The 57,671-nt window shown below is 43.0% G+C and carries 54 protein-coding genes, 1 rRNA gene and 1 riboswitch (1 of these 56 running past the window's edge); of the genes, 42 read left to right on the top strand and 13 right to left on the bottom strand.

The features are described from left to right. Together BLR88_RS09825 and BLR88_RS09820 are read right to left on the bottom strand one after the other, a co-directional pair. Positions 1-570, bottom strand: partial view of a FecCD family ABC transporter permease gene (locus tag BLR88_RS09825; RefSeq protein WP_091260554.1) — the 5' portion only. 438 nt of this gene lie to the left of the window's left edge; 570 of the gene's 1,008 nt are visible here — the first part of the coding sequence; it begins with the start codon at positions 568-570; its stop codon lies beyond the left edge, outside the window. Continuing rightward, positions 567-1,601, bottom strand: a complete 1,035-nt coding sequence (locus BLR88_RS09820) for a FecCD family ABC transporter permease (protein ID WP_057897255.1) — start codon at positions 1,599-1,601, stop codon at positions 567-569. Before BLR88_RS09820 ends, BLR88_RS09825 begins: the two co-directional genes overlap by 4 nt. A 210-nt stretch (positions 1,602-1,811) precedes the next feature. Here BLR88_RS09820 and BLR88_RS09815 point away from each other — a divergent pair, with 210 nt between their 5' ends. The 6 genes from BLR88_RS09815 to BLR88_RS09795 all read left to right on the top strand — a co-directional run bounded on the left by BLR88_RS09815 (position 1,812) and on the right by BLR88_RS09795 (position 6,129). Beyond that, positions 1,812-2,762, top strand: a complete 951-nt coding sequence (locus tag BLR88_RS09815; protein WP_057897256.1) for an ABC transporter substrate-binding protein — start codon at positions 1,812-1,814, stop codon at positions 2,760-2,762. Between the two features lie 459 nt (positions 2,763-3,221). Then, a complete protein-coding gene (locus tag BLR88_RS09810; protein ID WP_162264980.1) occupies positions 3,222-3,398 on the top strand; it encodes a transposase in 177 nt (58 codons plus the stop codon). Further along, positions 3,374-3,604: a UvrD-helicase domain-containing protein gene (locus BLR88_RS20545; RefSeq protein ID WP_327874750.1), complete on the top strand. Its 231-nt coding sequence runs from the start codon at positions 3,374-3,376 to the stop codon at positions 3,602-3,604. The genes BLR88_RS09810 and BLR88_RS20545 overlap by 25 nt, the downstream gene beginning before the upstream one ends. Positions 3,605-3,811: 207 nt before the next feature. Next, entirely contained in the window at positions 3,812-4,150 is a 339-nt protein-coding gene (locus BLR88_RS20480) for an ATP-binding domain-containing protein (protein ID WP_082705824.1), read from the top strand. Positions 4,151-4,346: 196 nt separating this feature from the next. Continuing rightward, complete coding sequence (fumC, locus tag BLR88_RS09800; RefSeq protein WP_091260553.1) at positions 4,347-5,735, top strand: class II fumarate hydratase; 1,389 nt, start codon at positions 4,347-4,349, stop codon at positions 5,733-5,735. Between the two features lie 37 nt (positions 5,736-5,772). Further along, positions 5,773-6,129 carry a hypothetical protein gene (locus BLR88_RS09795; RefSeq protein ID WP_057897259.1) on the top strand — a complete coding sequence of 119 codons (357 nt, stop codon included), beginning with the start codon at positions 5,773-5,775 and terminating at the stop codon, positions 6,127-6,129. A 34-nt stretch (positions 6,130-6,163) separates the two neighbouring features. Here the strand turns inward: BLR88_RS09795 and BLR88_RS09790 are convergent, their stop codons facing one another. Further along, entirely contained in the window at positions 6,164-6,874 is a 711-nt protein-coding gene (locus tag BLR88_RS09790; RefSeq protein WP_254778281.1) for a thioredoxin domain-containing protein, read from the bottom strand. A gap of 95 nt (positions 6,875-6,969) precedes the next feature. After that, a complete protein-coding gene (locus tag BLR88_RS09785) occupies positions 6,970-7,914 on the bottom strand; it encodes a DMT family transporter (RefSeq protein WP_091260551.1) in 945 nt (314 codons plus the stop codon). 134 nt (positions 7,915-8,048) lie between these two features. Between BLR88_RS09785 and BLR88_RS09780 the strand changes: the two genes are divergently transcribed. Then, entirely contained in the window at positions 8,049-8,924 is an 876-nt protein-coding gene (locus BLR88_RS09780; RefSeq protein ID WP_057897262.1) for a LysR family transcriptional regulator, read from the top strand. A gap of 102 nt (positions 8,925-9,026) precedes the next feature. Here BLR88_RS09780 and BLR88_RS09775 read toward each other — a convergent pair whose 3' ends face one another. The 3 genes from BLR88_RS09775 to BLR88_RS09765 all read right to left on the bottom strand — a co-directional run bounded on the left by BLR88_RS09775 (position 9,027) and on the right by BLR88_RS09765 (position 14,106). After that, positions 9,027-10,331, bottom strand: a complete 1,305-nt coding sequence (locus BLR88_RS09775) for a haloacid dehalogenase-like hydrolase (RefSeq protein WP_057897263.1) — start codon at positions 10,329-10,331, stop codon at positions 9,027-9,029. Between the two features lie 100 nt (positions 10,332-10,431). After that, positions 10,432-12,486 (bottom strand): methyl-accepting chemotaxis protein, encoded by a 2,055-nt coding sequence (locus BLR88_RS09770; RefSeq protein WP_091260550.1) that lies wholly within the window; start codon positions 12,484-12,486, stop codon positions 10,432-10,434. A gap of 441 nt (positions 12,487-12,927) precedes the next feature. Further along, positions 12,928-14,106 carry an MFS transporter gene (locus tag BLR88_RS09765; protein ID WP_057897265.1) on the bottom strand — a complete coding sequence of 393 codons (1,179 nt, stop codon included), beginning with the start codon at positions 14,104-14,106 and terminating at the stop codon, positions 12,928-12,930. Between the two features lie 137 nt (positions 14,107-14,243). Between BLR88_RS09765 and BLR88_RS09760 the strand changes: the two genes are divergently transcribed. Further along, entirely contained in the window at positions 14,244-15,155 is a 912-nt protein-coding gene (locus BLR88_RS09760; RefSeq protein WP_057900191.1) for a LysR family transcriptional regulator, read from the top strand. A 287-nt stretch (positions 15,156-15,442) separates the two neighbouring features. On the opposite strand, the gene BLR88_RS09755 is transcribed toward BLR88_RS09760, so the two are convergent. Next, positions 15,443-16,720: a Glu/Leu/Phe/Val family dehydrogenase gene (locus BLR88_RS09755; RefSeq protein WP_057897266.1), complete on the bottom strand. Its 1,278-nt coding sequence runs from the start codon at positions 16,718-16,720 to the stop codon at positions 15,443-15,445. 217 nt (positions 16,721-16,937) lie between these two features. Between BLR88_RS09755 and BLR88_RS09750 the strand changes: the two genes are divergently transcribed. The 3 genes from BLR88_RS09750 (at position 16,938) to BLR88_RS09740 (ending at position 21,809) form a co-directional block, all read left to right on the top strand. Continuing rightward, positions 16,938-17,843: a LysR family transcriptional regulator gene (locus tag BLR88_RS09750; protein ID WP_057897267.1), complete on the top strand. Its 906-nt coding sequence runs from the start codon at positions 16,938-16,940 to the stop codon at positions 17,841-17,843. Between the two features lie 44 nt (positions 17,844-17,887). After that, entirely contained in the window at positions 17,888-19,906 is a 2,019-nt protein-coding gene (locus tag BLR88_RS09745; RefSeq protein ID WP_091260549.1) for an N-6 DNA methylase, read from the top strand. 229 nt (positions 19,907-20,135) lie between these two features. Then, positions 20,136-21,809, top strand: a complete 1,674-nt coding sequence (locus BLR88_RS09740) for a glutamine--tRNA ligase/YqeY domain fusion protein (protein ID WP_057900192.1) — start codon at positions 20,136-20,138, stop codon at positions 21,807-21,809. Positions 21,810-21,880: 71 nt separating this feature from the next. On the opposite strand, the gene BLR88_RS09735 is transcribed toward BLR88_RS09740, so the two are convergent. After that, positions 21,881-22,417, bottom strand: coding sequence for a DUF420 domain-containing protein (locus BLR88_RS09735; RefSeq protein WP_057897268.1), 537 nt, complete (start codon positions 22,415-22,417; stop codon positions 21,881-21,883). A gap of 473 nt (positions 22,418-22,890) precedes the next feature. Between BLR88_RS09735 and BLR88_RS09730 the strand changes: the two genes are divergently transcribed. The 4 genes from BLR88_RS09730 to cyoD are packed head-to-tail and all read left to right on the top strand — an operon-like array spanning position 22,891 to position 26,823. Beyond that, positions 22,891-23,871 (top strand): COX aromatic rich motif-containing protein, encoded by a 981-nt coding sequence (locus BLR88_RS09730; protein WP_091260548.1) that lies wholly within the window; start codon positions 22,891-22,893, stop codon positions 23,869-23,871. Between the two features lie 24 nt (positions 23,872-23,895). Then, positions 23,896-25,911, top strand: coding sequence for a cytochrome aa3 quinol oxidase subunit I (gene qoxB / locus BLR88_RS09725; protein ID WP_057897269.1), 2,016 nt, complete (start codon positions 23,896-23,898; stop codon positions 25,909-25,911). Continuing rightward, positions 25,911-26,510 carry a cytochrome o ubiquinol oxidase subunit III gene (cyoC, locus tag BLR88_RS09720; RefSeq protein ID WP_057897270.1) on the top strand — a complete coding sequence of 200 codons (600 nt, stop codon included), beginning with the start codon at positions 25,911-25,913 and terminating at the stop codon, positions 26,508-26,510. The genes qoxB and cyoC overlap by 1 nt, the downstream gene beginning before the upstream one ends. Position 26,511: 1 nt before the next feature. Further along, positions 26,512-26,823, top strand: a complete 312-nt coding sequence (gene cyoD, locus BLR88_RS09715) for a cytochrome o ubiquinol oxidase subunit IV (RefSeq protein ID WP_057897271.1) — start codon at positions 26,512-26,514, stop codon at positions 26,821-26,823. Positions 26,824-26,961: 138 nt separating this feature from the next. On the opposite strand, the gene pdxK is transcribed toward cyoD, so the two are convergent. Beyond that, complete coding sequence (pdxK, locus tag BLR88_RS09710; RefSeq protein ID WP_175493589.1) at positions 26,962-27,816, bottom strand: pyridoxine/pyridoxal/pyridoxamine kinase; 855 nt, start codon at positions 27,814-27,816, stop codon at positions 26,962-26,964. A gap of 364 nt (positions 27,817-28,180) precedes the next feature. Between pdxK and BLR88_RS09705 the strand changes: the two genes are divergently transcribed. The 14 genes from BLR88_RS09705 to BLR88_RS09640 all read left to right on the top strand — a co-directional run bounded on the left by BLR88_RS09705 (position 28,181) and on the right by BLR88_RS09640 (position 42,139). Then, positions 28,181-28,768, top strand: coding sequence for a TetR/AcrR family transcriptional regulator (locus BLR88_RS09705; RefSeq protein WP_057897272.1), 588 nt, complete (start codon positions 28,181-28,183; stop codon positions 28,766-28,768). Between the two features lie 28 nt (positions 28,769-28,796). Then, positions 28,797-29,744 (top strand): SDR family NAD(P)-dependent oxidoreductase, encoded by a 948-nt coding sequence (locus BLR88_RS09700; protein ID WP_057897273.1) that lies wholly within the window; start codon positions 28,797-28,799, stop codon positions 29,742-29,744. 3 nt (positions 29,745-29,747) lie between these two features. After that, positions 29,748-30,593 (top strand): DUF72 domain-containing protein, encoded by an 846-nt coding sequence (locus BLR88_RS09695; protein ID WP_057897274.1) that lies wholly within the window; start codon positions 29,748-29,750, stop codon positions 30,591-30,593. 27 nt (positions 30,594-30,620) lie between these two features. Continuing rightward, entirely contained in the window at positions 30,621-31,022 is a 402-nt protein-coding gene (locus BLR88_RS09690; protein WP_057897275.1) for a secondary thiamine-phosphate synthase enzyme YjbQ, read from the top strand. Positions 31,023-31,164: 142 nt separating this feature from the next. After that, positions 31,165-32,145: a peptide-methionine (R)-S-oxide reductase MsrB gene (gene msrB / locus BLR88_RS09685; RefSeq protein ID WP_057897276.1), complete on the top strand. Its 981-nt coding sequence runs from the start codon at positions 31,165-31,167 to the stop codon at positions 32,143-32,145. A gap of 321 nt (positions 32,146-32,466) precedes the next feature. Next, positions 32,467-33,867 (top strand): alanine/glycine:cation symporter family protein, encoded by a 1,401-nt coding sequence (locus BLR88_RS09680; RefSeq protein WP_057897277.1) that lies wholly within the window; start codon positions 32,467-32,469, stop codon positions 33,865-33,867. Between the two features lie 18 nt (positions 33,868-33,885). Beyond that, entirely contained in the window at positions 33,886-35,565 is a 1,680-nt protein-coding gene (locus tag BLR88_RS09675; RefSeq protein ID WP_057897278.1) for a M20/M25/M40 family metallo-hydrolase, read from the top strand. A gap of 250 nt (positions 35,566-35,815) precedes the next feature. Next, positions 35,816-36,421, top strand: a complete 606-nt coding sequence (locus tag BLR88_RS09670; protein ID WP_057897279.1) for a glycerol-3-phosphate responsive antiterminator — start codon at positions 35,816-35,818, stop codon at positions 36,419-36,421. After that, positions 36,393-37,055 (top strand): HAD-IA family hydrolase, encoded by a 663-nt coding sequence (locus BLR88_RS09665; RefSeq protein ID WP_057897280.1) that lies wholly within the window; start codon positions 36,393-36,395, stop codon positions 37,053-37,055. The genes BLR88_RS09670 and BLR88_RS09665 overlap by 29 nt, the downstream gene beginning before the upstream one ends. Positions 37,056-37,071: 16 nt before the next feature. Continuing rightward, positions 37,072-38,145, top strand: coding sequence for an ABC transporter ATP-binding protein (locus BLR88_RS09660; RefSeq protein ID WP_057897281.1), 1,074 nt, complete (start codon positions 37,072-37,074; stop codon positions 38,143-38,145). Beyond that, positions 38,146-39,084 carry a carbohydrate ABC transporter permease gene (locus BLR88_RS09655; RefSeq protein WP_057897282.1) on the top strand — a complete coding sequence of 313 codons (939 nt, stop codon included), beginning with the start codon at positions 38,146-38,148 and terminating at the stop codon, positions 39,082-39,084. 45 nt (positions 39,085-39,129) lie between these two features. After that, entirely contained in the window at positions 39,130-39,936 is an 807-nt protein-coding gene (locus tag BLR88_RS09650) for a carbohydrate ABC transporter permease (protein WP_057900195.1), read from the top strand. A 27-nt stretch (positions 39,937-39,963) separates the two neighbouring features. Further along, positions 39,964-41,283, top strand: coding sequence for an ABC transporter substrate-binding protein (locus tag BLR88_RS09645; RefSeq protein WP_057897283.1), 1,320 nt, complete (start codon positions 39,964-39,966; stop codon positions 41,281-41,283). A gap of 121 nt (positions 41,284-41,404) precedes the next feature. After that, on the top strand, positions 41,405-42,139 hold the full coding sequence (locus tag BLR88_RS09640; RefSeq protein ID WP_057897284.1) for a glycerophosphodiester phosphodiesterase: 735 nt from the start codon (positions 41,405-41,407) through the stop codon (positions 42,137-42,139). 29 nt (positions 42,140-42,168) lie between these two features. On the opposite strand, the gene BLR88_RS09635 is transcribed toward BLR88_RS09640, so the two are convergent. After that, the gene (locus BLR88_RS09635) at positions 42,169-42,459 is read right to left on the bottom strand and encodes a hypothetical protein (protein ID WP_139184955.1); all 291 of its coding nucleotides are present in this window, start codon (positions 42,457-42,459) and stop codon (positions 42,169-42,171) included. Positions 42,460-42,570: 111 nt separating this feature from the next. On the opposite strand from BLR88_RS09635, the gene BLR88_RS09630 reads away from it, so the two are divergent. The 11 genes from BLR88_RS09630 to BLR88_RS09580 all read left to right on the top strand — a co-directional run bounded on the left by BLR88_RS09630 (position 42,571) and on the right by BLR88_RS09580 (position 53,351). Continuing rightward, positions 42,571-43,011 (top strand): MarR family winged helix-turn-helix transcriptional regulator, encoded by a 441-nt coding sequence (locus BLR88_RS09630; RefSeq protein ID WP_057897285.1) that lies wholly within the window; start codon positions 42,571-42,573, stop codon positions 43,009-43,011. Between the two features lie 68 nt (positions 43,012-43,079). Next, positions 43,080-43,733: an HlyD family efflux transporter periplasmic adaptor subunit gene (locus BLR88_RS09625; RefSeq protein ID WP_057897286.1), complete on the top strand. Its 654-nt coding sequence runs from the start codon at positions 43,080-43,082 to the stop codon at positions 43,731-43,733. Between the two features lie 18 nt (positions 43,734-43,751). Further along, on the top strand, positions 43,752-45,275 hold the full coding sequence (locus BLR88_RS09620) for a DHA2 family efflux MFS transporter permease subunit (protein WP_057897287.1): 1,524 nt from the start codon (positions 43,752-43,754) through the stop codon (positions 45,273-45,275). A gap of 27 nt (positions 45,276-45,302) precedes the next feature. Further along, positions 45,303-46,766 (top strand): efflux RND transporter periplasmic adaptor subunit, encoded by a 1,464-nt coding sequence (locus tag BLR88_RS09615; RefSeq protein ID WP_236781937.1) that lies wholly within the window; start codon positions 45,303-45,305, stop codon positions 46,764-46,766. A gap of 127 nt (positions 46,767-46,893) precedes the next feature. After that, positions 46,894-47,850 carry a M20/M25/M40 family metallo-hydrolase gene (locus tag BLR88_RS09610; RefSeq protein ID WP_254778279.1) on the top strand — a complete coding sequence of 319 codons (957 nt, stop codon included), beginning with the start codon at positions 46,894-46,896 and terminating at the stop codon, positions 47,848-47,850. Between the two features lie 130 nt (positions 47,851-47,980). Continuing rightward, entirely contained in the window at positions 47,981-48,439 is a 459-nt protein-coding gene (hutP, locus tag BLR88_RS09605; protein WP_057900196.1) for a hut operon transcriptional regulator HutP, read from the top strand. Positions 48,440-48,571: 132 nt separating this feature from the next. After that, the gene (hutH, locus tag BLR88_RS09600; RefSeq protein WP_091260546.1) at positions 48,572-50,086 is read left to right on the top strand and encodes a histidine ammonia-lyase; all 1,515 of its coding nucleotides are present in this window, start codon (positions 48,572-48,574) and stop codon (positions 50,084-50,086) included. A gap of 247 nt (positions 50,087-50,333) precedes the next feature. Continuing rightward, positions 50,334-51,062 (top strand): amino acid ABC transporter ATP-binding protein, encoded by a 729-nt coding sequence (locus tag BLR88_RS09595; protein WP_057897292.1) that lies wholly within the window; start codon positions 50,334-50,336, stop codon positions 51,060-51,062. A gap of 28 nt (positions 51,063-51,090) precedes the next feature. Next, positions 51,091-51,945, top strand: coding sequence for an ABC transporter substrate-binding protein (locus tag BLR88_RS09590; RefSeq protein WP_091260545.1), 855 nt, complete (start codon positions 51,091-51,093; stop codon positions 51,943-51,945). 71 nt (positions 51,946-52,016) lie between these two features. Next, complete coding sequence (locus BLR88_RS09585; RefSeq protein ID WP_057897294.1) at positions 52,017-52,673, top strand: amino acid ABC transporter permease; 657 nt, start codon at positions 52,017-52,019, stop codon at positions 52,671-52,673. Between the two features lie 30 nt (positions 52,674-52,703). Next, positions 52,704-53,351 (top strand): amino acid ABC transporter permease, encoded by a 648-nt coding sequence (locus BLR88_RS09580; RefSeq protein ID WP_057897295.1) that lies wholly within the window; start codon positions 52,704-52,706, stop codon positions 53,349-53,351. Between the two features lie 214 nt (positions 53,352-53,565). Here the strand turns inward: BLR88_RS09580 and speE are convergent, their stop codons facing one another. Both speE and BLR88_RS09570 read right to left on the bottom strand, forming a co-directional pair. Then, a complete protein-coding gene (gene speE, locus BLR88_RS09575) occupies positions 53,566-54,423 on the bottom strand; it encodes a polyamine aminopropyltransferase (RefSeq protein WP_091260544.1) in 858 nt (285 codons plus the stop codon). 189 nt (positions 54,424-54,612) lie between these two features. Beyond that, positions 54,613-55,983: an alanine/glycine:cation symporter family protein gene (locus BLR88_RS09570; RefSeq protein WP_091260543.1), complete on the bottom strand. Its 1,371-nt coding sequence runs from the start codon at positions 55,981-55,983 to the stop codon at positions 54,613-54,615. 144 nt (positions 55,984-56,127) lie between these two features. After that, positions 56,128-56,252: riboswitch (glycine riboswitch) on the bottom strand. 295 nt (positions 56,253-56,547) lie between these two features. Here BLR88_RS09570 and BLR88_RS09565 point away from each other — a divergent pair. Together BLR88_RS09565 and BLR88_RS09560 are read left to right on the top strand one after the other, a co-directional pair. Continuing rightward, positions 56,548-56,814, top strand: a complete 267-nt coding sequence (locus BLR88_RS09565) for a hypothetical protein (protein WP_091260542.1) — start codon at positions 56,548-56,550, stop codon at positions 56,812-56,814. Positions 56,815-57,526: 712 nt separating this feature from the next. Then, positions 57,527-57,671, top strand: a 16S ribosomal RNA gene (locus BLR88_RS09560); the annotation flags it as partial.

Here is a 57,671-nt window from a genome sequence, read left to right as displayed (position 1 = left end):
AGATAACCAAACCATTGCTTGCATAAAATCGTTTGGTGTCATTCTTAATTGAAGTGCAATCAATATAGCACTAAAACCTGCATTGATTCCGATTCCAACTAAGATTAGGCGAATAGAATGAAATCCGCGTTTCCAAGCAAGACTAATAATCAAACCTGCTGTCAATAAAGCTCCCAAAAAAGAAAAGAGAGGTAAAGCAAAAGTACTGAACGTACCAAGGCTTCCTGTTACTGTTTTGAAAAAAGTAATATAAATGACGACAGCTACCCCCGCACCCGCATTAATGCCCAAAATACCAGGGTCAGCCAATTCATTGCGTGTTATGCTTTGTAAAATTGTACCGGAAACAGCCATACCTGCACCAACGAGGAGAGCTAATACAATTGCGGGTAGACGAATCTCAAACAAGATCAACTGTTGTTGTTTCGTCCCATTACCAATAAATGTTTTGAGCACTTCATCTGGTGAAATGGGTACGACACCAAGATTCAAACTTATTAAACAAGCTAAGAAAAGGAGTACTAGTAATACCAACATCGTCCATTTAAACTTAATAGAGATGCTGTTCATACTAATCTACTCCCTTCATTTCGAACTAAATATAAGAAAAAGGGCACTCCAATTGCTGCTGTGACTACTCCAATAGGTGTTTCAAAAGGAGGATTAATCATTCTTGCTCCGACATCCGCTAAAACAAGCAGTAAGCTACCCAATACTGCTGAAACTGGGAGCAAAAAGCGATAATCTGGTCCAACTAACATTCGGCTAATATGAGGTACAACTAGTCCAACGAAACCAATTGATCCAGCTACAGAAACTGAACTTCCAGTTAATAGCAAAACTGCGGTAACACTAAGGGCTTTGACTAGACTTACATTAATTCCTAGTCCTTGCGTTACTTCCTCACTAAGATTGAGTAACGTTAAAGTATGAGCAATTACAAAGACGATTGGAATCCCCATTAATCCAACAAAACTAAGTATTTTAAGATCATTCCAGTTTGTGTTAGCTAACCCACCAGCATACCAAAAGCTCATCTCTTTTGACACATCAAAATGCAGCGCCACAGTTGAGGTCAATGAGCTCAAAAACATTCCTACCGCTATACCAGCAAGTGCTAATTTAACAGGTGTCGTTCTACCTTTTGAAGTAGCAGCTAACGTAAATACGAAAAGCACTGATAATCCAGCACCAATCATAGAAGCAACAGTTGCTCCAATAGTCGATACGCTCGGAAACAGGGCTATTGTAATAACAAGGGAAAATGCTGCTCCATAAGATACCCCTAAAAGAGAGGGTTCAGCGAGTGAATTTCTTGTTATTGCCTGCATAATGGCTCCGGATAATGCTAAATAAGAACCGATAAATGCAGCTACTAATGTTCGTGGTAGACGAATTTCTAGAAGAATTTGATGTGCTTTGTTATCAGAATTATAATGGAATATTGCTTGCCAAACTGTCGTCAGTTTTATAGTTGTCGTTCCATAAACGAGAGAAATACAAATGGCCAACAAGACAGCACTAATTCCAACAAACAAAATTAAGCCTGTTCTTAATTTACGTCCTTCTGCTATCCAAGTTCGCTGTACTAAATTTGTCACTAGCTGAAAACAACCCTTCTTTGTTATTTCAAAATAGTGATAATCATTATCAACATTAATTAAGTATAAAATTATTCTCTATACCTTTCAACAAAATATTTTATCAAATTAATTGAGAAATATTATCAAAAAAACTAAATTTTTAATTGTTGACGTTTTATTTGATAATGATTATCATCTTTATCGTAATATAAACAAGGGAGGACATAAATGAGATTTCGAAATACGTATTTAGGAATAATCACTGTTTTTATTTGTACTATATTGTTATTAGTAGGTTGTGGTACTAACAACCACGCTAAGGAAGCGAAAGAAAAATCAAAAGATGTGACAGTAACTGATGCAATGGGGCAACAAGTAACGATCCCTGCAAATGCGAAACGCATTCTTGCTCCATACATGGAAGATTCACTCGTAGCACTTGGAGTGACTCCAGTAGCTCAGTGGTCAATTGGAACAACGGTACTTGATTACTTACAATCTTATTTAAAAAATGTGCAAAAAATTGGTTGGGATTTACCATTAGAACAAACGATTAAAGCAAAACCTGACTTAATCATTTTTAGTTCACCAGCGGCTATTCAAAAAGGGAATTATGAAGTTTACAAAAAAGTGGCACCAACATATGTTTTTAAAGATGAAGAGGGCTCCGACTGGCGTAAACAATTGCTAGTAATGGGTAAATTGTTAGGTAAAGATAAACAAGCAAAAAATGCATTGGCTGATTATGACGAAAAAGCTAAACAAGCATCTAAGAAAATTAAAGCAGCAATTGGTGATGAAACAGCAGCCATTTTATGGGTAGCTGGTGATCAATTCTACTTGTTTGAAAACACGCGCTTTGCAGCAAATGTTCTCTATGATGATTTGGGTGTTGCTCAACCTGAAATGATTCAAAAATTACCTGTAGCTGAAGCGACATGGAAGCCGGTTTCACTTGAAGCATTATCTAAACTTGATGCTGATCACCTTTTCCTTGTTAGCAAACCTGGTGAATCTGGATTAGAAACACTAAAAAATAGTTCTGTTTGGAAGGGTATTCCAGCTGTTAAAAAAGGTAATGTATATAATATGGAAGATCCAAGCCATTGGACAATTAGCGGTTTGATAGCTAATAAACTAACCATTGATCAAATTGTTGATTCGTTAACGAAAAAATAAAGTGAAATATCTATTATAGTGTATAGGACTGACGTGAATGTCAGTCCTATTTTTGTATGAGTCTAGTATGTATGTAATCTATCGGATGCAAGTCATGAGCCTCGAAGGAAGTAGTAGGGGAGTGTTCAAGACAAGGGTGTGTCCCTGGGGAAGCGAACTAAAAATAAAAAATTCTCGGATATAACCGTTACGGTGAACCATATCACAAGTGATCGTAAAGCAGAAATTCGAAATTACTATTTATGGGGATGTTTGTAAGGCATGTTAAAACGATACTGTTATTTTATAATGAAGCATAAGGGTGTCGCAAAACGTATATTCTCTGAATAAAGCGTAAAAAAATCCACCTCGTAAGCAAGAATGGTGAGTACCGACAAACCCCATTCTAGCGAGGTGGATACTTACCATGATACCCAACATTACATAAAAGCATGCTACTTTACCTGAAACATCCTTGCTTTGTTTCATCTTTGCTTATACAAGGGTTACAAGTTACATCTGGCAACAACACCGACAGGGATTATTCTTGCACAAGAACTGACAACAGCAAATGTGTACGATAGTGATGCTGTATCCGATTTATTGAGTCAACTTACAGCTAGATTACGAAGATGCAGTGCCTTATTTGTACGGTAAAAGAGCAAATTGAAGGCTTTCAGACGAACACTTCTGTCCAGTATGTGTTCATTGATGAGGCACAGGACTACTCACCATTTCAGTTCGCGTTTATCAGGCGATTGTTTCTACGCAGCAAAATGACGGTGCTTGGTAACCTTAAACCGTGCAATATATACCCATGCGGCTGCCAGTGCAGGATTTGCGGCGTTGTCTTGCGTATATGAAACCAAACAGATCGAAACGTTCATATTGAGGAGCAGTTATCGTTCGATGCGGCAAATTGTTGAGTTTACGCGTGGATTAATTGACGGTGGAGAAGAAATCGAACCGTTCAACTGTGAAGGAAGTAAGCCGACGTTGACGCAAGCGGCCAATGAAAGGGAACTTGTCGCGCAGATTGCTGAACGCCTACAGATGCTTCAGGTTGCTGGATACAAGGACGATCGCTGTTATTTGCAAAACGGCGCAGGAAATCCGGGAGGCGTACGAGATGTTGCAAAACGACTTACCGCTTCGTCTTATCGAAAAAGAGACCAACATATTTTGAGGCAGGTATACTTGTCATTCCTTCTTATCTCGCTAAAGGAATTGAATTCGATGCAGTCATCGTCTACAACGGCTCGCAAGCACAGTATGGGAGAGATTCTGAGCGCAAGCTTTTTTATACCGTTTGTACCAGGGCGATGCATGAATTGCACGTTTATTTCATTGGCGAGATGAGTCCATTTATCTATGACGTTTCCCCCGATATTTATGTATCGGTCAGTTGATGTGATTAACATTAAAGGGACACAAATACATTAGAGATCGTCTGACAGAAAGACATTGACAAAGATGACCATTATTTACGATAATATAATTAATAATGAAAATCATTATCATATCAGTGAAGATACACTATGAATTGAGCAAAGAGGAGGGAAACTGGATATCATATACATGTGGATATAAAAAGGAGGAAGTGAAATGGAGTACAGAATCGAAAAGGATACCTTAGGAGAAATGAGAGTGGCTGCAGATAAATTGTGGGGTGCACAAACCCAGCGCAGCTTCCAGAATTTTAAAATTGGTACGGAAAAAATGCCGCAAGAAATTATTCGGATGTTTGCTGTTCTTAAGAAAAGCGCGGCATTGGTAAATCAAAAACTAGGTAAATTAGAAAACGAAAAGGCAGACGCAATCGTAGCGGCAGCGGATGAAATTTTACAAGGAAAACTGGATGAACATTTCCCGCTCGTCGTATGGCAAACCGGAAGCGGCACCCAGTCAAATATGAACGTGAATGAAGTGATTGCCAAACGTGCCAATCAATTGTTGGAACAAAACGGAAGCCAACTTCGGGTTCATCCCAATGATGATGTCAATAAATCGCAAAGCTCAAATGATACCTTTCCCACAGCTATGCATATGGCCGCTCTCATCGCCATTGAAGACAATGTGTTGCCTGCATTGGTCAAATTAAAAAATACTCTCCACCAAAAGAGTGAGGAGTATAAGGACATCATTAAGATCGGAAGAACACATTTGCAGGATGCAACCCCTCTAACATTGGGACAAGAAATTAGCGGCTGGTACCGTATGCTTGAAAAAAGTGAAAAAATGATTAGAGAAAGCGCAGAATCTCTAAGGGAGCTTGCCATTGGCGGAACGGCCGTGGGAACCGGCATTAATGCCCACCCGAGATTCGGAGAGATGGTAGCGGAAGAGATCAGCAAGTTAACAGGCAAGAAATTCGAGTCTGCGGCCAATAAGTTTCATGCTTTGACCAGCCATGATGAAATTGTTTATGTTCACGGTGCATTAAAAGCGCTTGCCGCCGATCTGATGAAAATTGCTAATGATGTGAGATGGCTGGCCAGCGGGCCACGCTGCGGAATCGGCGAAATTACGATTCCGGCTAATGAACCGGGCAGCTCTATCATGCCTGGAAAAGTCAATCCAACACAAAGCGAAGCATTAACGATGGTCATTTGCCAGGTGATGGGCAATGATGCAGCAATTGGATTTGCTGCCAGTCAAGGAAATTTTGAGTTGAATGTCTTTAAGCCAGTGATCATTTACAATTTCCTGCAATCGTCCCGACTGCTGACTGACGCTATGCTCTCTTTCAATGACAATTGCGCCGTCGGTATTGAGCCCAATCTGAGTGTGATTAAAAACAATCTGGAAAAATCATTGATGCTCGTTACGGCATTGAATCCCCATATCGGTTATGAAAATGCCGCATCAGTCGCTAAATTAGCCCATAAAGAGGGATTAACGCTGAAAGAAGCTGCTATTAAAAGCAATCTGTTGACCGAGGAACAATTTGATCAAATCGTTCGGCCTGAACATATGATTCACCCTAAAGAATAGAAACGAACATTTGAAAAGAACGAAAGGGGGGTTCATTGTGTGGCAGGCTCTCTCTATTTCTCATAATATATTTGGCTTTCAGCTGGAACAAAACTGGGACGAAGCTTGGACAGCTGTCGCTTTGGTAAAAGAAATGCATGACAAATTGGAGATTCGCGTCGATATCCATATTTTTTATGTGAAGAGCAGAGAGGAGTACGAACAGCTTCTGGAAGCTATACGATACTTCGCTAATATGAAAAAGAGAGAAGCAGGGAAGAAGAATTGTGTGATTTACTTTCAATGCAAGGGAATCTTAACGGAAGCCATTGAACTTCCCTTACCCGTTACTCGCTACAAAAATGGACGCATGTTTGTCGATGTGGAATTCTCGGAAGAGTTGGGTAATATTTGAAATGAACACCCCTGAAAGGACAGGGGTTTTTTTATTAAGTCTCCAGGTAAGGTCCATCCCGCCATGGATGACCGCCATTATATGGGCCGTAAGCTGGGAGATGATAGGCTTGTTCAGGGGTCAATTCTTTAAATCTTGAAGCATTCACTAAATCATTACGGATAAAAAATGCATTCACTCCTCTTGAGTCGGTTCCAATTAATGAATATCCCAATTCCTTTCCAAGCTCTGATAATGATGTTAAACTGGCTCCGTAATAAGATGTACCATCCCACATGAAATTCGGATTGTATTTGATCACCATTTTTTGGGGTGGGGGAAAAGACGCATTATATTCAATAACGACAATTCGCGGATTATATTCCGATAAGGCTCTCCATACCCAGTAATCATTGCCATCTATATCGATCGATAATAAATCAAATTCAATGGGAACATGCATCCTTTTAAATATAGATACAATATTTTCCTTAGTAATAAATTGGTGTAAGATTTTTACAGTCGCACGATTGGCAAAGTTTGAATATAAATTTTTGTAATGATTCAAATTCCCTTCAATCATAAGCCCGGACCAATTTTTAAATAAAGCGAGGTAGGCGCTGTTGCATTCCAATCCATCCTGTACTCCAAATTCTACAAAGAATTGGTTCGTTGTGCCGATACGCGAAAATAGTTCCTCAATGATTCCGTCTTCTCCATTCTGAGACATGATTTTTTTTTCGTATGAATGTAGCTGCTCCCGCAAGTTAACTCCCTCCTGCTTTTGCGTCATGTAATAACATATTCGAGATCAAAGGGAGTGATGCTCGATCAACGTCCATTTTGCTATTCGATTTATTATTATGTAGTTTGCGGCAGCCGTTTCTGTAGTGTCTTACGCTGATATAAATTATTGCAAATAAGGGCTGTAATAATCAAAAGGGTGCCTGCTACATCAAACATAGTCGTCGTATATCCTTGTATAATAGAAATAGCAAATGTTGTTACCGGAACAAAATTAATAAATAAGATTCCATTTACTGGTTTCATGTATTTAACCCCGATATTCCAGCTTATGAGTGCCGCTAGCCCGGCTATCAAAATCATAAAAGTCATTTCCCATCGAATCAGAACGAGTGTTTTGAATTTAGGAATCTCCAAATAACCAAGCCATGTCATAACCGCGACGATTATACCCGCCGTGATTGTGCCAAGCACGCAGCTTAGCGTTGAATACCGCAGTGGCGACCAATTACTAAACGAGTTGCCGCCGATTGTATAAACGACCCAGCCGAATACGCCCAAAAAAATGATCAAAACTGGAAGCAGGCTGTTTTTTGCTTCAGAAAAAAAGCCTATGTCTCCTTTAGTAACGACCATGAAGACTCCTGAAAAGGCAACGATCATGCATCCCATCGTAAAACCTGCCGGACGAGCACGCTTATGAATCCATAAAATTAGAATGGAAATAAGGGGCATCATGGCTTCCATAATGGAAGCAAGAATAACACCCGATTTTCCCAGTAAATTTTGTCCTAAAAATATGAAGAAATTATACACGGTAAATGCCATCGTACCGTAAAACCACAGTAACATCGCCCTTCCTTCAAGACGCAGCGCTTTTGTCCCCTCTTTTATTACTAACCAAATGAGAAGGAGCACCGACACGGATGCATACCGCAAAAATGAAAAATAAAACGGATCAATATGCTTCAATGCTTGCTCTGCCACCGGAAACATAGCTCCCCACGCTATACTTGCAATGAGGCAGAGAATAGCACCCTTGATGACTTGAACGCTTCGCATTTTTTCTTTCCTCCATCTCTGTTTCATACATAACCAATCATAGGCCTGTTTCACATATCATGTAAAATGCTTAAAATAGATATAAGCTATCATTATAAATGATAGCTAACTGGCAAATAGTATGGAGGATGCACATGGAGATTCGAGATTTGCGAATTTTTCAAGCTGTTGCGCAGCATGGAAGCATTAGCAAGGCAGCTAAAGAACTGAATTATGTTCAGTCTAATGTAACAGCAAGAATTCAACAGTTGGAAATCAAGCTGCAAACGCCGCTTTTTTATCGTCATAGCCGTGGTATGACACTAAATTCGGAAGGAAAACGGTTATTATCTTACGTAGAAAAAATCTTAGCAATGATGGATGAAATGGTAGAATCATTTCAAGACAAAGATAACCCGCGCGGCACATTGGAAATCGGTTCCGTCGAAACCGTCGTAAAACTTCCTGTCATTTTATCTGCCTATCATCACAAATACTCACAGGTGGATTTATCCCTTATCACGGGAGTTACGAGCCATCTTATTCGCGAAGTAATAAACGGTAAGCTTGACGGCGCATTTGTCACAGGGCCTGTTGAACATCCTCACATTATCCAGGAGCAAGTATTTGAAGAAGAATTGGTTCTCGTGGCAAATGCTCGTTCCTCTTCTTTGGATGATATAAAAACAAAACCGCTTCTTGTATTTGGCCCAGGATGTGGTTACCGGGCCCGATTGAGACGATGGCTGGAATCGGAAGGAATCGTACCGGGGAAAGAGATGGAGTTTGGTACACTTGAAACGATTTTAGGTAGTGTTGTCTCCGGTTTGGGAATTACGCTAATTCCCAAGATGACAGTAAAACATTTGGAAGCGGAAGGGGAAGTAAGATGCTACGCTATCCCAAAAGAATACAGTATCGTTTCTACCGTTTTTGTGTACAGGTCGGGATCGCACATGACAAATGCATTGGCGAAATTTATAGAGACAATTCGCATTGTACGGAATGAACAGAACATAAGAGATAGATAAACAATCTTAAATTCTATGTTTTCCTGAATGCAGCTTAACCCATATTGAATATACAAGAACCGTTCGTCATTTTTCCGAACGGTTCTTGTACAACAGTACTTACTATTTTTTCAAAAGTTCCGGTTCCGACTTGCCAAGTCTAATCGTGGATTCAGACGGGATCCACATGCCAGTATTTTCATCGCGTCCTTGCAGGATGAATTTTGGTTGTTTATTATTCGCAGTTTCTGTAGCACGGGCTGCTGCTTTACCAATATTTCCGTCTTTTACACGGTTGATGATCAAAACTAATTTAGTATCAGGAAATTCGGTCATCATTTCGTAATCCCCGTCACTATCTCCGGCGATAAAGAGAGGCCCATAGCCGCGTTTCTTGGCGATTTCTGACTGGATAACTTCCGTTTTGCCGTGATTTACTGTAATAAACCAATTTTGTTTGTACTTAGGTATAATTTTACCGTCAGAATTTGTCTCTAACCGCATGCCAATCACATTTTCCTTCGGTAGGTTGTAACCATATTTCGGATTCGTGGCAAATACCTCCACTACTTCTTCCATAGAAGCTGAAACAACGTAAACATCGATTCCGTTGGAGCGGAAAGTGTTCATAAGGTTTGCAATTTCCGGAGTAAGACGGATTCCTGTGATGTGTGTAGCCGTTACTACCCCGGCATTACCGGCAAGTGATGTTGGACTTGTCCATGTAACCTTTCTAATGGCATCTCCAAGAGAGTAATCGTTAGAAGCTTCCGCAAGCTTTTGTACTTCCTGGGTTGTCATATTTGTAAAGAATTGCAGAACCCAGGGATAACCTACTTTACTGCCATGAGTACCGATTATCGCTTCGTAAAGGAAGAGCATTTTGCTACGGAAATCTTGAAACTCATCAGTTTTGACAATGTCTTCAAGAGAGTTTTCGCCTTTAAAACCTTTGTAATGATCATATAAGTATTTGTAATCTGATTCGATATCCGAAGCAATCGCTTCAAGTGTTATCGTTTTGCCGTCTGCATTTTTATACTGAGCGGAGAATGCGCCGGCCGGGACATTGGCACGAAGTACTTTGGCAAATTCTTCAGGAGTCATTTTAAAGGCCAGATTGTTTATTTGGTAAACAAATAACGCTTCTTCCGTATCGTGCATAATGCTAGTATTGTCCCAGTCAAAGATGACATAAGGCTTTTTTTCGGGATTGTATGAAGGATTTTTTATTCCATATTGGTCAATAAGAGCTTGAATAGCTTCGTAGTTTTTCGGTGCCCATTTTCCTTGATCAAGCGCTTGAATATTTTGCACGATACGTGATGTAGTTTCCTGTACTGGCTGCGCTGCCAAGACAGGGCCTTGTGACGTTAGTAAAAGAGAGAAGGTCAGTCCCAATCCGAGTAAAAAGTTTTTCTTTTTCATGAATAAATTCCCCCTGTATATTTATAAAATGAATAATTATAAAACATGATCAATCATTTAGATGGAGACATATTATAAAAAATTACAGAGTGTGAATTTTTCACACTTGAAAATTGTCGATCAGTTGGTTTAGTTCTTTGGATAGTTGATGCAATTCCTCGGAAGAGGTTTGCAAAGCTTTCATTGCTGCTAGTTGACGTTCAGATGCAGTGGAAACATTTTGCATATGTGCAGTTGACATTTTTGCAATTTGAGCTGTTTCATCAACAGATGCGGTTACTTCTTCACTAGACGCAGACATTTGTTCAGAAACAGCGGAGTTATCATGAATTTGCTCGGTAATATTTTTAATTTCGCCAAGTATACGTTGAAATGCTTTTCCCGATTCCTGAACCATTTTGATACCATTCGTCACACTTTCACTAACAAAATCCATTGAATCCATCGCTCGGTTTGTCTCACGTTGAATTTCCTGGATAAGAGTAATGATTTTATCGGCCGATTCAGATGATTGTTCCGCAAGTTTTCTTACCTCGTCGGCTACAACCGCAAAACCTCGGCCATGTTCACCGGCACGTGCCGCTTCAATGCTGGCATTCAATGCGAGAAGATTGGTCTGTGAAGAAATATCTGTAATCATATGTACTATACTTACAATTTCGGTTGCACGCTCTTGCAATACTTTGACTACTTTCAGTGAATGGGTCACGGCATCTTCAATTTCATTCATTTGCTGAACAGCTTGTTGAATCGTACCGTTTCCTTTTTCAGCTTCTTTCGATGTTTCCAATGACGATTCTGCAATATTTGAAGTGGATTCGGCAATTCGTTGTATACCGATAGCCATTTCTTCCATTGCTCTGGCACTTTCTTCCGTGCGTTGTAATTGGTTATCGGCACCCGTCGCTACTTCTTGAACAGACGATACAATTTGATTAATTGTCTTCATATTTTGTTCAACATGAGAAGACAATTGTTCCGATGAATCGACTAGTTTCTTTGCCGCATTTATTAGTTGTGCCACCAAATGTTGGATCGATGATTGCATAGATTCAAGAGAGTGGGCTAAAATTCCGACTTCATCTTTCCTATTCAGCAATGCTGATGGAACTTCTTGCGTTAAGTTACCGATGCCAATTTGCTTCATATGGTCAATAATCATAGTAATTGGCTTGGAAAATCTAGAGGAAATAATCATTGCTACGCCCAATGCGATAACTCCAAAGCCTAAGCTTACAAATAGAATGACATAGCCAATATGGTTTGCGCTCTTACTTAATTCTTGCTGCTCAATAAAGGAAATATATTTCCAGCCGGTTTTCTTGGAAGTATAAACGTTGGCAACATAATCCAACCCATCTATATTTACTTCAAAATGTTTTTGTGACACATTGTGAATGGATGCTAACTCATCATTTTTTAAATCTTTAATGTTTTTTGAAATCATGTCAGGACGTTTGGAATGAGCAAGAATCGTTCCATCCTGGGAAAGCATCATGACATAGCCAGAATCTCCAATTTTCATATTTTTTAATACTTCGGTCAAATTCTCTAAGTTAACATCTACTCCTACAACACCCGCAGGTTTTCCATTAGCATCCTTCAGCATGGTAACTTCACTTACCGCAATCGTATTCGTTGCAGACAAAATATATGGATCAGTAATAACTACTTCCCCTGGTTTAGCCATAGCGGCTTTGTACCAAGGACGGTTGCGGGGATCGTAATGAGGCTTCATTTCTTTTACAGGGTATTGGGTGTAACCGCCGTTTACTGTTGCTAAAAAAGCGGCAGATGTATTGGGATGCGATTCCACGTAATGCATAAATTCTTTATAAATTTCAGCCTCAATGCCTCCGTTTTCCAATGGCGTAAGCTTTGTTGTATTGGGCTGATTAATATATGACTTAATCGTTTGATCTGCTTTTTTCACAGTCGCATTATTTGCCATCATGGCAAGATTTTCTCGAATAGCTTCAAAGTAAAGAGAAACTCCATTATCGACCTGGATAACTTCTTTCGTATTTGCTTGAATAAAATCATCAAGAATTTGTTGCTTCATGTTGATATAAACAATGCTGCTAATTACGGTGATTGGTATCGTAATGATCAATAAAAAAGTAATGGCTAACTTGCCCTTTATACTACGTAACATGATTGTTCCTCCTAAGTGATATCCTGTTTATCTTCTGGAGTCTTTCTTTTTCTTCTTATCATTCTTCCTCCTTTCTAACCACGAAAGAATGCCGATATATTAATTACGATTTTATATAGTATCTTTTATTTTAATCGGAATAATTTTAGGTTCCGTTAAGAATTTTATATAAAGTAGTAGGGGATTCATCAGATTATTGATATCATTCCTCCTTAACCAACGATTAAAAATTCAAATAATTCTGTGGATATCTGAGCAAAGGGATTCTATCCGACAAGGATCTGAAAGATTAAGAAAAGAAACTCCGAGCGGTTCTGAGAAGAACACTCGGGGGTTTCTTTTTTATATTCAAGCCTCTGTTGAATTTTATTGTTTATTTTTGACACCAATTGAGTATAAAGGCGATACATATTATGTTTTTATCAAATTTCGAGATAGTCTTTATTGCATTTGATTTTCTATGTTTTCTCTCACTCTTCCATGCTTTCTTTTGCTTGACACAATCCCCCATTGTCCCAGTAAAGTCACTAATACTAGACAACCGGCAGCAAATGGAAGTTGGGAAGGTGCTAATCCAGCTAGCATTACTCCCCCTCCAAGAGCGGACCCTATCGCACTACCTAAATAATTAGCGGAACTATTTAAAGCAACGACAGCTGCGCCGTGATTAGGTTGTAAGCAAAGTAATTCATGTTGTTGCGGGGCTTGCGAGGCCCAACCCATCGCCCCCCATAGAATGAAAGGCAGGAATGATAGTATCGGAAATTGAAGCACGAATGGTAAGCTGAACATGGCTAAAGCCATTATGACTAAAATGCCGGACATGAGTAAACCTGGTCTACTCGCTCGGTCAATCAAAGTACCGATGGAAAAACTCCCGACTACGCCACCAATGCCCCATGCCCAAAGATAGGGTGTGATCATAGGAATGTCTGCCAGGTTATCTAAAATGGTTGCGATATATGTATAGAGACCCAAGCTGGCAATACTGGTCATAAAAGTGATGCCAACAATTGCTGCAACCCGTCCATTGGTCATCATGGCCACACGTTGACGTAGTGAGGGTGGCGCTGAAGCTGGAAAATTTGGAAACCATATTACAATTCCTATCATGGCGATAAGACCTAGTGCAGTGATGAACCAGAGAGTTGCGTGCCAATTTAGATGTTCAGCAATAATCAATCCAAGTGGAACCCCTACGACCGTTCCTGTGCTCATGCCGCCTAGTGTTATGCCAAGAGCACGGCCGCGTTTCTGTTCGGAAACAAGGGATGCAGCAGCTGTAGCGGCCAGCGGGGAATAAAGCCCAGCTCCGATACCTGCAATTGCACGAGCCATAAGCAGCATGGAGAAACTCGAGGCTAGTGCACTAGCCCCATTGCCTAATGAGAATACTGCAAGTGCCACTACTAAAATCCTGCGCATTGGTTTTCCAGCCAACAATGTCGCAAAAATTGGGGCTGCTAGTGCATAAAAAAGGGTGAAGACACTCACTGCTTGTCCTGTTTGTGAGGCGCTTATTTTGAACGTTACCTCTATATTCGGCAACAAACCAGCTATCACATAGGCATCAAACCCAAGAGCGAACATACCTATCGTGAGGAGAAAAACTTTTCGCATGATAACCTCCATTTTCATAGAATCATTCGTTATGGAAGAGATATTCTATTTCCACCTTACAAAACTCATTGTAATATGTCTAATATATATTTATAGAGATATTAATATATAATAAGTATTAAAAAGGGGGTCATATGTTGGAACTGCGTCATTTGAAATATTTCATAACAGTAGCTGAAGAATTACATTTTGGTAAAGCTGCAGCTCGTTTAAATATGGCACAGCCACCATTAAGTCTTCAAATCCGTCAATTAGAAGAAGAAATAGGGGTGCCTCTTTTCCATCGAACGAAAAGAAAGGTAGAATTAACAAAAGAAGGCCAATTGTTTTTAGAAAAAGTTTATCAGATTTTTAAGGATTTAGAGGGAGCAATCGAAACGATAAGAATGGTGAACCGCGGAGAGGCTGGAGAAATAACGATTGGTTTCATAGCTTCAGCAGTCTATGATATTCTTCCAACCATTATAGAGCTCTATCGAAAGGAATACCCTAATATTCATATAGATTTGCAACAGTTAACAACAGCAGAACAAGTAAAAGCTTTACACGAAGGCTATATTGATATAGGAATACTTTGTCATCCTATAAAAATAAAAAATGACACCATTCATGTTGAAGTGATTCGACAAGAACCAATGGTGATTGCTTTACCAAAGGATCATCCTTTAGCTTCTAAAACATCCCCAATAAATCTTGTTGATTTATCTAACGATCCATTCATTTTAACGGGAAGAAAGGCAAATCAAAGTCATTATGATACAGTGATGAACTGTTGTTATCAGGCAGGATTCCATCCAAAGGTAGTACAAGAAGCACAGGAATTACCTACTGTCATATCTCTTGTTTCATCAGGAATGGGAGTAGCTCTCGTACCATCTTTTATACAATATGTATTAAAAACTAAAGTTGTCTATCGTGACATTCGGAATCATCCATTTACCACTACGACGGCCCTTGCTTGGAAAAGTGACAATCTATCGCCAACTGTACATGCGTTTATTGATCTAATGAAAAAATCTGTCATCCCACTCTTTAATCAGTATGATTAGAAATGCTCTCTTTTTACACAGAAAAATGCCAAAGGCACAAGAATCAAGAATCGAGGTTCACATTTGTCGTGGGAATTGGAAACTATTCAGAGTCTAAGGGGAAAGGAGTTAAAAGCAAATATAACTTGAATGCTTTTTTTAAAACTATCATAGTGAAAGCTGATAGATTTTTCAGACAAAGTGGGAGGCGGCGGCAAAGTTTTCTTTTTTGAGGTGGTATAGAATGCTTTGCCGCCACACTTTGTCTAAAAAAGGGAGTATATAATAAATATTTTTTAAACGCTATTTTATATCCAACCGCGTGCTTTCATCGCTTCGGCGATACGTTTCAGGGAAATCATATAGGCGGCTGTACGGAAATCGGTTCGGTATTCGTGTGCGAGCGAACGCACTTCTCGATAAGACTGAACCATCACGTCGCGCAGCTTCTGATTGACTTCTTCCTCGCTCCAATAGAAATTCATCAGATTTTGAACCCATTCGAAGTAAGATACTGTTACGCCGCCAGCATTAGCCAGAATGTCAGGAATGACGAGGATGCCTTTTTGGAACAGTACTTTGTCCGCTTGCGGTGTAGTAGGGCCATTGGCTGCTTCCGCCACGATACGTGCCTTCACTTTGTCTACGTTTTTCAAGGTAATTACGTTTTCAAGCGCAGCTGGAATCAGAATGTCTACGTCGAGCTCCAGAATTTCTTCCGGTCGTTGCAGGTGGTAACACTGGTCATAATTCATAATCGTCGACGAATCTTTTAATTGTTTTACTATGTCAAGGTCAAGTCCCTGTGGATTGTACAGCGCACCTTTGGAATCGCTCACCGCCACGATTTTGCAGCCTTGTGCGGCCAGAAGATTAGCGGCGATTCGTCCCGCGTTGCCGAATCCCTGAATAGCTACCGTAGCGCCTCGCATCTGCCTGCCCGCGTCTTTTAACGCTTCCTCAATGGTGTACACGCAGCCGCGAGCTGTCGCTTCATTGCGTCCTTTGGAGCCACCAACGATCAGCGGTTTGCCGGTAATTACACCTGGATTGAACGATCTTTTCATGCGGCTGAAAGTGTCCATCATCCAGCTCATAATTTGCGGGTTGGTGTATACGTCCGGTGCAGGAATATCTTTGTCCGGGCCGACGATATCCGCAATTGCCTCCATGAATCCCCGGCTGATCCGTTCGATTTCTCCTTGGCTCAAGGTTCGCGGATCGCAGATCACGCCACCCTTTCCGCCGCCGTATGGCAGGCTTACTACGCCGCACTTGAAGGTCATCCACATCGATAGCGCTTTAACTTCATCCATCGTCACTTCAGGATGGAAGCGGATGCCGCCTTTTGTTGGCCCGATTGCGTCATTATGTTGCGAGCGGTATCCCTCAAACACGCGGATGCTGCCATCGTCCATTTTCACCGGGAAAGTAACGCAAAGAACACGCTTGGGCTTTTTTAGAATTTCTACAATGTCGCGCTCAAGTCCGAGAATGGCCGCTGCGTTTTCAATCTGTGTTTGTACGATTTGATATGGATTAAGAACTTCCCTTTCTGTTTGTTGCACTTGTTGTACGGTAGCCATCGTTCTCCCCCCCACCTTTAAAGTAATATACTGAATATTTTGTAATTTTATCGTTCGGTTTATCCAATTAGGCTTTACTTTAGTACCCATTGTTTTTGGAGGATAGCCGAGTTATTTAATTACAGGTGTATTTTATAATTGAAAATTAATCGAAACAATATAAAATTTAGATAATATTAATGCCGATATGAGATGATTAAACAGTGGAGTGATGAGAATGGAATTGAGGCAAATACAGTATTTTATCGAAGTGGCCAAACGAGAACATGTAACTGAGGCGGCACTTGCTTTGCATGTGGCACAATCGGCTGTAAGCCGTCAGATTTTTAACTTAGAATCAGAGTTGGGAGTTGATTTGTTTATTCGGGAGGGGCGGAACGTTAGATTAACCCCGATCGGAAGAAGTTTTTTGGCATACATGCAGCAGGCGATGCAGGTGATCGAAAAAGCGAAGCGGGAAATCGAAGAATTTCTCGACCCGGAACTGGGTACGATTCGTATTGGATTTCCGAGCAGTTTGGCTGCCTATACACTACCTACCGTTATCTCCGCATTTCGCGAAAGTCACCCTCAGGTTAAATTTCAGTTGCGTCAAGGCTCCTACCGCTCTTTGATTGATGCGGTGGCCAAAGGGGAAATCGACCTGGCGCTGCTTGGCCCGGTACCCAAACATGAGAAACAGATTCAGGGCCATATCTTGTTCCTGGAGAATATTGTTGCACTTCTGCCAGCCCATCATCCCCTCGCGGGTCAATCTTCTCTGCAATTGAGTCAACTGCGGGATGATTCGTTTGTGTTGTTTCCTGAAGGATTTATCCTGCGCGAGCTTGTCGTCAATGCTTGCCGGCAGTTTGGTTTTCAGCCTAAAGTTTCATTTGAGGGGGAAGACATTGACGCAATTAAGGGGCTGGTGGCAGCTGGTCTTGGCGTCACGCTGATTCCTGAAATTACATTAGTTGATAGCATACCGCGCGCAACAGTGAAGCTTCCTATCAGTGAGCCGACTGTTACCCGTACCGTGGGCGTGATTATTCCGAGTGACCGTGAGCTGTTGCCTACAGAAAAGCGGTTCTATGAGTTTCTCAAGCAGTTTTTCACGGTATTGAGCGGATTTGAGAAATAATAGTAGTATAACATAGCTCGGACGATAAGAAGGGGGAGTGCTGAATGTCCGTTTTGTCAGTGATTAAATCTGTACAGGATATTATGAGAAAAGACGCCGGGATAGACGGCGACGCCCAGCGTATTTCTCAACTGGTATGGATGGTATTTTTGAAAGTTTTTGACGCAAAAGAAGAAGAATGGGAACGATTGTATGATAATTATGAACCGATCATTCCGGAAGGCTTAAGATGGAGAGACTGGACGGCAGACGACAAAGGCATGACCGACGAAGAATTGCTGGGGTTCGTTAACAACAAGCTATTTAAAGGGTTAAAAGAGCTGCATTTCGATGGAAATAGCCATTCCAAAGCATGTATTGTCAGATCAGTATTTGAGGATTCCTATAACTATATGAAATCGGGAGCTTTACTGCGGCAAGTCATTCGTAAATTAAACGAGATTGATTTTACTACCCAAAAAGATAGGCATATATTTAACGATATTTACGAAACGATTTTAAAGGATTTACAGAGCGCCGGTAACGCGGGGGAATATTACACGCCCCGCCCGGTAACGCAATTTGTAGTGAACATGGTTAATCCCCGGCTGGGAGAAAAAGTGTTAGACTTTGCCTGTGGTACCGGTGGTTATTTACTAAGTGCGCTGGAGCATCTTAGACAACAGATAAAAAGCGTTGATGACAACAGGATTTTGCAGGAAACCATTATCGGGATTGAAAAGAAACCGCTGCCATATATGCTTGCGGTAACAAACATGATTTTGCACGACATCGATATTCCCAAAATATGCCGTGATAACTTTTTGACTAGAAATGTTGAAGAGTACAAACCAGTGGATAAAGTGGATGTCATTATGATCAATCCCCCTTTTGGCGGAAAAGAGGAAGATGGAATTGCTAGCAACTTTCCCCTTCAATTTAGAACGAAAGAAACCGCGGACTTATTCATGGTACTGCTTATGTATTTGCTGAAGGAAAACGGTAGGGCGTGTGTAATTTTGCCAGATAATTTTTTGTTTGAAAAGGATACAGTAAAAATCAATATAAAGAAGAAATTGTTAAGAGAATGGAATGTTCATACCATTGTTCGGCTGCCGAAAGGAGTCTTTGAACCTTATACTGATATTGAGACGAACTTGCTTTTTATTGAAGGCGGAAAATCTACTGAACATATTTGGTATTTTGAACATCCGCTTCCAGACGAGTATAAGAAATATTCCAAAACACGGCCGATTCGATATGAGGAGTTTGAAATAGAACGCAAATGGTGGAACAATAGGAGCGCCAACGAACATGCCTGGTTGGTATCTATTCATGAAATTACTGAGAGAAACTATAACTTGGATATCAAGAACCCTAATAAAAATAAAAACGATGATTGTTTTTCAGCAGATAAGCTTAGAGATGTCATGATAAATACAAGCACAAAGGCAATAAACCTGATGGAAGAACGGAAGAAAAATACAATTGCATTTTTGGATTACGTGCGTTCTATTAATAGAAAAAGAAGAAAGTATAAAATAGGTCAATTGTTAACAAGAATAAAAGATACTTTAATTTTAGATGATGAAACCCAGTATAAAAGGGTTACGATAAAGTTGAATCATGGTGGAATTTATCTAAGGGATATTGTCTATGGAAAGGAAATTGGTACAAAAAGACAGTTTAAAATATCAAGAGGACAATTTTTATTGTCGAGAATAGATGCAAGGAACGGGGCGTTTGGAATTGTTCCGGAGGAGTTGGAAGGTGCGATTATAACGGGGAACTTTTGGACATATGAAGCAAAACATGAGTTGCTCAATATTGATTGGTTCAACTTATTTACTTCGACATCAGAGTTTATGGCGATCGTTAAAGAGTCCAGCTCCGGTACGACAAATAGAAAATATTTAGATGAAAGGAAATTTCTCCAATTTGAAATTAGCCTTCCTGATAAAGCTGAACAAGATAAGTTTATGCAATACTATAGCGCTATGATTGAGAACTATGAAAGTTTAAAAAAGGAACTGGAAAGACAGAATCATATGATGGGTTACATAAAAGATCACTATATAGGATAGTGATATTCGCTCTTTAACAAACGCCGAGGATCTTGGCTTTACGTTTGAGTAGAAGGCTCATTATGTTGTTTCCCTAAAAAGCCACATCCTTGGAAAAAATAAAACTATAGCTGTTTGTAGAGAATAAGGGATGCCGGAACTAGGCATGTTGAACTCTCTATATGCAGACGATATTATGTATAACAAAGGCAAAAACGCTTCGGGGCGTTTTTATTTCAATATAGAAAGGTTGATCGTTTTGGAAAAACCGAGTTCCTCCAACTTTATTAGAAATATCGTTATAGAAGACTTAAAATCCGGGAAGGTAGATACGATCGTCACGCGTTTTCCGCCGGAACCGAATGGCTATTTACATATTGGACACGCTAAATCCATTTGTTTGAACTTTGAGTTAGCGGACGAATTCAACGGTAAAACAAACCTGCGTTTTGATGATACCAACCCATTAAAAGAAGACAGGGAATACGTCAAAGCCATCAAAGAAGACGTGAAATGGCTCGGTTTCGAATGGGATGGGTTGTACTTCGCTTCCGATTATTTTGAGGAAATGTATAACCGGGCTGTACTCCTCATCAAAAAGGGAAAAGCATACGTTTGTGATCTTTCGCCGGAAGAAATTCGCGCAACGCGCGGTACGTTGACTGAACCGGGTGAGGAGAGTCCGTATCGCAATCGCTCTGTGGAAGAGAATCTCGATCTGTTTGAGCGTATGCGTAAGGGCGAATTTAAGGACGGGGAAAAAGTATTGCGTGCCAAAATTGATATGGCTTCTCCGAATATTAATATGCGCGATCCAGTATTGTACCGTATTTCCCATGCTACACATCACAATACTGGGGATAAATGGTGCATCTATCCAATGTATGACTTCGCACATCCTCTGGAAGATGCGATTGAAGGTGTAACCCATTCGCTTTGTACGCTGGAATTCGAAGATCATCGTCCATTGTATGACTGGATTATCCGGGAATGCGAGATGGAGCATACCCCGCGCCAGTACGAATTTGCCCGTTTGAACTTGACAAATACCGTGATGAGTAAGCGTAAGCTGAAGCAGCTTGTGGACGAGCAATATGTGGATGGCTGGGATGACCCGCGTATGCCAACTATCTCTGGTCTGCGTCGAAGGGGATATACGCCGGAAGCGATTCGTGCGTTTTGCCGTGAAATTGGCGTTGCCCGGAGCAACAGTCTGGTTGACGCGAAGATGCTGGAGCACTTTATTCGTGAAGATCTAAAGCTAAAAGCACCGCGAACGATGGGTGTGTTGCGTCCGCTGAAAGTTGTTATTACGAACTATCCGGAAGGTCAGGTGGAAATGCTGGACGCGGAAATTAACCCGGAAAATCCGGAAATGGGCGTGCGCCAAATTCCATTTTCCAGAGAGATTTACATTGAGCAAGACGATTTCATGGAGAATCCGCCAAGCAAGTATCATCGCCTGTATCCGGGCAATGAGGTACGCTTGAAGCACGCGTATTTTATCAAGTGCAATGAAGTGGTTAAGGACGAGAACGGTAACGTAGTGGAGCTACGTTGTACGTATGATCCGGAAACGAAGAGCGGTACCGGTTTTACGGGACGCAAAGTGAAAGGAACGATCCACTGGGTAGAAGCGAAGAATGCGGTACCAGCCGAATTTCGGTTGTACGAGCCTCTTATTCTGGATGAGGAAGCGGGAGAAGAGGAGGAAGGTAAGACATTCCTGGATTATGTAAATCCGAACTCGCTCGAAATCGTACAGGGTTTTGTCGAGCCGAATATGAAAGACGTAAAACCGCATGATAAGTTCCAATTCTTTCGTCACGGGTATTTCAATGTTGATCCGAAGCACACTACGTCAGATAAGCTAGTGTTTAACCGCATCGTTTCGTTGAAAAGTTCGTTCAAAATGCCGAAATGAAATAATAAAGAAATCAAAAAGAAGCGGCATCCCCACAGAGGTAATGCCGCTTCTTTCTTTCCGCATTTTTCTTAATAATATGGTGAAATCATAATGTAAACAAGTACACCGGTAAAGCTAACATAAAGCCAAATCGGCATTGTTATGCGTGCGATTTTACGGTGTTTCTCGACTTGCATATTTAATCCGCGCGCCGTCGATATGAGCGCAAGCGGAACGATGACCGCAGATAATACGATGTGCGTAATTAAAATGAAATAATAAATGAAACGTAAGATGCCTTCCCCGCCATACGGTGTCGACTCTGTAAGTGCATGATACGTTACGTATGAAAGCAAAAAGAGCGTGGTCGTCGTGAACGCTGCAAAAATGTAACGGCGGTGACGTTGAATATTTTTTTGTTTAATCGATACAAGGGCTGCAATGAGGAAAACGAACGTAAAACTGTTTAATACGGCGTTTAAAAACGGCAAAAACGTTAAATCAACGTCGCTTAATCCTTTATATTCCGGCATAAAATACAAAATCGCAACGATTGCATTAATTACAATCGTAAGTGTGACAATGACCGGCGTATAATTACGCTGTTTTACTTGATGAGAATTCACCGAAATCACCCCTTTGTCACTTTACATTTTATAGTACTATTGTTTGTCTATGCTTTATTGTAGCTTATTTTTTACTATTGATACAGTAAAAGTCTGCAACAGATTGTGAAAAAAACATGAATCATTAAATTTTCTATATCGTTTTGTGAACGTGAGCCGATGTTTATAGAGAGAAAAATATACAACAATTCTATAGAATAGATCATGAAATTGTTGCCAATTTATGATGATTCTTGGATATTAACTCCTATTTTGTGGATGGATAGTAAATTTATTCATAGTATGTGGAAACTTTATGAATAAAATTGTGACGAATTGATGAACTTTAAGTGAACCGTTGCGCGTATCTTTTGTACCTCTGATATTATAAAAACGATACTGATAGGTCTTATTCTTTTTTGATTCAATTCACGAAGCAGAAAGGATTTCTGCTGTTAGAACAGGCGGATGGGTAAGAGAGGAGATGAAGCAAAGTGAAGAAACAAAAGCTGCTACGTCGGGTTGTATTCTTCATTATGGCAGCTTTGGCGACAATGTTGTTAGCCGGGTGTGAGAACTATATTGTTCTGAATCCGAAAGGACCGGTTGCTGAAACACAATATCGATTAATTATTATCTCAATCATCTTGTGTCTTGTTGTCGTCATTCCTGTTCTGGCTATGCTCGTGTATGTTGTTTGGCGTTATCGAGATAAGCCAGGTAATAAAGCGCCTTATACTCCGGAATGGGTAGATAGTAAGACGCTTGAAATTGTTTGGTGGGGAATTCCTATTGTTATCATCGCTATTTTGGGCTTTTTCACGGTAAGGGACACATTTGCACTTGCCAAACCTCAAGATCCTGAGACTAAACCGCTGACGATTCAGGTGACTTCACTGGATTGGAAATGGTTGTTCCAGTATCCTGAACAAGGGATTGCAACAGTCAACTATATTGAGATTCCGACAGGAGTTCCTGTTCAGTTCGTAGTGACTTCGGATGCCCCGATGAACTCATTCTGGATTCCGCAGTTAGGCGGACAGACATATACGATGCCTGGAATGGCAATGGGTCTTTCGTTGAAGGCTAATGAACCGGGCGAGTATTTTGGATCGGGTGCGAACTTCACAGGAGAAGGATTTGCTCATATGCAATTCAAAGTCGTTGCAAAATCGCAAGCAGAGTTTGATAAATGGGTACAAAGTGTAAAACAGACAGCGCCTGCTTTAACCAAAGATGGTTATAAAGAGCTGGCAAAACCAGGTATTTCTGATAAGCAATTCTACTCATCCTTCCCGCCGGAATTGTTTAAAGAAATCGTAGATAAAAACGGTGGCCAATATTATAAACAACATGAGCACCATATGAAGATGAATCAGAACACGAATCATGGTGACATGAATCATGATGCAAACCAGCATATGGAGCATGGAGCAAATCAACATGAGATGTCCGGTATGAAGGCGGACAAATAAAGTCAAAGGAAGGGGGAAAACCGTATGTTAGAGAATATCAAAAACTTCGCCTCCCAGTTCTTTGTGACGGGAGATCCATTAATTTATGGTGCGGACGTTTCGATTGTACTCACCACTCTTGCTATTGTCTTTGTTCTTACGTATTTCAAGAAGTGGGGCTGGTTGTGGCGCGAATGGTTAACAACCGTTGACCATAAAAAAATCGGTATTATGTATATCATCGCGTCGTTATTGATGCTGTTCCGTGGCGGGGTGGATGCCCTGTTAATGCGCATACAATTAGCGTTCCCTAATATGCCTTTTCTACACTCCGAACATTACAATGAAATTTTTACAACACACGGAACGATCATGATTTTATTCATGGCGATGCCGTTTATGTTCGGTTTGTTCAATATTGTCGTTCCGCTACAAATCGGAGCGCGTGACGTTGCGTATCCGTTCTTGAACGCTGTAAGTTTCTGGCTGTTCTTCTTGGGAGCAATGCTCTTTAACATATCGTTCGTAATTGGCGGTTCTGCGGATGCAGGCTGGCTTAGCTATCCGCCATTATCTGAAAATCAATTTAGTCCGGGACCGGGTCAGAACTTCTATATCTGGGGTATTCAGATTTCCGGTATCGGTAGTTTGGCGACGGGTATCAACTTTATCGTCACCATTTTAAAAATGCGTGCTCCGGGCATGAAATTGATGGATATGCCGTTGTTTACTTGGTCAGTAATGGCTAGTTGTATCATGATCATTTTCGCGTTCCCGGTGCTGACAGTAACTCTTGCCTTGTTGTTTATTGACCGTTTTGCGGGTGCCCACTTCTTCACCATTGATGGTGGCGGTAACCCGATGATGTATATTAATCTCATCTGGATATGGGGACACCCTGAGGTATATATCGTTGTCTTACCGGCGTTCGGTATTTTCTCTGAAATTGTAAGTACGTTCTCAAGAAAGCCGATCTTTGGTTATACGTCCATGGTATTCGCCATGATGATTATTAGTGTTCTCGGTTACTTTACATGGGTTCACCACTTCTTTACCATGGGTGCCGGTGCTAACGTTAATGCTTTCTTTGCGGTCACGACAATGGCGATTGCTATTCCTACAGGGGTTAAAGTATTTAACTGGCTGTTTACAATGTTCCGAGGAAGGATTCGGATGGAGCAGCCGATGCTGTGGACCATCGCTTTTATCCCGTGCTTCCTTATTGGTGGTGCAACAGGCGTTATGCTGGCAGTTGCTCCGGCGGACTATCAATATCATAACAGCTATTTCCTAATCGCCCACTTCCACCAAGTATTGATTGGTGGCGTAGTTTTCGCTTATGTGGCTGGATTGATTTACTGGTGGCCGAAAATGTTCGGTTTCAAATTGAATGATCGCTTAGGAAAATGGGCGTTCTGGTTCTGGAATATTGGTTTCTATGTATGTTTCATGCCGCAGTACGCATTAGGCTTTATGGGTATGACTCGACGCCTTTATACGTACGGTAACTGGGATTTAGGTTGGGCACCGCTTAACCTGTTGTCTACTATCGGCGCGTTCTTAATGGGTATCGGATTTATTTTCCAAGCATGGCAAATTATTTACAGCATCAAACATGGTGAGCGTGATGTAACAGGAGACCCATGGGATGGACGTACGCTGGAATGGTCAATTCCGTCTCCGGCACCGCATTACAATTTTGCCGTAATTCCTCATGCAGCAGGTAAAGATGTATGGTGGCGGATGAAGGAAGAAATGAAGCAAGGAAAGGCGAAACAAGAAAAGCCGAAACTTGAGCCAATTCATATGCCGAAAAACTCCGGAATTCCATTTGTGATGGCAGTTTTCTGGTTTATCGCTGGATTTGGTTTTACGTTTGCTCCGACTGACATTACGTTCGGTGAAACGAAACTTACGTTTGTCTGGATTTCGATGGCTGTTATCGGCTTGCTTGGCGTAGGTCTTTGCATGCTAGCCCGTTCTTTCCAATACGACACAGATTACTACATCCCGGTTGACGAAGTGAAACGTACCGAAGCATCGTTAGGGAGGGTTGTATAATGGCACAAGCAGTATCCCATCATGAACATCATCATCATGAGGATCACGAGTCCTTAAAAGTTTTGGGATTCTGGATTTTCCTTGTGACGGACTGCCTCTTGTTCGGTACTTTGTTTGCGACTTACGCCGTATTGTACACGCATGCAAACCCTGGGCAGACAGGCAAAGAATTGTTTGAAGTTCCAGTGTTTGTTGCTGAAACGTTTATTCTGTTAACAAGTAGCTTTACGAGTGGCTTGGCAACATTAGCCATGCATAAAGGGAAGCTTAAGAGTCTAATTGGTTGGTTGATCGTTACAGCATTATTGGGTTTAGCGTTTGTAGGCTTAGAAATAGATGAGTTTATTAAGCTGGCTCATGAGGGAGCGACGATTTCAGCCAGCGCTTTTCTCTCAGCATTCTTTACGTTGGTTGGTACGCACGGTCTTCACGTTTCCATCGGTTTGATATGGATGGTAGCGATTATGATCCAATTAGGCCGCTATGGAATTAATGAAGTGACCAAACGAAAAGTAACGATTATTGGATTGTATTGGCACTTCCTTGATGTTGTTTGGATTTTCCTCTTTACGGTTGTTTATCTGCTGGGGGTGATGTAAGATGTCGCAGCAAGAGGCTCATGGTTCAACAAAAGCGTATATTATCGGGTTTATCTTATCGATTGTATTAACCATCATTCCTTTGGTATTGGTACTCAATCATATGATGAGCCGGACTGCACTCTTCGTGACCATTATGGTAATGGCGGTTCTGCAATTTGCAGTGCAGCTGTTCTTCTTCATGCATATCAGAGAAGGAGAGAAGCCAAGATATAATGTGATGGCGTTAGTGCTTGGCATTGTTTTCGTTGTTACAATTGTAGCTGGCTCTATTTGGATTATGACATTTAACTCTCAAGTTCAATTTGCTTAATCATAAGCTTCACAGGACTTGGGAAATATAATTTCTATTAGTGTTTATATCTCTGTGCAGCTTTGGTTGCACAGAGATTTTTTATTTTTGCAAGCACAAAAAAAGCCTTCGTCTTTTCAAGCGAAGGCTTTTTTTGTGCTATTTGGTTGCAACTACCTGCTCTTGTAGATTTTCGTTCTTTCCAGGACCGAACAGGCGGTAACCAGCATGGTTGGTTGGCCCAACGTATTTATTCAGCGGGAATGAGTGGCGGATCGCTTCCGTAATGAATGCTTTAGCCACTTCAATCGCTTCGCGCGGAGATTTGCCTTTTGCTAGCTCAGCGGTAATGGCCGCGGAGTATGTGCATCCCGCACCGTGCGTGTAAGTTGTGCCAATACGATCCGATTCTAGAATTTCGAATGTTTTACCGTCGTACAGTACATCTACGGCAGATTCGTGTTCGAGTTTTCCACCGCCTTTTACAATTACGTATTTTGCGCCTTTCTCATGGATTTTAGCAGCTGCTTCTTTCATTTGCTCGACGGTTTTAATCGGACCAACGCCGCTTAGTTGCCATGCTTCAAACAAGTTCGGTGTAACAACGAGTGCCTTCGGCACGAGCACGTCGCGCAGACATTCATTTGTTTCTGGATGCAAAGCTTCATCCGCGCCTTTACATACCATAACTGGGTCGACGACCACATTTTTAATGGCGTATTTTTCGATTTTGCTGGCTGCCATTTCGATAATATCGATAGAACCGAGCATGCCTGTTTTCAACGCGTCTACGCCGATACCAGCAAGTACGGTCTCGAGCTGTGCTTCCAGCGTTTCAATAGCAATAGGAAACACATTATGAAACCAATTGTTATGCGGATCTTGCGCCACGATAACAGTAAGAGCCGTCATTCCGTATACGCCGCGCTCCTGGAATGTTTTTAGATCGGCTTGCATGCCAGCGCCGCCGCTTGTGTCGGAACCGGCTATGGTTAAAGCTTTGTACATATTCATGTTATGGATATCCCCCTTAAATCTGTATAAATAAAAGGATGTTCTATAATGTTTCCCGCTTGTTCAAAATCTGCGGGAAAAGGCATAACTTGTAAAAGTGTTATGTGTATTTTGAATTTATATTACATAATAAAAGTATAACAATACAAGATAACAATATAACAGTTGTCTTGTTCCACGACTGTTTTGCAGGTTTATCTGTGGAAAATAGACGTTTTCGGCAATGTTTTAGTCTGAAGGTGGCTTAGCGCACAAAATTCGCGCTTTTTGCCCTGAATCTCTATTAAAATCTTGAGGATTGAGGGGAAAGATGGTATGTTTTTTATATAATTAAACAGTGGTCAATTAATGGTGGGGTGATCATTTGGCAGCCAGAAAAGCGGTCGAACAGGAATTGACAAGAGAACGAATTTTAGACGTGGCAAGGGAATTGTTCGTTACGCATGGGTACCGGAACGTTTCCATGCGGCAAATTGCAAGAGAACTAGGCTATAGCCACGGTTCGATTTATTATCATTTTCAGAATAAGGCTGAACTTTTTTATGCGCTTGTAAGAGAGTATTTTTCTTTGCTTGATAAGAAGCTAGAGACGATCATGAGAAAGCCAGGCCATTCTCTGGAGAAGCTAGAGGAAGTATTGCTTGGTTTTATCGAGTTCGGATTTACCCATCAGAGCCATTATGAAATTATGTTTTTGATAAAAGATGATGAAGTGAATCATTATCTGTGTCAGGAACCGACGATAAGCTACAATAAATTTGCGGATTTAGTGCATAAGCTGAGTGATGGCCGTGCGGATAGCACCAAGATTTGGTCGTTGTTTTTGTCATTGCACGGTTTTGTTTCCCATTATTGCAGGTCAGGTCAGACGTTTGCTGATGTAGAAACGATGGCGAAAGCGCATGTCGGTTTTTTGCTCAAAGGCTTGGGATTGTTTTTTAACAATAATTGAACAGTGGTCAATAAAAGGAGGCTAATTTATGAAAAAAGCGCTTGTATTAGGAGCTTCAGGCGGAATGGGGTACGCGCTCGTCCATGAATTGGTGGCTCGGGGAATTGAAACGGTAGCTTTTGCAAGAACAAGGGAAAAGTTAGAAAAGCTGTTCGGACATATGGAACAAGTTACGATTATGTCAGGAGATGTGTATCAGGTGGAAGATGTTAAAGAAGCGGGGAGAGGAGTTGAAGTAATCTTTCACACAGTGAGTGTTCCGTATCATGAGTGGGAAAAAGGACACCCTACCATTATGCGAAATGTCGTGGAAGCAGCTGCTGCTAACTGCTCAAAAATCGTACTGATTGACAATATTTATGCATATGGCCGAGGAAACGGTCAACCGATTACTGAAGAATATCCGAAGCGACCGCATACGAAAAAAGGCAACATTCGCCTGCAAATCGATCACATGGCGAAGGACGCGCATCGTCAGGGAATTCCGGCGTTAATCGTTCATTTTCCTGATTTTTATGGTCCGAATGCTACCAACACTCTCCTTTCCTATACGCTGGAGTCAATGGTTGCTGGAAAAAAGGCTGCATTTGTAGGAAATCAGAACGTAAAGAGAGAATATATTTTCACTCCGGATGGAGCGAAAGCAACGGTAGAACTGGCGCTCAGGGAAGATGCTTACGGGCAAAACTGGAATATTCCAGGGTACGGTGTGATTTCTGGACGCGAAATTATTTCTATTGTGAAAGAGATAACTGGCTATAGCCGGAAGGTCGGCACGATTGGCAGAGGAATGATAACATTGGCCGGTTTATTTAGCAGGATGATGTGGGAAGTAAGAGAAATGATGTATTTAACGGAAGAGCCGGTTGTTTTATCGGGTGCAAAATATGAGAAACATATCGGGCCATTGCCGAAAACTTCCTATGAAGAAGGAATAAGGCAAACATTGAGTTTTATGAAGGGAGTACGAACATAAGCGATGATTTTGATTGGCTTAACCGGTTGGGGGGATCATGATCATTTATACGTTCAGAAAATATTGAGTCGGGATAAGCTGAAGGTATACAGTACTCATTTTCCGATTGTAGAAGTGGACAGTTCATTTTATGCTGTGCAACCAGTTAAGAACTATGTAAAATGGGCGGAAGATACGCCTCAGGGGTTCTCTTTTATCGTAAAGGCGTACCAGGGGATGACTGGACATTTAAGGGGTGAGAATCCGTTTGAAAGCATCGGTGAAATGTTTGACGCGTTTAAAAATTCGATTGTGCCGTTAAGGGAAGCAGGTAAATTAAAAGCGGTACTGTTCCAATACCCTCCATGGTTTGATTGTACCCGCAAAAATGTGGATATTCTCCGGTATACCAAAGATAAGATGGAAGATATTCCGGTAGCGCTTGAGTTCAGGCACCAAAGTTGGTTTGCGCCGAAAATGCGGGAGCGAACGCTCGCATTTATGGAGAAGGACGGCTGGATTCATAGTATCTGTGACGAGCCGCAGGCAGGCGTTGGTTCGGTTCCGACTGTGTTGCATGCTACAGACAGGAATGTAACAATTGTGCGATTTCATGGCCGCAATGCGGCGGGTTGGCATAGTAGCGGACAACCGAATTGGCGGGAGGTGCGATATTTGTACCGTTATAGCACGGAAGAGCTAAAGGAATGGAAAGAAAAACTGGAATTGCTGCAAAAGCAAACGAAGGAAATTTGTGTCATATTCAATAATAATTCCGGCGGCGATGCTGCCGATAATGCGAAAGAACTGATGGAGCTTCTTGGGGTAGAATACGATTGGTTAGGCCCACGCCAGTTAAAGTTTTTTTAAAGATGTTAATTTGAAGGGGTGAAAAATATGGTACATAAACTTGAATTGAGAACGTCACAGCGTGATCAATTTATTGAAATTACGGATCGGGTACGTAAGATTATCGAACAAGAAAATGTACGTGACGGAATGGTGATCGTATATTGTCCACATACGACAGCGGGAATTACAATTAATGAAAATGCAGACCCGGATGTGGTGCATGACATGCTGATGCGCCTTGATGAAGTATATCCGTGGGAACATTCAAAGTATCGGCATGCGGAAGGCAATTCTGCTTCTCATTTGAAAGCGAGCACGATGGGGGCGTCGCAGACTGTGCTGGTGGCGGACGGAAATCTAATACTCGGCACATGGCAAGGTATTTATTTCTGCGAATTTGACGGCCCACGCCGTCGTACTTGTTATGTGAAAGTTCAAAAAGACTGACGGTAGCGCATTTCAGAGTCTGCCTCGCTTTTGAAAGCAGCACCCTTGGCTTATTATAAAAAGAGAAAAAAAGAATTGAACATGGCGCAGAAGAACCTCCGTTTTTCAAACATGGATATCAGCGAATGAGGTGATAAATCGTATGAGTAGCAATACGGACGAGAAACGTTACGAACTTGCGACGTTCGCAGGTGGTTGTTTTTGGTGCATGGTATCGCCATTTGAAGAAATGCCTGGCATTATCAAAGTTGTATCTGGCTATACAGGCGGGCATAAGGAAAATCCGACATATGAAGAGGTATGTTCCGATACAACCGGACACTATGAAGCGGTGCAAATTACGTTTGAACCAGATGTATTTCCGTATGAGAAACTGTTGGATATTTACTGGCGCCAGATTGATCCGACCGATCCGGGCGGCCAGTTCTACGACCGGGGACAGTCGTACCAGACCGCCATCTTTTATCATAACGAAGAACAAAGAAGGAAAGCGGAAGCATCTAGAAAAGCGTTGGAAGAAAGCGGCCGCTTTGATAAGCCGATCGTAACGAAAATTCTTCCGGCTTCGACATTCTATCCGGCGGAGGAATACCATCAAAATTACCATAAGAAAAATCCGTTGCACTACAAAATGTATCGCCGCGGTTCTGGACGTGAAGCGTTTATCGAGAAGCACTGGAGCAAAGAGCGGGATAAAGACCTGTTAAAGAAGCGGTTAACTCCGATGCAGTATGAAGTTACCCAGAACAACGGCACAGAGCCGCCATTCCGCAATGAATACTGGGACAACAAGCGGGAGGGCATCTATGTGGATATCGTATCTGGAGAGCCGCTGTTCAGTTCGCTTGATAAATTCGATTCCGGTTGCGGCTGGCCGAGTTTTACAAAACCGCTACATGAAGAAAATATCGTCGAAAAGCCGGATTACAGTCACTTTATGATTCGCACCGAAGTGCGGAGTAAAGGCGCTGATTCGCACTTGGGCCATGTATTTGATGACGGCCCTGCGCCTACGGGATTACGTTATTGCATTAATTCTGCCGCGCTTCGGTTTATCCCCAAAGAAGAGTTGGTGAAAGAAGGATACGGCCAGTATGTAAGCCTGTTTGAGAAAAAAGAATAGCCGCCCCCCGCAGCACGATACAGTATAATTGCATTGCGCCTTTTGAAGGCGCATTTTTCTTGTGCAAAATAATATAACGAATGTAAATAGTTTTTTCATAAGAAAAATAATTTTGCATAATCACAGTAAGTAAGTAAATTAAAAAAATGAATGTAAAATATTTTTTGAAAAATTTTTCCTGTTTTCCTGTTATTGCATAGTATATTTATTCATAATTTGGCATTATTATTGCTTGAATTTTATATTGACAATAAAAAATTATATTAAATTGGTAATTATATTATTATTTACCAAGAGAGACGGAAAGAGGGGCGATACTGTTTGAAAAGTGTAACGGAAATTATCGGGGCAGTAACGGAATGGATATGGGGTCTACCCATGATTTTGTTGCTGCTGTGCGGCGGGCTTTTTCTCACGTTTCGCTTAGGATTTTTTCAAATTCGTTATTTGCCGCATATTCTGCGACAAACATTTGGAAAGATGTTTAAGAAGAGCGATGAACCAGGCTCAGTGACACCATTTCAAGCCGCAACGTCCGCTTTGGCTTCTACAGTGGGAGCTGCGAATATTGTCGGCGTGCCGGTTGCTATCGTCCTTGGCGGTCCGGGTGCCGTATTTTGGATGTGGATTGTATCGTTTATCGGTATGGCTACGAAATATTCGGAAGTCGTGCTTGGTGTTAAGTACCGGCAAAAAAATGCAGAAGGCGATTGGGTTGGCGGTCCGATGTATTACATTGAAAAAGGGCTTCGCTGGCGATTTGTCGCTTGGTTGTTCGCCTTCGGATTGATGCTGGAAATTGCCGCAAGTACGATGGTGCAGACCAATTCGATTTCTACGCTGGTAAAAAACTCATTTGATGTTCCGTTATGGGCGACGGGAATTGGGGTGATGGCGGTTGTCACGTTAGCCACATACGGAGGGATTAGGAGAATTGGACAAGTTACAGAAAAGCTTGTGCCGCTTATGGTTTCCATTTATTTAATTGGAGCTTTGCTTGTGCTTATTTATAATGCAAAACATATTCCGGAAGCGTTTGCACTAATTTTTACGCACGCTTTTATCCCGATTTCCGCCGTGGGTGGTTTTGCGGGTGCGGGTATCGCTGCCGCTATCCGATGGGGCCTGGCACGCGGCATTTATTCTAATGAAGCGGGAATGGGAACAGCGCCTATCGCTCACGCAAGCGCTAAGACGGATCACCCTGCCAAACAGGGAATGTGGGGCATTTTTGAAGTTATCGTAGATACGATGATTATATGCACGATGACCGCGCTTATCGTATTGACCTCCGGAACGTGGAAAACGTTGAAAGCGGAGCAGGCTTCTTCTATGGTGGCGGAAGCGTTTGGACAAATCTTTGGTCCCTCGCTGGCCAATATGCTTCTTTCCATTGTCCTGTTCCTATTCGTTATCTCAACGGTTATCGTCATTGTATATTATGGTGAGAAGCAAGCGGAATATTTGTTTGGTACCGCATTTTCTAAGATTATGCGCCTTGTATATATCGGTGCGATTATGGTAGGCGCTGTCGGCGGCCTGCAATTTATCTGGCAATTTCTTGATTTGCTACTGGCGCTCATTGTTGTACCGAACCTTATCGCCGTCTTGTTCTTAAGCGGAGAAGTGCGAGCAATTACTAGAGATTATTTTACAAAGTTGAATAGGCCAAGAAATAAGAAAGCGGAAGAAGAGAGACAAATGATAAAGGAAGCGCAATAAACAAAGGAGAGACATCAAATGTATACACAGCTTCGTTCCATGAACATGTTTGATAGAGTTGAAACATTAACCCGGATGCTCGTCGGTATCAAAAGCATTAACGGAACCATTGGAGAAGTAGAGATTGCGGATTTTATCAAAGATGTGTTGTTAAGCTTTCCATACTTCCAGGAGCATCCTGAAAATGTTTGGGAGCAGAAAATCCCGAATGACTCGTTGGGACGCAAAAATATTTTCGCTCTTGTCAGAGGGCTTTCTGATGAAAAACAAACCATTATTTATCATTCGCATATTGATACTGTAGGAATTGAAGATTTCGGGGTGATGAAACAATATGCGTTGAAGCCGGATGAATTGGCCGAGTTTTTTTCTGGATATGAACGGGATAAGGATGTGCAGAAAGATGCGCAATCTGGCGATTGGCTGTTCGGCAGAGGATCGGTGGACATGCAGAGCGGAATCGCTGTCCATCTGGCAAACGTACTGTATTTTACGGAGCACCGCGAAGAACTTTCGGGCAATGTGTTATTGATGCTAAATCCGGACGAGGAAAGCCAACATAAAGGTGTTATAACGGCGATTTCGGAACTGGAGCGCCTTAAGCGGCACCAGGGTCTGGATTTCGTGATGGCCATTAACAATGACTTTATTACGCCATTATATGACGGTGATCATCATCGCTACATTTATACGGGAGCGGCAGGCAAACTGTTGCCAAGCTTTTATATTTACGGGCGGGAGGCGCACGTAGGGGATACCCTTTCCGGTATCGATCCGAATGTAATCGCGGCGGAGATTACACGGCGTATTCACAATAATGTAGAGTTAACCGAGAATATTGAGGGAGAACTCGTATTGCCGCCTTCATGCCTCTATCAACGCGATAATAAGGAGGTATATAACGTACAGACGGCGACTAGCAGTTATCTTTATTTTAACTACTTTATTTATGAGTTAACGGCGAAAGAAGTTATGGACAAGCTAAAAGATATTGCCGTGGAAGCTACTCGTGAAGTGGAGGAGAAATTATCCAGAAATTATAAAGAATTTCTGATCCGTACCGGTCTTCCTGCTAAATCACTATCATGGAATATTGAAGTGACCAGCCTTGCAGAATATATGGAAGAGCTAGCCGAAAAAGGAATGAACCCGGAACAGAAGGCAAGAGAAGTGTGGGAGCAGAATAAGGATATGGAGCCGCGCATGCTATGCTTTAAGATTGTAGAGGCTCTGCAAAACATGGACTCGGAGAAAAAAGCGCGCGTGATTATTTTCTACGCCCCTCCGTATTTGCCGCACAATTATTTGAACACGGACAAAGAGCGGGATCGCGAGTTGCTTGAGGCAGTCCGTGAGGTGTTGAAAGTGGTGGAGAAAGAAACAGGCGAAAAATTCGCACTCAAGAAGTTCTTTCCATATCTTGCAGATGGAAGTTTTCTGTCGTTACATGAGACGGATGAAGAGATTCTTTCGTTGATTAAGAATTTTCCGGAATGGGAGAATATTTATCCGGTACCGGTAAATGAAATTCGCAGCCTTAACATTTCATCCGTCAATATTGGTGTATACGGAAAAGATGGTCACAAATGGACGGAACGTGTATACAAACCTTATACATTTGGCGTTTTGCCTGGTCTTATTCGTGCCGTTACATGCAGGCTGCTAAGCCGCAAAGCGGAACCTGTAGGCAGTGAATAAAATCATTGCGATAGAGCACCCGCCTATTTCAAAAATAGGTGAGTGTTTTTTACAATTTTTTAATGGTTTATTTATTTTAGGATAACAATGCTGTTGTATCTTCTAAAGTAACAAGTAAATAAAGAAAGGTTGGAGTCTTGGAGAAACCTCAAATAGAACTTACGAGAAAGGTCGGCAGATTTGCGACATCGGCATTTCCCCTGTTCTGTAATTCTATTTAAGGTTTTTTTGTTTTGAAAGGAGGCATAGCGTGAACCGAACCGAACTTTACATGAGGCTTTCCAAAGTGAAAAAGATTGCTTCAGTCAAAGAACCAAAATCGCTGGAAAAGGCGTTGCATGCCGATGTGGGTGCTGTCGTTTTGTCTATCGGCGATGTCGGTAATATTGCTCATTATGTACGAATTTACAAAGCGCATAGTATTCCTGTCTTTGTCCATCCGGAGCGCATCGGCGGAATGAGTCAGGATAAGGAAGGGATCGCATTTCTGGCCCGGTGCGTAAAACCTGACGGGATTATTACAACGCGCAATAATCTTGTAAAGCAAGCAAAAAAGCACGGGCTGTTAACCATTCAGCGCCTGTTCTTCGTTGATAGCGATGCGATTAAGTCCGGTTTTTTATCCGTAAAAGAGGCGGAACCGGATGTGGTAGAAATTATGCCTGCGTTATTGCCGGAATTTATTGCTGAATTCCGTAGGAATATTGAAGTTCCCATTATCGCCGGAGGATTGTTGAAGAATAGGGGACAGATGGTACAGGCATTGCGCTGCGGAGCGATTGCCGTTTCTATGGGAAATCATCATTTATGGAAGGAGGAGATAGCTAATGAGCCACTTCCGGTACCTGTTGTTTGACCTGGATGGGACGTTGCTAGACAGTCGCGATCCGATTATTGACGCCGTATATGCTACGGCTGAAGCGTATGTTCCGGGACTATTTACGAGAGAAGAAATATTGGCCAGATTTGGGGAATCGTTCGACGATTTTTTGGATGTGATCGATAAGGCGCTGGGAAGCTTTTATTCCAGGGAGCAGATACTTCAGTATTATTTCAAGCGTATGGACGCTCATCATGATCGGACAGTTCGCTTATTTCCCGGAGTTGCTGAAGGGCTTCAACAGTTGAAGGCATTCGGCTGCAAACTTGGCATTGTAACCAATAAACAGCGCGATTTCACGATGCGCGGATTAAACATAGCGGGTATTTTTCCACTATTTGATTCGATTGTGACTTTGGACGATGTAGCCGCTGGTAAGCCTTCTGCCGAACCGGTTCTACGGGCGGTAGCGGAATTGAGCGCCGATTTACATGAGACGGCTTTTATTGGTGATAGCAAGTATGACCTATTGGCCGCTAGAGCAGCGGGTGTCGCTGCTATTTTTATGAATTGGTATGGTATGGAACACGGAGTAACCGTTTGTCCAGATTATTATTTTTTAAATTTTGGCGATCTTGTAAGCGAGCTTGTGCTGGAAAAAGCGAAATGAAAGGACGTGCGCCGCTATGACACAGGTCATGTTAAAACAGGTTACCAAGCAGTATGAAAGCCAGACAGTTATTGAAAGGCTCAATCTCACAATTCCCGATGGTTCATTTACAGTGCTGGTTGGTCCTTCCGGGTGTGGAAAGTCGACGACGTTGCGTATGATTGCCGGTTTGGAGAGCGTAACGTCGGGAGAAATTTGGATCGGCGATCAAATGGTAAACGATGTGTCGCCCGGCAAGCGGGATATCGCCATGGTTTTTCAAAATTATGCGTTATATCCGACCATGAGCGTGTTTGACAATATCGGCTTTGGTCTTCGCAATCGCGGCGTGTCTCGTACAGAAACAAAAAAGCTGGTTGAAGAAATCGCTGAAGTAGTTGGTTTGACTGAGTATTTAAAGCGCAAACCGTCCCAGCTATCCGGTGGACAGCGGCAGCGAGTTGCGTTGGCGCGGGCGATGGTGAAAAAGCCGAAAGTGTTTTTGATGGATGAACCTTTATCCAATCTGGATGCTAAGCTGCGCCACCAGATGCGCGTAGAATTAACAGCGTTGCATAAGCAAATGGGCACCACGTTTGTTTATGTCACGCACGATCAGGTGGAAGCCATGACGATGGGCGATCAGATTGTCGTTATGAATCAAGGGAAGATCCAGCAGGTGGCTTCACCTATCGATTTATATTCGATGCCGGAAAATTTGTTTGTAGCCCAGTTTATCGGTTCGCCACCTATGAATATTGTGAAAATTCGCAACCATCCTTTCTGCGTGGTTGGTTTTCGTCCGGAAAAAGCAAAAATCGATGTTCAGAACAGGAACGGGCAGGCGACCGTGCTAGATATAGGCTTAACGTTTGAAGGAACGCTCGTTTCGCGTGAGATTCTCGGTTCGGAAATGCTGTATTATGTTCAGGTTAATCAGGAGCGTATTGTAGTGAAAGGGAGCGCGGAGAGCATTATCGAGCTCGGTACAAGTGTGAGAGTATCGGTTGAAGCCAAGCATTTATACTTCTTCCATAAAGAAACCGGTATACGGATGACTGGAGAACAAGTGCGGGGAATTAGAAATGCCCTTGTTGGAGGGATTGCATAGATGCAAAATGAAGCGGTAGCAAAACCGAAAGTTTGGAAGTCGACGGTTCGGGTATTGTCTCCGGTGCGGCAATGGGAAAGATGGTGGCCTTATGTATATTTGACACCTGCCTTTCTGTTTTTTGTAATTTTTTTCTTTTATCCGATTGGCTACATGATCTATTTGAGTTTTCACGACTGGTCGCTATTGAATTTGGAAGAAAAAGAATGGGTAGGATTGGCGAATTTTCAGGACTTGTTTCAGGAGAAAGACTTTCATCAGGTTATTGTAAACACGGCGGTGTTCACTGCGCTTACGGTGATACTCGGGCTTGGGCTTGCCTTTTTGCTGGCATTATGGCTGAACAGGAAAGCGAAAATATACGGCGTGATTCAGGGTGCGATTTTTAGCCCGCATATTATTTCGCTTGTGTCAATTTCCATGCTGTGGATGTGGATGATGGATCCGCAGTATGGACTGTTAAATGCGATGCTGAAAGCGGTAGGGTTGCCTGCTTATACATGGTTGAGCGATACGAAGAGCGCGCTTTTGTCCCTTGTCCTTGTTAGCGTATGGAAAATAGTCGGCTATAACACGATCGTGTTTATCGCCGGTCTGCAAAGCATTCCGAAAGATATTTATGAAGCGGCAGCCCTTGACCGTTCTTCGCGCTTGCAGACGCTGCGGAGAATTACGATTCCGATGCTTTCGCCAACAATTTTCTTCTTGTTCATCATTAACACGATTTCTTCATTTCAGGCGTTTGATACGATCGCTATTATGACGCAGGGAGGACCGGTGAACAGCACGAACATGCTTGTGTTTTATATTTATGAGCAGGGGATGGATTTCTTCAATGGTGGTCTCGCTTCGGCTGCTTCTGTCGTCTTGCTCTTGCTTGTCGGGTTGTTAACATTGCTTCATTTTGCTTTTATGTCCCGGCGGGTTCATTATCGGTAAACCCGGAGGAAAGGGGAGCATAGGGTGTATTCTCTTGGTCTTTATATGCGGAAAATGATTGAATGGATACTTTTGCTTGCAATCGCGCTTGTTTTTGTTTTTCCTTTTCTTTGGATGGCGCTGACCGCTTTTAAAACGTTGCCGGAAGTGTTCCGGTTTCCACCGTCATTTCTGCCGGAGAAATGGCAATTTGTGAACTTTTCCATTGCCTGGAAGTCGGGTCCGTTTCTTACTTATCTGGTAAATAGCCTAATTGTTACGCTTACGATTCTCATCTTTCAGCTATTAACCGCTGTACCGGCCGCCTATGCGTTTGCTAGGTATCGGTTTAAAGGGCGCAACATGTTGTTTGGCCTGACGCTTATTGCGCTCATGATTCCGCCGCAGGTAATTTTTTTACCTATTTATGTGTTTATGAGTGAATGGGACCTTGTAAATACACTTTGGTCGCTCATTCTTCCATATGGGGCGAGCGCATTTGGTATTTTTCTGTTGCGCCAGTCGTTTATGCAGGTGCCGGATGAAATTATTGAAGCAGCCCGTTTGGATAACGCCAGTGAATGGAAAATCATGTGGACAATTATGGTGCCGATGGCTAAGCCGGTGCTTGTTACATTCGGATTGTTTAGCTTCATCTATCACTGGAACGATTATTTTTGGCCGCTCATTATGACCAATAGCGAACAGGCGCGCACGTTGCCCGTCGGCATTTCCATGTTGAAATCGACCGAAGGAGACACCCTGTGGCATATCATTATGGCTGGCAATATGATTCTAGTGATTCCGATTCTTGTTATTTTCTTTTTTGCACAACGCCATATCATTAGCGCGTTTGTATATCAATCCAAATAACTTTACGAATCCGGGAGGAAGTCAGGTATGAAAAAAAGGTGGGCCAGTATTTTTCTGATGTTGCTGTTAAGTATGTCGCTTATACTTGCGGGCTGTTCGGGACAAACTGCTTCAAAAACGGATGGCTCGGCGGAAGGGGAACAGGCTGCCGGTTCCGGTGAAGGCAAACCGGTGGAGATTGATTTCTGGTATGCTCTGGGAGGCAAAAACGGCAAAGTCATTGAAGAGATGGTAAAAGAATTTAACGCTACTCACAAAAATATTGTAGTCAAACCCGCTTACCAAGGGGATTACTATCAAAACCATGCCAAAGTGCTTTCCGCGGTAGCCGCGGGTAACCAGCCTGATGTAACGATGGTAGAAATCGCGTCCGTGGGCGCGTTTGCCGATGCGAAGGTACTGGAAGACTTGACGCCGTACACACAGGGGGTGGAGAAGAAATACATTCCGGGCCTGATGGGGAATTCTTACTGGAAAGATAAGCTGTATGCGATTCCGTTTAACCGTTCGACTCCTCTTTTGTATGTGAACCGTGATATGTTGAAAGCAGCGAACCTTGATCCGTCTGGTCCGAAGACATGGGATGAGCTGGTGAAATACGCGCGTGCTCTCACGAAGAAGGAAGGCGATAAAACAAAGACGTACGGTTTTTCCACTCCGATTGATATTTGGTTCTATGAAGCGTTGGTATTCCAGAACGGAGGCAATATTCTAAGCGAAGATGGCAAAAAGCTTACCATTAACAATGAAGCTGGGAAAGCGCCGCTAAAGCTTTGGAGCGACATGGTGAAAGAAGGAATTATGAAAAATCCTCCGGGAGAAAAGTACAATGCATGGGATGTAGCGAAACAGGATTTCTTAAACAAGCAAGTAGGCATGATTTTTACTTCTACAGGCGATTTGCAAACATTAAAATCCAGCGCTTCGTTTGATGTAGGGGCGGCATTCCTGCCGGCGGCCAAGAGCTACGGCGTGCCCACGGGTGGCGCTAACTTGGTCATGCTGGCGAAATCTTCGGATGAAGAGAAGAAAGCCGCCTGGGAGTTTATCAAGTGGATGAGCGATACACCACAGACGATTAAATGGTCGCTTGCTTCCGGTTATATGCCGGTAACAACGGAAGCGGTGCAATCGCCGGAAATGCAAGAAGCATACAAAAAAGACCCGAATCTGAAAGTAGCAGTCGATCAGCTTGAATATGCGAAGCCGCGTCCGATGGTGCCGGGATACAAAGAGTTGCAAGAGATTATTATGAGCGAACTTCAGCGCGCCATGCTCGGACAAGCAACCGTTGATGAAGCGCTAGAGACGGCTGTGAAGAAAGCACAAAAAACGCTGAAGAAATAAAATGACTAAATGATGCGTAAATACAGGATGGGGAGAGCGAACGAACCCTCCCTATCCTGTATCTATCATTTTGGGTATTTTGATGTTTATATCATAGTAAAAGAAGAGAGGAGAAGAACAAATGAATGTTTGTATTGCTCATCGGGGTTGGTCAGGAAAAGCACCGGAAAATACGATGGCAGCTGTCCGTCTCGCGCTGCAGTATCCTGATATTCAAGCAATTGAAATTGACGTGCAGCTTTCAAAAGACGGGGTACCTGTGCTGATGCATGACTTTGTGTTAGGACGTACAGTAAAAGCTGGGGGTTCGGTTAAAGATTATACATGGGAAGAACTAAAGCAGATGGATGCTGGTCTATGGTTTGACGAATCTTTTAAAGGCGAGCATATTCCTTCGCTCGAGGAGGTGCTTACGGAAGTCCGTGGTAAATTAGAGATAAATATTGAGTTGAAGGCTGCCGGTGATAGATATCCAGGATTGGAAGAAAAAGTGGTAGAGCTTATCTATAAATACGGAATGGAACAGGAAGTGTATATTACTTCTTTTGATCATGACGCAATTAAGCGGGTTCATGCGCTTGCTCCCGCTTTGAAAAAAGGATTGATTTTCGGGGGCAAACCAAGGCTGATACGCGAGCAGCTCGCGGAAACCGGCGCGACTATTCTTTCGATGCCGTATCCGTATGTAACGAAAGATTTCGTAATAGAAATGATTGAAGCAGGATATACCGTCATTGCCTGGACGGTAGATGAACCGGATGACATTCAACATTTGTTAGGATTTCATCCGCAGTTACAGATTTGCACCAATCATCCAGAACGTATGATTGCCTTGAAAAAAACGACGGCCAATTAAAAGAAGCTCTGCGTAGTTTGGACAGAGTCTTAGATTGTTGACAAATATGCCTCTTCTTCCTGGGATTCATTGATTTTCCGCAAGGATGTATTATTTGTCCATACTGCTTCGGTAAAAGCGGCGTCTGCAAAACATCTAATCTGTTTGGAGATGGAGACAGTTGCAGTCGATGTTTTGCGTTTGCTTTCAGCGGTGCTAGGAGGAAAATCAAAAGGGTGTACAGGAAGAAGAGGCGTGTTGTTTATCAATACTTTATCAAAGCTATAAAACATACATAAATAAGAACCAACCTCTCGGAGTTCTGTATCGTTTGCCCCCATTTTTATAAACTTTTATCTTGTAATTCTTCGCGTGACTGCTATAATCTTATATGTGTATTTCGTATAGAAAATATTTGTGAAAGAAATATTTTTATGTGAAAGGAGCCAGACATGCAGAACGCGTCCAAGCAAATTCGTCTACTACTTCGTCAGATTAATCAGATGACCTTTGAGCTTTTGTCGCGCGAAATAGCGGCTTTTAATATAACGGGACCGCAGTTTCTTGTTTTGCGTTGCCTGAAAGATGAGCCGCAGCGTATTTCTGATATTAGTCGGCAACTTTGCCTGTCGAACAGCACGGTCTCTGGTATCGTAGATCGTTTGGAGGAGAACGGATATGTTCGTAGGGTACGGGATGAGAAAGATCGTCGCGTTGTCTGGGTGTTCTTTTCGGAAAAGGTAAAAGCTCTTTGTAGAGAAGTTCCTGCGCTTCGGGACGACTATTTTGACGGAATATTTGCAGGGGTTTCGGAAGACGAGATAAAAAATATTGTTAACGCTCTACAATTATTGGCTGATCGCCTAAAAGAGAAAATAAAAGAAAAAAAATAAAAATTTTTGCAAGGATATTTCGCATCCAAAATATTAGAAAGAGAAATCAAAAGGAAAGAGGGAAAAAAATGAAGCGAAAGATGTTACTATGGATTCTTCTTTTAGCAATGTTGATCAGTGGGGGCGGTATCGGTTATTACTACTGGTACCAGGGAACACACTATGTTAAAACAGAAGATGCGCGCATTCAGGGAGACCAGTATCGAATTATGCCGCAAATTGCCGGGGAAATAATGCGGATTCATGTCGAAGAAGGAGATGTTGTACAAGAAAATGACGCCATTGCGGAGCAAGATCCTGCGAATATGGACCCCAGTATGGTAAGTCGCTCCGTGTTGCGCGCACCGATTAGCGGTGTAGTTGTTAAGGTTTTCGCCAAAGAGCATGAGATGGGAGCTCCCGGCCAGCCAGTAGCGGTGATGATGGATTTCAAACATCTTTATGTATCAGCTAATATTGAGGAAACAGATATCTCTAAAATACATCCTGGACAAAAGGTGGACATTACGCTTGATGCGGCAAATGGCAAAACGATTACAGGAAAAGTAAGAAAAATAGGGAAGGCTTCAAACTCCACATTTGCTTTAATTCCCGCGACGAACGCAAGCGGTAATTTCAATAAAGTAACACAGCGAATTCCGGTTGAAATCAGTATTGATAAGCCTGATGCCGTAGAACTCATACCGGGAACGAACGTGGAGATCAAAGTTCATATTACATAACGGGGAGGGGGAATAAATGTGAGTACGCAGGGTTCTGCCGCTCCTTCAGCCGAATCATCCGGTACGAATTGGGTTGCTTTTATTGCCATTATTGTTGCGGCGTTCGTTGCTATTTTGAACAATAGTCTCATTAATGTGGCCATTCCTAAGTTGACGAACGATCTCGGTTCGACGACAGAACGAATCCAATGGGTATTAACAGGCTATATGCTGGCGTCCGGTGTGATCATTCCGATTAGCGGATATATGGGAGACAGGCTTGGCTACAAGAAGTTTTTTATCATTTCGCTAAGCGTGTTTACCGCCGGAACATTGTTTTGCGCACTGGCCTGGAGCGATACGTCATTAATTGCTGGACGTGTGATTGCAGGACTTGGCGGCGGTGTGATTATGCCGCTTAGCATGTCGATCATTTATAAAATCATTCCGCGTAACCAAATTGGCATGGCGCTTGGACTGTGGGGGATTTCCGCCATGGTAGCTCCTGCGGTCGGCCCGACATTGAGTGGATATTTAATCGAGTGGTTCAATTGGCGCTCTTTATTCATTGTTAATATTCCAGTGGCGCTTCTGGCGATTTTTCTCATATCTGTTTTGTTACAGGAGACAGAAAAAGTCGAAGGCAAATCCTTTGATACGCTCGGTTTTGTACTTACAGCGATTTCAGCAGGAACACTGCTATATGCGCTCAGTAACGGTCAGACGAAAGGTTGGACTTCATTTGAAATTGTGGCTTTGATGTTTATTTCTTTTTGGGCGCTTGTCTTCTTACTGTGGGTTGAGACCGGAAAAGAAGATCCGATCATCGATTTAAGTTTATTTAAAAATTTTACGTATACGCTGAGTGTAATTTCTGCTAGCCTTGTAACTATCGGATTATTTGGCGGCGTGTTTTTGACCCCAATTTTCCTGCAAAACATTCAGGGGATATCCGCTATTGATACAGGAATTTTGCTCATTCCACAATCGATCGCGATGGCGGTCATGATGCCTATAGCCGGAAAATTATTTGATAAAGTCGGAGTCATTCCCTTAGGATTTGTCGGTCTTACGATTTTGAGCGTAATGACGTACGAGCTTCATCGTTTAACTGTCAACACGCCGCAAGAATGGCTTGAGACTGTGCTTACCATTCGCGGCATTGGCATTGGGCTTTGTATGATGCCGCTTTCCACTGCCGGAATGAATGCCGTAGCTCCGCATCAGGTTGGGAATGCATCCGCAGTTTCCAATCTTATTAGGCAAGTAGCGGCTTCACTTGGAATTGCGGTATTGACAGCTATTATGCAACATAAAGCAGCCGAGCATGCCGAGCATATTACCGAATCTATCAATACGGTAGCGTTTCAAACCGCACAGGAAAGCCTCGGTGTAAATAGTATTCCGACACTTGTAGGGATTATACAGCGTGAAGCGACAGCGTGGAGTATTGCTGATACGTTTTTGATTTCTTCTATACCTCTGTTTATTGCTATTCCGCTTGTATTTTTGTTTAAACAAAAAAAGAAGTTGCCACAGGCGCAGATGACAAAACAAGGATAACAAAGAAAGGGAGAAGGGATGAAAAAAATGAGACGAACAAAGGCAGTAGCCTGCCTGTTGCTTGGAGCGTTCGCGCTGGCGGGATGCACAACCAGCGCGAAAGAAGCTGTAAGCCCGGAAACCGTAGTCCCGGTGAAAGTGGCGCAAGCGCAGGAAGGTGTGCTTGGTACAGGAGAGATATTCACAGGTACTGTGCTTCCGGAGCAGCAAGTTAATATCGTACCGAAAATCGCGGGGAAAATTGCTGAGATGCCGGTAGAACTTGGCATGCGGGTCAAAAAGGGCCAGGTACTGTTTAAATTGGAAGATAAAGAGTTACGAAACGCTGTACGGAAAGCGGAAGCTGCTGTATCAGCGGCGGAAGCAGGGATTCAAACGGCGGAGATGGCGCAAAAATCAGGTGTGGTTCAGGCAACAGGCGGTGCTGTACAGTCGAAAAACGGAATGTTACAGGCGAAAAACGGCATGATTCAGGCGCAGGGAGCTGTTACACAGGCTAAAAGTGCGTTGGAGCAGACCGCTAACGCGGTAAAAGATGCGGACGCTTCGTTCATTAAAGCAGAGCAAGCTCTGCATGATGCGAAGGCAAACCGTGACCGCATTGCTCAATTGTTCGAACAAGGGGCTGTATCCAAAGCGCAGCTGGAACAAGCGGAAACATCGCTTGTCAATGCGGAAGCGGCGCATCGGAGCGCAGAAATTGCACGCGCGAATGCTAGAGAGAAATTGGGAGCAGCCCAAAAAGCGCTGGCCACTGCGCAGAAGGCATATGACAATGCAACAGCAAGTTATCAAAATGCAATCAGCGGCTATGAAAATGCCCAAAAACAGGTTGATGTAGCGCAAAGTGAAGCGGGAATTGAAGCAAGCCGTCAGGCGTTGAAGCAGGCGCAAGTCGCGGCTGCTTCAGCACGCGACATGCTTGACGACGCGACTGTCGTTTCGCCGATCGACGGAATTATCGGTGCGAAAAAAGCAGAAATCGGTGAGATGGTCTCCCCGCAGGCGCCTGTGCTTGTCGTGGCCAATCTGTCCGAAGTTCGGATTCTGACATATTTCCCGGCTGATCAGATAAACCGTATACAGCCGGGAAGCCAGGTTCAGGTAAAGGCAAAGGCGTTTAATTTCCAAACGATAGGCACGGTGAAGAATATTAGCCCACTTGATGAAAAAGGAAAAGGATATCCTGTAGAGATTACGGTACCGAATCCGGATGTGAAGCTGAAAGCGGGCATGCTCGCTGACGTTCGCTTAATTGCTCCCGGCTCGCAAAAAGGCATTGTTATCCCATCCTCTGCTATTGTAAAAGAAAATGGAAAAACCTATGTGTACGTAGCAGAAGGCGATAAGGCAAAACGAGTGGAAGTGAAGGAAGGGGCTGAAAAGGGAGCGGAAGCGCTGATTACGTCCGGTTTACGGAAAAATGACACAGTGATCGTTAATAATGTGGCGCTTTTGGCCGATCAAACCAAAATTGAAATACAGCATTAAATATGTAAAAAGACCCAATCTTTTCCTTGCGGATTGGGTCTTTTTATTTGTATTAATATTCTATTTACAACATTTTTATACAAAAATATAATAGAGTCATATTTTGAGAGGGGTAGGAGGGGGAAAGATGATCAAAAAGCAATTTGTTCTTCTATGTTGTTTGATACTTGTATTTATTTCGTTTGTTCCGCTGGCAACGGCAAAATCGAAGACAGAACCAGGTACTATCGCTGCCGATCATATCTTTAACCTGGCGACGCAAATTGGCGATAGGGTAGCTGGCACGGAAGATGAGAAGCGGGCGGCACAGTATATTGTAGAAGTGTTGAGAAAGTTAGGCTTGCATCCAGAAATTCAAACATTTACAACAACGAACAGAGCGGGGGAAACGATTGTTTCGCAGAATATTATTGCGAAAAAAATAGGGGAATCAGATAGGCAAATCATTGTAGGAGCTCACTACGATACGGTAAAAGGCGTACAGGGAGTCGATGATAATGGTTCCGGCGTGGGCGTAATATTGGAAGCCATTGAGAGTTTTCAACATAAGAAAATGCCTTACACGCTAACGTTTGTTTTCTTCGGGGCTGAAGAAATCGGCACGAAAGGTTCTGAGTATTACACTTCTCAAATGACGCCGAAAGAAATACAAAATACGGTAGCCATGGTGAATTTGGATAGTTTGATCGCTGGGGATAAGATGTATGTATACGGGGATGAAGGCGAAGACGGTTGGGTGCGCGATCAGGCGCTGGACCTTGCAAAGAAAAAGAAACTGAACGTGGAAACCAATCCGGGTCTTAATCCTGAATATCCGAAAGGTTCGACGGGTGATTGGAGCGACCATGCGGCATTTAAGAAACTAGGAATCCCGTTCGCTTATTTTGAAGCGACAAACTGGGCGCTGGGTGATCAGGATGGTTATGTTCAAACGGAAAAGCATGGGGCTATATGGCATAATCCTGAGAAAGATAGCTTGAATTTTATCCGTTCACAGTTCCCAGGTAGAATGGAGGAGCGTCTGCACACATTTTCGATTCTCTTAATCGAGTTGCTCACGCATATAAAAGAACCGAAAAAATAATGTGAGACAGTGTGGGAAAAGATTAGCAAGCGTAGGTGTAAAAAGTTTTGTGTGCAAACATTGACTATTTTCTGACATATTTATATATTAGTATAGTAGCAGATCGTTATAGTTAGTGAGTGGTGAAGACGTGTCTTTACGTATTGAGCATCGCATCGGCAAGATGGCAATGCAGTTGGCGTTGCTGGAAGAAGACGAGTTTGAAGCAGAAGATTTTTCCCTTGCCAGGTTAGAGAAGTTAGGTTATCAGTATTGTAGGGGAAAAGTTGGTTCTATGGACGCTCATAAAGTGGTGGCCGCTATTGAAACTGCCGCCAAAAAGGAGCAGATTATCGACGGCTCGTTTTACCGTGAGGCACATGCGCTATACCATGCCATCATCGAAGCGATGCAGGGCGTTACCCGTGGCCAGGTCCAGCTTGGCACTGTACTTCGGACTGTAGGATTAAATTTTGCGATTGTACGGGGATGTCCGTATGATAGTGAGCGAGAAGGTGAGTGGATCGCCGTGGCGCTGTACGGCACGATCGGTGCACCGGTTCGCGGACTGGAGCACGAGACGCTGGGACTTGGAATCAATCACATTTGAATAAGAATTTAGAAAGCCCATAGCAAACAGATAATAGGGGGCTGCATATTGCTTAAGAAGAAGCGGTTTTATCGCTTTATTTAGGCATATGTGGCTCCCTTTTTGTTTATTTTGAAAAGGAGAGTGAAGCGTATGGTCAAATTGAACGGCTATTCTTTAACACTAGCCCAGGCGCAACGTATTCTGTATGAGTTTGAACAGGTAGAAGTGTCGCCGGAAAGCTTGCAGCGGGTGGAAGCGAGTCGACGTGCGGTGGAAAAAATCGTGGCAGAAAATAAAATTGCCTATGGTATTAACACGGGATTTGGCAAGTTAAGCGACGTGTTGATTGATCCGAAAAATGTGGAGAAATTGCAGCTAAATCTCATTCGTAGCCATGCGTGTGGAACTGGCGAACCATTTCCGGAAGTGGTATCACGGGCGATGCTCTTGCTGCGGGCGAACGCACTTTTAAAGGGGTACTCTGGCGTGCGTCGGGAAGTGATTGACAGCTTGCTTGCCTTTCTCAACCGTAGAATCCATCCGGTTATTCCACAACAAGGTTCGCTTGGCGCGAGCGGCGACCTGGCTCCATTATCCCATTTGGCACTTGCGCTCATTGGGGAAGGTGACGTGTTTTACAAAGGGCAAATCGTTCCCGCTTCCGTAGCCCTTAAGGCAGAAAACATTCAGCCGCTTGTTTTGACAGCCAAAGAAGGGCTGGCGCTAATTAATGGAACGCAAGCTATGACGGCCATGGGTATAGTTGCTTATCTCGAAGCGGAACAGCTTGCCTATCAGGTGGAACTTATTGCCGCCGTAACGATGGAAGGACTGCGTGGTATCATGGACGCGTTTGCCGAAGAAGTGCATGTCGCGCGTGGGTATCCGGAACAGGTAGCGGTTGCGGCGCGGATGCGTGACTATCTTGCGGATAGCAAACTAACGACAAGACAAGGTCAATTGCGCGTGCAGGATGCGTATTCATTGCGCTGCATCCCACAGGTTCACGGCGCTTCTTGGCAGGTGCTTGGGTATGTGAAAGAAAAGTTAGAAATTGAAATGAACGCCGCCACGGACAATCCGCTCGTCTTTCAAGACGGGGAGCAGGTGATTTCTGGAGGGAACTTTCATGGGCAACCGATTGCGCTGGCGATGGATTTTCTAAAAATGGCTGTCGCGGAGCTGGCTAATATTTCCGAACGCCGGATTGAGCGGATGGTTAATCCACAATTAAGCGGCTTGCCAGCTTTTTTAAGTCCGCAACCCGGACTGCAATCAGGTGCGATGATTTTGCAATACTGTGCTGCTTCACTTGTTTCGGAAAACAAAACGCTGGCACACCCGGCGAGCGTCGATTCTATTCCGTCTTCGGCCAACCAGGAAGATCATGTTAGTATGGGGACAATTGCAGCATGCCATGCTTATCAGATTATACAAAACTGCCGCCGGGTGCTTGCGATTGAATTAATCTGCGCATTGCAGGCAGCCGAATATCATGGGGTTGAGAAGATGGCAACGAAAACCAGAAAATTTCATGCCATGGCCCGCGCAGTTACGGCGCCAATTAGTGAAGATCGCGTATTTGCGCAAGACATCGAAGCAGTGACTAATTTTTTGCTTCAGACACCCGTACAAACTATGGTGGGAACGACATTTTTTATATAAGTAGCGAGAAGTCTCCTTCCTCTATAGGTGGGGGATGAATCGCTTTTTCTCTTGTATTTATGTTCTTTGTTTATCTATAAATTAAAAAATTAAGGATATTGAAGTCTATTTTCCTAAATATTAAGGGTCTAAATGATGAATGTTAATTAATTAATAAAATATTTGCAATTATCAATTAATTATAGTATGATCAAATTAGGACAGCCAATATTATCCAACATAAACTAGGAGTTTACGGAGGTACATAGTGATCGAGTTTCGCCATGTAGATAAGTACTATGGCAATTTTCATGTGCTGCGGGATATTAACTTGAAGATTTCCGAAGGGGAAGTGGTTGTGATTATTGGTCCTTCCGGATCAGGAAAGTCGACGTTGCTTCGCTGCATCAATCATTTGGAGAAAATCTCAAGTGGGGAGCTCATTGTTGATAACGTAAATGTTCATGACAAAAAAACAAATCTAAATGCGTTGCGGCAGGAAATTGGCATGGTATTTCAGCACTTTAATTTGTATCCGCACATGACTGTGTTGGAGAATATTACGCTTGCTCCGATGAAGGTGCGCAAAATTTCGCGTGAAGAAGCAGAAAAGACGGCCCGTTATTACTTGGAGAAGGTTGGGCTTTTACACAAAGCGGATGCTTACCCTTCAGCCCTTTCTGGCGGTCAGCAGCAGCGGGTGGCAATCGCGCGGGGACTTGCAATGCAGCCGAAGATTATGCTGTTTGATGAACCGACATCCGCGCTTGACCCGGAAATGATCGGCGAAGTGCTGGAAGTGATGAAAAGCTTGGCAAGAGAGGGCATGACTATGGTAGTCGTGACCCACGAAATGGGATTCGCCAAGGAAGTAGCCGATCGTGTGGTGTTTATGGATCACGGGCAAATTGTAGAAGTTGGCGAGCCGAAAGAGTTCTTCGCAAATCCGAAGGAAGAACGAGCGCGCATCTTCTTGAGTCGCCTGTTGAACCATTAATTTATGCAATTTATAAAGGGGGTTTTACATGGTGAAGCAAAAAATATCGATTTTAAGCCTTATTTTTATGCTGGTCATGTCTGTTATGCTTGCGGCTTGCGGCGGTAAGCAGGAAGCGGGCAAACCAGCGGATGCGGGTTCGGCGGCAAGCGACGGGAGCGCAGAAAAAAGCGCAGTAGCCGCGGCGAAAGAACGTGGCAAGCTGATCGTAGGTGTAAAGTATGACACGAACCTGTTCGGCAAGAAAGATCCGGTTGATGGTCAAGTAAAAGGATTTGATATTGACATAGCGAAAGCGCTAGCAAAAAAAATCACGGGTGATGAGACGAAGATTGAACTGAAAGAAGTAACGTCTAAGACGCGTATTCCAATGCTGAAAAATGGTGATATTGATGCGATTATCGCGACTATGACCATTACGGAAGAACGTAAGAAAACGGTTGACTTCTCCGATGTGTATTTTGAAGCAGGCCAGTCCTTGCTCGTTCCGAAAAATTCTCCGATTACAGGCATACAGGATTTGAATGGCAAGACGGTTATCGCGGTGAAAGGTTCCACTTCTGCGAAAAATATTCGCCAAAAAGCTCCGCAGGCGAAAGTAGCTGAGTATGAGAATTATGCAGAAGCGTTTACGGCGCTGAAATCGAAAAAAGGCGACGCTCTTACAACGGATAACTCCATTCTGCTTGGTATGCAGAAAGAAGATCCGAATTTCAAACTGGTGGGAGGCCTATTTACGGATGAACCATACGGTATTGCAGTTCGCAAAGGCGACACCGAGATGCTGAAAACGATCAATGAAATGCTCGCGGAACTGAAGTCTTCCGGTGAGTATGACAAGATTTACGAAAAATGGTTTGGCGAAAAGCCGCAGAAAAAATAGGGGAAGAAGGGGCCTGACGGCGCGGTGGCCGCAGGCCCTTTTCATCTTTCCGGAGGAAAGGAACAGAACGTATGCTGCAAACAATATTTGAAATCTTGTCTGAATACCGAACTGAGTATATTAGCGGTCTGATCACAACGTTGAAAGTTAGTTTCATCTCATTGATCGCGAGCTTAGCGTTGGGCACTATGCTCGCCATTTTTTGCATCTCGCCTTTTCGCATTCTGGTTATTATCGGGCGGTGTTATGTTGAATTCATTCGTAATACTCCTTTATTAATTCAAGTATTCTTCTTTTTCTTTGGTTTGCCTTCGCTCGGCATTCAAATTGGCGCATTCACCGCAGGCACACTTGGCCTTACAGTTTACACGGCCGCTTTTATTTCGGAAGCTATCCGAGCCGGAATTCATTCAATTTCGAAAGGCCAAATGGAAGCTGCTCGTGCTTCCGGTCTGACCTATATTCAGGCGATGCGTTACGTTATTTTGCCACAGGCTTTTAGAATTGTTATCCCTCCGCTTGGTAACCAGTTTATTAACCTTGTTAAAAACTCATCTATCCTAGGTGTTATTGCGGGAATGGACTTGATGTATCATGCGGATATTGTCGCTTCCAATACGCTTAATGTTTTCGATACGTATATTCTTGTCGGCTTTTTCTATCTAACCATTACGGTACCACTTTCTATTCTGGTGAATTGGTTGGAGCGTCGCCTGAAGCATGCCTGAATGTAGTGGAGAGGAAAAGGAGTGAAGTTTATGGATTTTGCTGGTGCGTACAGTTGGCCGAATTTGCGTTATTTGCTGGAAGGATTTCTGGTAACGCTTGAAGTAGCAGCGCTGGCAATTTTGCTTTCATTTGTGATTGCAATTATTGTGGCGATTATTCGATATACAAAAATCCCGGTGTTATCGCAACTGTTATTTGTATGGGTGGAAATGATTAGGAATCTGCCATTGCTTTTAATTATTTTCTTTGTATATTTTGCCTTGCGTGATGTCGGAATTAAACTGGGGGTATTCAGCGCGGCAGTAGTAGGGCTAACAATTTTCGAATCGGCGATGATTTCCGAGGTTGTCCGAAGCGGTCTGATGTCGGTGGATAAAGGACAAATTGAGGCTGCGCGTGCGTCTGGTTTAACGTACGGGCAAGCCCTTCGCTACATTATCTTACCACAGGCATTGCGTCGTATGATTCCACCGATCGTTAGTCAGTTTATTTCGCTGTTGAAGGATACTTCGCTGGCAATTATCATTGCTCTTCCGGAATTGATGCACAATGGACAGGTTATTTACAATACTAATTATTCATATGTTATCCCGATTCTGCTGTTAATCGCTTTATTGTATTTCGTCGTTAACTTCAGCCTGTCGCTTATTGCGCGGCGGTTGGAACATTCTCGTTAAGGCAAAAAACGAGGGGATGGATGCACTTGCCCGAAGGGGTGCCGTAGCATCTGTGCCGCCTCGTTTTCTTATGTGTATGTATCCGTTGCAATGCCTGCCCAGGCGTACAGCCCAACTTCGGCAAATAGACGTCAGCGGGCGAGAAATAATAGGAGGCTTATTTAAGTCTGTGTATTGTCAAATGATTCTGGAACAAAAAATTACAGGCCCAGCGCTAGGCCTGTAATTTTTGGATTAGAAACTGTGGAAGCTGGAAACAAGCGTCGAGAATATTTTTATTAAAGTATTTCGTATCTTGCTGGAAAGCATGTTCTACCGGTTTTTCATATACTTTTGATCCCATTGTAAACGTCCACATCCCTCCCGGATATGTCGGGACAACGGCAGTGTACAGTTTGGTTAACGGGAAGAGATCGCTGATATGCTTATATGATTGCTGTAGAACATCAAAGTGGAAAATCGGCGACTGACTTTGGCAAACCATAATGCCATCCTCTTTGAGAGCGCGGTGGATATTTCTATAGAAATCCAACTCAAACAATTGTTTCGCCGGCCCGATCGGATCAGACGAATCCACAATAATAACATCGTAGTGATTTTCAATGTCTTTGACAAAGGCGACGCCATCATTGTAAATAAAACGAACGCGCGGGTCAGAGAGATTCCCGGAAACTTCCTGCAAGTGTTCTTTGCAGAATTTGACTACCAGTTCGTCCAACTCAACCATGTCGATTTGTTCCACATTTTTGTACTTTGTCACTTCGCGCGCTGCGCCACAATCGCCGCCCCCGATAATAAGAACGCGTTTAGGGTTCGGGTGGAAATGCAACGGCACATGGGTAATCATTTCATTGTATATAAACCCGTCAATTGAAGTCGTCTGTACAACGCCGTCAAGCACCAGCATTCTACCGAAATCATATGAGTCAAGGATCATCACATGTTGGAAAGGAGAAGATTCCGAGGCGACGATTTCTTTAATGCGGTAGCTTATTTTCAAATTTTCGCGCTCATCTTCCGTAAGCCATAATACATCATCTTTTTTCTCAATGTAGTTCGGTGTTTGCTTCATTTCTACCTCCTTGTATGATCTTCGCAAAAAAGTAATGTATTTCACATGATGTCATTAATATAAACAAAAAGAGACACAGAGTTCCTTTCCTCAAGGTTTAAGTCCCCGGGAGAAAACAGCAATGTCCCTCTTTTAGGGTATCATAACGGAAAAGCGCAGACAATTCAAAGGTTTTTACTTTTCCTATCATCATAGAGCTTGGTTCGTGTTTTCTTTTCTCGGTTTTGCTTCGGAAGCAAGAAATCGTCGGGTCTCAGCTACAACTACTGCGCTTAATCCAATCAGACCGATAAGATTTGGAATAGCCATTAAGCCGTTAGCAATATCGGAAAACGTCCAGACAATATGAAGCTTAAGCGCCGAACCAAAGGCGATAACGATAATGAAAATAGCTTGGTAATAACATACGGCTTTGCGGCCCAGAAGGTATTCGATACATTTGGTGCCGTAATACGCCCAACCAAGAATCGTGGAGTAAGCGAATAGAATAATCGAAACTGCTAAAATGACGCTTCCGGTACTGCCGAACACGCTACGGAACGCAAGCGTTGTCGCTTCTACGCCTGTTTTGCCCATTTCCCAGACGCCGGTTGTAACAAGCGCTAGTCCGGTAATTGAACAGACGATAATCGTATCAATAAACGTTCCTGTCATTGAAACAAGCGCCTGTTTTGCGGGCGAATCGGTTTTTGCCGCGGCCGCGGCGATTGGAGCGCTGCCAAGACCAGCTTCATTCGAGAAAACGCCGCGTGCAACCCCCATTTGAATCGCTTGGGCTACTGTCGCACCGAGGAAACCTCCAGCAGCCGCTGTACCGTTAAAAGCGCCGGACAAAATGGCAGCGATCGCGTCAGGGACGTGCTCAATATGAACAAGTATGATCACAACTCCTGCTGTAATATAAAAGATAGCCATAAAAGGAACCAGCACGCCTGTTACCTGCCCGATTTTCTGCACGCCGCCGAGAATGACAAAGGCAGTGAGAACGGCAAGTGCAATACCGGTAATGACTGGGGGAACCGAGAAGTTTATTTTTACCGCTTCCGCGACGGAATTAGCCTGCACCATATTGCCGATGCCGAAGGAAGCGCAAATTCCGAAAAGAGAAAATAGCACAGCCAGCCATTTTTTTCCTAGTCCATGTTCCAGATAGTACATGGGACCGCCTGAGTATCCCCCGTTTTTTCCTTTTACTCGGTATTTGACGGCTAGAATGGCTTCTGAGTATTTGGTCGCCATACCGAACAGGGCTGTAAGCCACATCCAAAAAATTGCACCAGGCCCTCCGGTGGTAATTGCCGTGGCTACACCCGCGATGTTTCCTATTCCGATTGTAGCGGCAAGAGCCGTCATAAGCGCTTGGAAATGGTTAATATCCCCTTCTGATGTTTTGTCCTGTTTTCTGCCAAAAGCTAGGCTTAGTGCATATCCAAGTTTCGTGAATTGGAGGCCACGCAGACGCACAGTGAGCAGAAGGCCTGTTCCGGCCAAGAGAATGAGCGTAGGCATTCCCCATACGTATCCGTTGATTTTGTCAAGTAGTTTTGCTAGAGCATCCATTTGCCGTTCCCTTTCCTTTTTAGAAATAAAAAAACCATTTTATCCTGTGGATAAAATGGTCTCTGGAGATATGGCAAGGTAGAGAATAAATGGTGAAAGAACGCCTTTCCATAAAATAAAGTAAAGATTGGCCTTTTTTTCTTTTTTGTAATCCCTGTCCTTTTACCTGAGAGATTATCTGCGCGGTGGCGCAGACTTGCTCCTTCGGTGCCCTTTTTCCTCCGTTTCATTAGTGTGGAAGCGGAGGGGGTCTCTCCAGAGTTTCGTCCCCATACAGTTCTACTTGATCCCAAGACCTGAGAGTTTCGAAGCTTTTGCTTCTTGCCCCGTCGGTAGACAAACCAGTGAATCACGGTTCATCTTCTCCTGCATGGTTCATCCGAAATATATATTTGATTAATAAGTTAAATTATAGGAAATAAAAATGAGAAATCAAGAGGTTAAATGAAATTTAAATTGATTGAAAATATTTTTGGTAAAAGGTTTTAATGGGAGAATGACGGATAAAGAAAATGATAGGTGCTTATATTAAATACAGAAAAAATGTGAGCAGGAGGCAATCACATGGATAATCAACAATCCAGCATACAGACGCAAAACCCGATTTCTCAGGCGCAAAACGCGGTAGAGCAGGCAAAGAATGCTGTGGCTCAGATGCAATCCCACCCTACCCAGCAAGCGCTTGAAGGCGCTCAAAATGCTATTGAACAGGCAGAACGTGCAATCGCACAAGCGAATACAAGCGAAAATCAGCGCGCTGTCGCTGAGATGGTGGAGCAATTGGAGGAAGTACGCAGACGTGTAGCGCAGATGCAGCAGCCACAGAATTAGGAAGGTACAGTATATATAGTTTTGAGGGAAAAAATGGCCTTTTAAAAGCGGCCATTTTTTGGTGCGCTCGGCATGGGGGTCATCTATAGGGTTCAAGTCCTGAATGGCGAAGGCAGTAGTAGCCATTAACTTAAGACAAGGATGTCGACTTCGAGGTCGAATCTGAAGGAAGTCGGCGGCAAACCTTTGGCCTGAGGAATACGAAACGAACCTCATAGGAGGCCAACGTTCTTTGGATGAGTTTACCAAACAAAACAAAGTCCATACTGTAGCCAACAGAGGCCATAGTACATGCTATGTAACGACATGAAATGAAAAGACCGATTGTCTCCACTCGATTTGCATTTTATATCGAAGGTGTGATAAAATGAAAACTATCGCTGTAACAAATTAAAAACTTTGCATCAACTAATCCTTTTTGTTATAATAAAAGGTTGTTGCCAAGCACAGTGAAGAATTAGAATAAAAAACAAAAAAAGTTGTTGACAAAAATCTTAGGTTATAATAAGATGAAAAAGTCGCCGCTGGAACGCGGTGAAAATGAAAAAGAAGTTCCTTGAAAACTGAACAGTGACACTCGTTTGTGTGCGAGTTAAATATCCCATGAAAGTGAAGGTCAGCTTCAAAGTTGATTTCAGGCACTTTTATGGGGCCCGAAAAACATTCTTTACTTTATGAGCTAGCTTACGAGCTTGCGTATCAATCTTCAACTTTTTTGGAGAGTTTGATCCTGGCTCAGGACGAACGCTGGCGGCGTGCCTAATACATGCAAGTCGAGCGAACCGATGGAGTGCTTGCATTCCTGAGGTTAGCGGCGGACGGGTGAGTAACACGTAGGCAACCTGCCTGTACGACCG

Origin of the sequence: Aneurinibacillus thermoaerophilus (assembly GCF_900099925.1) — a bacterium.
Taxonomy (GTDB): Bacteria; Bacillota; Bacilli; order Aneurinibacillales; family Aneurinibacillaceae; genus Aneurinibacillus; species Aneurinibacillus thermoaerophilus.
The sequence above is the reverse complement of the archived record's forward strand: the minus strand, read 5'-3'. Positions and strand labels throughout refer to the sequence as shown.

What these genes read in the sequence shown, in the direction of transcription:
- cyoD (WP_057897271.1), top strand. Translation starts at nt 26,512, where the DNA reads ATGTCGCAGCAAGAGGCTCATGGTTCAACAAAAGCGTATATTATCGGG.
- BLR88_RS09580 (WP_057897295.1), top strand. Translation starts at nt 52,704, where the DNA reads ATGGATTTTGCTGGTGCGTACAGTTGGCCGAATTTGCGTTATTTGCTG.
- BLR88_RS09775 (WP_057897263.1), bottom strand. Translation starts at nt 10,331, where the DNA reads ATGAAAAAGAAAAACTTTTTACTCGGATTGGGACTGACCTTCTCTCTT.
- BLR88_RS09695 (WP_057897274.1), top strand. Translation starts at nt 29,748, where the DNA reads ATGATTTTGATTGGCTTAACCGGTTGGGGGGATCATGATCATTTATAC.
- BLR88_RS09630 (WP_057897285.1), top strand. Translation starts at nt 42,571, where the DNA reads ATGCAGAACGCGTCCAAGCAAATTCGTCTACTACTTCGTCAGATTAAT.
- BLR88_RS09660 (WP_057897281.1), top strand. Translation starts at nt 37,072, where the DNA reads ATGACACAGGTCATGTTAAAACAGGTTACCAAGCAGTATGAAAGCCAG.
- BLR88_RS09780 (WP_057897262.1), top strand. Translation starts at nt 8,049, where the DNA reads ATGGAGATTCGAGATTTGCGAATTTTTCAAGCTGTTGCGCAGCATGGA.
- fumC (WP_091260553.1), top strand. Translation starts at nt 4,347, where the DNA reads ATGGAGTACAGAATCGAAAAGGATACCTTAGGAGAAATGAGAGTGGCT.
- BLR88_RS09700 (WP_057897273.1), top strand. Translation starts at nt 28,797, where the DNA reads ATGAAAAAAGCGCTTGTATTAGGAGCTTCAGGCGGAATGGGGTACGCG.
- BLR88_RS09565 (WP_091260542.1), top strand. Translation starts at nt 56,548, where the DNA reads ATGGATAATCAACAATCCAGCATACAGACGCAAAACCCGATTTCTCAG.
- BLR88_RS09640 (WP_057897284.1), top strand. Translation starts at nt 41,405, where the DNA reads ATGAATGTTTGTATTGCTCATCGGGGTTGGTCAGGAAAAGCACCGGAA.
- BLR88_RS09815 (WP_057897256.1), top strand. Translation starts at nt 1,812, where the DNA reads ATGAGATTTCGAAATACGTATTTAGGAATAATCACTGTTTTTATTTGT.
- BLR88_RS09665 (WP_057897280.1), top strand. Translation starts at nt 36,393, where the DNA reads ATGAGCCACTTCCGGTACCTGTTGTTTGACCTGGATGGGACGTTGCTA.
- BLR88_RS09755 (WP_057897266.1), bottom strand. Translation starts at nt 16,720, where the DNA reads ATGGCTACCGTACAACAAGTGCAACAAACAGAAAGGGAAGTTCTTAAT.
- BLR88_RS20545 (WP_327874750.1), top strand. Translation starts at nt 3,374, where the DNA reads ATGCAGTGCCTTATTTGTACGGTAAAAGAGCAAATTGAAGGCTTTCAG.
- BLR88_RS09785 (WP_091260551.1), bottom strand. Translation starts at nt 7,914, where the DNA reads ATGCGAAGCGTTCAAGTCATCAAGGGTGCTATTCTCTGCCTCATTGCA.
- BLR88_RS09645 (WP_057897283.1), top strand. Translation starts at nt 39,964, where the DNA reads ATGAAAAAAAGGTGGGCCAGTATTTTTCTGATGTTGCTGTTAAGTATG.
- BLR88_RS09655 (WP_057897282.1), top strand. Translation starts at nt 38,146, where the DNA reads ATGCAAAATGAAGCGGTAGCAAAACCGAAAGTTTGGAAGTCGACGGTT.
- BLR88_RS09765 (WP_057897265.1), bottom strand. Translation starts at nt 14,106, where the DNA reads ATGCGAAAAGTTTTTCTCCTCACGATAGGTATGTTCGCTCTTGGGTTT.
- BLR88_RS09770 (WP_091260550.1), bottom strand. Translation starts at nt 12,486, where the DNA reads ATGTTACGTAGTATAAAGGGCAAGTTAGCCATTACTTTTTTATTGATC.
- BLR88_RS09675 (WP_057897278.1), top strand. Translation starts at nt 33,886, where the DNA reads ATGTATACACAGCTTCGTTCCATGAACATGTTTGATAGAGTTGAAACA.
- hutH (WP_091260546.1), top strand. Translation starts at nt 48,572, where the DNA reads ATGGTCAAATTGAACGGCTATTCTTTAACACTAGCCCAGGCGCAACGT.
- BLR88_RS09650 (WP_057900195.1), top strand. Translation starts at nt 39,130, where the DNA reads ATGCGGAAAATGATTGAATGGATACTTTTGCTTGCAATCGCGCTTGTT.
- BLR88_RS09590 (WP_091260545.1), top strand. Translation starts at nt 51,091, where the DNA reads ATGGTGAAGCAAAAAATATCGATTTTAAGCCTTATTTTTATGCTGGTC.
- pdxK (WP_175493589.1), bottom strand. Translation starts at nt 27,816, where the DNA reads ATGAATATGTACAAAGCTTTAACCATAGCCGGTTCCGACACAAGCGGC.
- BLR88_RS09570 (WP_091260543.1), bottom strand. Translation starts at nt 55,983, where the DNA reads ATGGATGCTCTAGCAAAACTACTTGACAAAATCAACGGATACGTATGG.
- BLR88_RS09610 (WP_254778279.1), top strand. Translation starts at nt 46,894, where the DNA reads ATGATCAAAAAGCAATTTGTTCTTCTATGTTGTTTGATACTTGTATTT.
- BLR88_RS09615 (WP_236781937.1), top strand. Translation starts at nt 45,303, where the DNA reads ATGAGACGAACAAAGGCAGTAGCCTGCCTGTTGCTTGGAGCGTTCGCG.
- BLR88_RS09750 (WP_057897267.1), top strand. Translation starts at nt 16,938, where the DNA reads ATGGAATTGAGGCAAATACAGTATTTTATCGAAGTGGCCAAACGAGAA.
- qoxB (WP_057897269.1), top strand. Translation starts at nt 23,896, where the DNA reads ATGTTAGAGAATATCAAAAACTTCGCCTCCCAGTTCTTTGTGACGGGA.
- speE (WP_091260544.1), bottom strand. Translation starts at nt 54,423, where the DNA reads ATGAAGCAAACACCGAACTACATTGAGAAAAAAGATGATGTATTATGG.
- BLR88_RS09635 (WP_139184955.1), bottom strand. Translation starts at nt 42,459, where the DNA reads ATGGGGGCAAACGATACAGAACTCCGAGAGGTTGGTTCTTATTTATGT.
- cyoC (WP_057897270.1), top strand. Translation starts at nt 25,911, where the DNA reads ATGGCACAAGCAGTATCCCATCATGAACATCATCATCATGAGGATCAC.
- msrB (WP_057897276.1), top strand. Translation starts at nt 31,165, where the DNA reads ATGAGTAGCAATACGGACGAGAAACGTTACGAACTTGCGACGTTCGCA.
- BLR88_RS09585 (WP_057897294.1), top strand. Translation starts at nt 52,017, where the DNA reads ATGCTGCAAACAATATTTGAAATCTTGTCTGAATACCGAACTGAGTAT.
- BLR88_RS09625 (WP_057897286.1), top strand. Translation starts at nt 43,080, where the DNA reads ATGAAGCGAAAGATGTTACTATGGATTCTTCTTTTAGCAATGTTGATC.
- BLR88_RS09690 (WP_057897275.1), top strand. Translation starts at nt 30,621, where the DNA reads ATGGTACATAAACTTGAATTGAGAACGTCACAGCGTGATCAATTTATT.
- BLR88_RS09745 (WP_091260549.1), top strand. Translation starts at nt 17,888, where the DNA reads ATGTCCGTTTTGTCAGTGATTAAATCTGTACAGGATATTATGAGAAAA.